Origin of the sequence: Bacillus sp. FSL R12-0074, from assembly GCF_038005725.1 — a bacterium.
GTDB classification, from domain to species: Bacteria; Bacillota; Bacilli; order Bacillales; family Bacillaceae_G; genus Bacillus_A; species Bacillus_A mycoides.
The window spans coordinates 90,001-145,991 of record NZ_JBBOTR010000001.1; the positions used below are offsets into that span (position 1 = coordinate 90,001).

The 55,991-nt window shown below is 39.8% G+C and carries 68 protein-coding genes, 2 rRNA genes and 2 other annotated features (2 of these 72 only partly in view); all 70 genes read left to right on the top strand.

The genetic code is table 11. From position 1 onward, the window contains the following. A 23S ribosomal RNA gene (locus NSS97_RS00500) occupies nt 1-2,529 on the top strand (it extends 393 nt beyond the left edge of the window). Nucleotides 2,530-2,578: 49 nt separating this feature from the next. Next, a 5S ribosomal RNA gene (gene rrf, locus NSS97_RS00505) occupies nt 2,579-2,694 on the top strand. Between the two features lie 213 nt (nt 2,695-2,907). Continuing rightward, the gene (ctsR, locus tag NSS97_RS00510; RefSeq protein ID WP_002029353.1) at nt 2,908-3,369 is read left to right on the top strand and encodes a transcriptional regulator CtsR; all 462 of its coding nucleotides are present in this window, start codon (nt 2,908-2,910) and stop codon (nt 3,367-3,369) included. Nucleotides 3,370-3,538: 169 nt separating this feature from the next. Beyond that, nucleotides 3,539-4,087 (top strand): UvrB/UvrC motif-containing protein, encoded by a 549-nt coding sequence (locus NSS97_RS00515; protein ID WP_044441769.1) that lies wholly within the window; start codon nt 3,539-3,541, stop codon nt 4,085-4,087. A 4-nt stretch (nt 4,088-4,091) separates the two neighbouring features. After that, nucleotides 4,092-5,156: a protein arginine kinase gene (locus NSS97_RS00520; protein WP_002169332.1), complete on the top strand. Its 1,065-nt coding sequence runs from the start codon at nt 4,092-4,094 to the stop codon at nt 5,154-5,156. Between the two features lie 22 nt (nt 5,157-5,178). Beyond that, nucleotides 5,179-7,614, top strand: a complete 2,436-nt coding sequence (gene clpC / locus NSS97_RS00525; RefSeq protein WP_341111207.1) for an ATP-dependent protease ATP-binding subunit ClpC — start codon at nt 5,179-5,181, stop codon at nt 7,612-7,614. 94 nt (nt 7,615-7,708) lie between these two features. Further along, entirely contained in the window at nt 7,709-9,085 is a 1,377-nt protein-coding gene (gene radA, locus NSS97_RS00530) for a DNA repair protein RadA (protein ID WP_002009817.1), read from the top strand. A 3-nt stretch (nt 9,086-9,088) separates the two neighbouring features. Then, nucleotides 9,089-10,162 (top strand): DNA integrity scanning diadenylate cyclase DisA, encoded by a 1,074-nt coding sequence (gene disA / locus NSS97_RS00535; protein ID WP_000392162.1) that lies wholly within the window; start codon nt 9,089-9,091, stop codon nt 10,160-10,162. A gap of 160 nt (nt 10,163-10,322) precedes the next feature. Further along, nucleotides 10,323-11,426: a PIN/TRAM domain-containing protein gene (locus tag NSS97_RS00540; protein WP_002063406.1), complete on the top strand. Its 1,104-nt coding sequence runs from the start codon at nt 10,323-10,325 to the stop codon at nt 11,424-11,426. A 16-nt stretch (nt 11,427-11,442) separates the two neighbouring features. Further along, nucleotides 11,443-12,123, top strand: a complete 681-nt coding sequence (gene ispD, locus NSS97_RS00545) for a 2-C-methyl-D-erythritol 4-phosphate cytidylyltransferase (RefSeq protein ID WP_002009811.1) — start codon at nt 11,443-11,445, stop codon at nt 12,121-12,123. Nucleotides 12,124-12,236: 113 nt separating this feature from the next. Then, nucleotides 12,237-12,713 (top strand): 2-C-methyl-D-erythritol 2,4-cyclodiphosphate synthase, encoded by a 477-nt coding sequence (gene ispF / locus NSS97_RS00550; RefSeq protein ID WP_000488386.1) that lies wholly within the window; start codon nt 12,237-12,239, stop codon nt 12,711-12,713. 89 nt (nt 12,714-12,802) lie between these two features. Further along, entirely contained in the window at nt 12,803-14,260 is a 1,458-nt protein-coding gene (gene gltX / locus NSS97_RS00555) for a glutamate--tRNA ligase (RefSeq protein WP_002091496.1), read from the top strand. Nucleotides 14,261-14,307: 47 nt separating this feature from the next. Then, nucleotides 14,308-14,553 (top strand) — a binding site (T-box leader). 137 nt (nt 14,554-14,690) lie between these two features. Beyond that, nucleotides 14,691-15,356, top strand: coding sequence for a serine O-acetyltransferase (gene cysE / locus NSS97_RS00560; RefSeq protein ID WP_002091498.1), 666 nt, complete (start codon nt 14,691-14,693; stop codon nt 15,354-15,356). Next, a complete protein-coding gene (cysS, locus tag NSS97_RS00565) occupies nt 15,337-16,734 on the top strand; it encodes a cysteine--tRNA ligase (protein ID WP_002091500.1) in 1,398 nt (465 codons plus the stop codon). Before cysE ends, cysS begins: the two co-directional genes overlap by 20 nt. A 2-nt stretch (nt 16,735-16,736) precedes the next feature. Then, nucleotides 16,737-17,144, top strand: coding sequence for a Mini-ribonuclease 3 (locus tag NSS97_RS00570; RefSeq protein WP_002009804.1), 408 nt, complete (start codon nt 16,737-16,739; stop codon nt 17,142-17,144). After that, nucleotides 17,141-17,884, top strand: a complete 744-nt coding sequence (rlmB, locus tag NSS97_RS00575; RefSeq protein ID WP_002091503.1) for a 23S rRNA (guanosine(2251)-2'-O)-methyltransferase RlmB — start codon at nt 17,141-17,143, stop codon at nt 17,882-17,884. The genes NSS97_RS00570 and rlmB overlap by 4 nt, the downstream gene beginning before the upstream one ends. A gap of 3 nt (nt 17,885-17,887) precedes the next feature. Then, the gene (locus NSS97_RS00580) at nt 17,888-18,400 is read left to right on the top strand and encodes an NYN domain-containing protein (protein ID WP_002009801.1); all 513 of its coding nucleotides are present in this window, start codon (nt 17,888-17,890) and stop codon (nt 18,398-18,400) included. Nucleotides 18,401-18,467: 67 nt separating this feature from the next. Next, nucleotides 18,468-19,127 (top strand): RNA polymerase sporulation sigma factor SigH, encoded by a 660-nt coding sequence (locus tag NSS97_RS00585; RefSeq protein WP_002009799.1) that lies wholly within the window; start codon nt 18,468-18,470, stop codon nt 19,125-19,127. A gap of 128 nt (nt 19,128-19,255) precedes the next feature. Continuing rightward, nucleotides 19,256-19,402 carry a 50S ribosomal protein L33 gene (gene rpmG / locus NSS97_RS00590; protein ID WP_012260172.1) on the top strand — a complete coding sequence of 49 codons (147 nt, stop codon included), beginning with the start codon at nt 19,256-19,258 and terminating at the stop codon, nt 19,400-19,402. Between the two features lie 32 nt (nt 19,403-19,434). After that, on the top strand, nt 19,435-19,614 hold the full coding sequence (gene secE / locus NSS97_RS00595; protein ID WP_002009797.1) for a preprotein translocase subunit SecE: 180 nt from the start codon (nt 19,435-19,437) through the stop codon (nt 19,612-19,614). A 131-nt stretch (nt 19,615-19,745) separates the two neighbouring features. Next, on the top strand, nt 19,746-20,279 hold the full coding sequence (nusG, locus tag NSS97_RS00600; protein ID WP_002009795.1) for a transcription termination/antitermination protein NusG: 534 nt from the start codon (nt 19,746-19,748) through the stop codon (nt 20,277-20,279). Nucleotides 20,280-20,447: 168 nt separating this feature from the next. Next, nucleotides 20,448-20,873: a 50S ribosomal protein L11 gene (gene rplK / locus NSS97_RS00605; RefSeq protein ID WP_001085872.1), complete on the top strand. Its 426-nt coding sequence runs from the start codon at nt 20,448-20,450 to the stop codon at nt 20,871-20,873. A 180-nt stretch (nt 20,874-21,053) separates the two neighbouring features. Continuing rightward, nucleotides 21,054-21,746: a 50S ribosomal protein L1 gene (gene rplA, locus NSS97_RS00610; protein ID WP_002009792.1), complete on the top strand. Its 693-nt coding sequence runs from the start codon at nt 21,054-21,056 to the stop codon at nt 21,744-21,746. A 49-nt stretch (nt 21,747-21,795) separates the two neighbouring features. After that, nucleotides 21,796-21,941 (top strand) — a sequence feature (ribosomal protein L10 leader region). Nucleotides 21,942-21,980: 39 nt separating this feature from the next. Continuing rightward, the gene (gene rplJ, locus NSS97_RS00615; protein ID WP_002009790.1) at nt 21,981-22,481 is read left to right on the top strand and encodes a 50S ribosomal protein L10; all 501 of its coding nucleotides are present in this window, start codon (nt 21,981-21,983) and stop codon (nt 22,479-22,481) included. Nucleotides 22,482-22,548: 67 nt separating this feature from the next. Continuing rightward, nucleotides 22,549-22,908 carry a 50S ribosomal protein L7/L12 gene (rplL, locus tag NSS97_RS00620; RefSeq protein ID WP_002009788.1) on the top strand — a complete coding sequence of 120 codons (360 nt, stop codon included), beginning with the start codon at nt 22,549-22,551 and terminating at the stop codon, nt 22,906-22,908. Between the two features lie 76 nt (nt 22,909-22,984). Further along, nucleotides 22,985-23,584, top strand: a complete 600-nt coding sequence (locus NSS97_RS00625) for a class I SAM-dependent methyltransferase (RefSeq protein WP_002124684.1) — start codon at nt 22,985-22,987, stop codon at nt 23,582-23,584. A 291-nt stretch (nt 23,585-23,875) separates the two neighbouring features. Continuing rightward, nucleotides 23,876-27,409, top strand: a complete 3,534-nt coding sequence (gene rpoB, locus NSS97_RS00630; RefSeq protein ID WP_002113316.1) for a DNA-directed RNA polymerase subunit beta — start codon at nt 23,876-23,878, stop codon at nt 27,407-27,409. 37 nt (nt 27,410-27,446) lie between these two features. Continuing rightward, nucleotides 27,447-31,058, top strand: coding sequence for a DNA-directed RNA polymerase subunit beta' (gene rpoC, locus NSS97_RS00635; protein WP_002009783.1), 3,612 nt, complete (start codon nt 27,447-27,449; stop codon nt 31,056-31,058). Nucleotides 31,059-31,171: 113 nt separating this feature from the next. Next, on the top strand, nt 31,172-31,420 hold the full coding sequence (locus tag NSS97_RS00640) for a 50S ribosomal protein L7ae-like protein (protein WP_000121833.1): 249 nt from the start codon (nt 31,172-31,174) through the stop codon (nt 31,418-31,420). A 114-nt stretch (nt 31,421-31,534) separates the two neighbouring features. After that, nucleotides 31,535-31,957 carry a 30S ribosomal protein S12 gene (gene rpsL / locus NSS97_RS00645; RefSeq protein WP_001142341.1) on the top strand — a complete coding sequence of 141 codons (423 nt, stop codon included), beginning with the start codon at nt 31,535-31,537 and terminating at the stop codon, nt 31,955-31,957. A gap of 29 nt (nt 31,958-31,986) precedes the next feature. After that, a complete protein-coding gene (gene rpsG / locus NSS97_RS00650; protein WP_001137492.1) occupies nt 31,987-32,457 on the top strand; it encodes a 30S ribosomal protein S7 in 471 nt (156 codons plus the stop codon). Between the two features lie 206 nt (nt 32,458-32,663). After that, the gene (fusA, locus tag NSS97_RS00655) at nt 32,664-34,742 is read left to right on the top strand and encodes an elongation factor G (RefSeq protein WP_002113318.1); all 2,079 of its coding nucleotides are present in this window, start codon (nt 32,664-32,666) and stop codon (nt 34,740-34,742) included. A 117-nt stretch (nt 34,743-34,859) separates the two neighbouring features. Continuing rightward, nucleotides 34,860-36,050, top strand: a complete 1,191-nt coding sequence (gene tuf, locus NSS97_RS00660; protein ID WP_002009778.1) for an elongation factor Tu — start codon at nt 34,860-34,862, stop codon at nt 36,048-36,050. Nucleotides 36,051-36,450: 400 nt separating this feature from the next. After that, the gene (gene rpsJ, locus NSS97_RS00665; RefSeq protein ID WP_001040595.1) at nt 36,451-36,759 is read left to right on the top strand and encodes a 30S ribosomal protein S10; all 309 of its coding nucleotides are present in this window, start codon (nt 36,451-36,453) and stop codon (nt 36,757-36,759) included. A gap of 34 nt (nt 36,760-36,793) precedes the next feature. Further along, nucleotides 36,794-37,426, top strand: a complete 633-nt coding sequence (gene rplC / locus NSS97_RS00670; protein WP_098886925.1) for a 50S ribosomal protein L3 — start codon at nt 36,794-36,796, stop codon at nt 37,424-37,426. Nucleotides 37,427-37,451: 25 nt separating this feature from the next. Next, nucleotides 37,452-38,075 carry a 50S ribosomal protein L4 gene (gene rplD, locus NSS97_RS00675; RefSeq protein WP_001127261.1) on the top strand — a complete coding sequence of 208 codons (624 nt, stop codon included), beginning with the start codon at nt 37,452-37,454 and terminating at the stop codon, nt 38,073-38,075. After that, nucleotides 38,075-38,365 (top strand): 50S ribosomal protein L23, encoded by a 291-nt coding sequence (gene rplW, locus NSS97_RS00680; protein WP_001205557.1) that lies wholly within the window; start codon nt 38,075-38,077, stop codon nt 38,363-38,365. The genes rplD and rplW overlap by 1 nt, the downstream gene beginning before the upstream one ends. Nucleotides 38,366-38,393: 28 nt before the next feature. After that, nucleotides 38,394-39,224, top strand: coding sequence for a 50S ribosomal protein L2 (rplB, locus tag NSS97_RS00685; RefSeq protein WP_000511584.1), 831 nt, complete (start codon nt 38,394-38,396; stop codon nt 39,222-39,224). Between the two features lie 60 nt (nt 39,225-39,284). Beyond that, nucleotides 39,285-39,563 carry a 30S ribosomal protein S19 gene (gene rpsS / locus NSS97_RS00690; protein ID WP_000124452.1) on the top strand — a complete coding sequence of 93 codons (279 nt, stop codon included), beginning with the start codon at nt 39,285-39,287 and terminating at the stop codon, nt 39,561-39,563. Nucleotides 39,564-39,580: 17 nt separating this feature from the next. Continuing rightward, entirely contained in the window at nt 39,581-39,922 is a 342-nt protein-coding gene (gene rplV, locus NSS97_RS00695; protein WP_002009773.1) for a 50S ribosomal protein L22, read from the top strand. A 3-nt stretch (nt 39,923-39,925) separates the two neighbouring features. Then, nucleotides 39,926-40,585, top strand: coding sequence for a 30S ribosomal protein S3 (rpsC, locus tag NSS97_RS00700; protein ID WP_002009771.1), 660 nt, complete (start codon nt 39,926-39,928; stop codon nt 40,583-40,585). 1 nt (nt 40,586) lies between these two features. Next, nucleotides 40,587-41,021 carry a 50S ribosomal protein L16 gene (gene rplP, locus NSS97_RS00705; RefSeq protein WP_000928969.1) on the top strand — a complete coding sequence of 145 codons (435 nt, stop codon included), beginning with the start codon at nt 40,587-40,589 and terminating at the stop codon, nt 41,019-41,021. After that, nucleotides 41,011-41,211, top strand: coding sequence for a 50S ribosomal protein L29 (gene rpmC / locus NSS97_RS00710; protein WP_002091523.1), 201 nt, complete (start codon nt 41,011-41,013; stop codon nt 41,209-41,211). The genes rplP and rpmC overlap by 11 nt, the downstream gene beginning before the upstream one ends. 20 nt (nt 41,212-41,231) lie before the next feature. Further along, entirely contained in the window at nt 41,232-41,495 is a 264-nt protein-coding gene (gene rpsQ, locus NSS97_RS00715; RefSeq protein WP_002091526.1) for a 30S ribosomal protein S17, read from the top strand. A 43-nt stretch (nt 41,496-41,538) separates the two neighbouring features. Next, nucleotides 41,539-41,907, top strand: a complete 369-nt coding sequence (gene rplN, locus NSS97_RS00720) for a 50S ribosomal protein L14 (protein WP_000615912.1) — start codon at nt 41,539-41,541, stop codon at nt 41,905-41,907. Between the two features lie 38 nt (nt 41,908-41,945). Then, nucleotides 41,946-42,257, top strand: a complete 312-nt coding sequence (gene rplX, locus NSS97_RS00725) for a 50S ribosomal protein L24 (protein WP_000558201.1) — start codon at nt 41,946-41,948, stop codon at nt 42,255-42,257. Between the two features lie 26 nt (nt 42,258-42,283). Further along, complete coding sequence (rplE, locus tag NSS97_RS00730) at nt 42,284-42,823, top strand: 50S ribosomal protein L5 (protein WP_002091528.1); 540 nt, start codon at nt 42,284-42,286, stop codon at nt 42,821-42,823. 33 nt (nt 42,824-42,856) lie between these two features. Then, nucleotides 42,857-43,042, top strand: coding sequence for a 30S ribosomal protein S14 (gene rpsN, locus NSS97_RS00735; protein ID WP_001085700.1), 186 nt, complete (start codon nt 42,857-42,859; stop codon nt 43,040-43,042). A 29-nt stretch (nt 43,043-43,071) separates the two neighbouring features. Next, nucleotides 43,072-43,470, top strand: coding sequence for a 30S ribosomal protein S8 (rpsH, locus tag NSS97_RS00740; RefSeq protein ID WP_002009764.1), 399 nt, complete (start codon nt 43,072-43,074; stop codon nt 43,468-43,470). 32 nt (nt 43,471-43,502) lie between these two features. Beyond that, nucleotides 43,503-44,042 carry a 50S ribosomal protein L6 gene (gene rplF, locus NSS97_RS00745; protein ID WP_002009762.1) on the top strand — a complete coding sequence of 180 codons (540 nt, stop codon included), beginning with the start codon at nt 43,503-43,505 and terminating at the stop codon, nt 44,040-44,042. Nucleotides 44,043-44,073: 31 nt separating this feature from the next. Next, nucleotides 44,074-44,436 carry a 50S ribosomal protein L18 gene (rplR, locus tag NSS97_RS00750; protein WP_002009761.1) on the top strand — a complete coding sequence of 121 codons (363 nt, stop codon included), beginning with the start codon at nt 44,074-44,076 and terminating at the stop codon, nt 44,434-44,436. A gap of 21 nt (nt 44,437-44,457) precedes the next feature. After that, a complete protein-coding gene (gene rpsE / locus NSS97_RS00755; protein WP_002009759.1) occupies nt 44,458-44,958 on the top strand; it encodes a 30S ribosomal protein S5 in 501 nt (166 codons plus the stop codon). A 13-nt stretch (nt 44,959-44,971) separates the two neighbouring features. Further along, the gene (gene rpmD / locus NSS97_RS00760; protein WP_002009757.1) at nt 44,972-45,154 is read left to right on the top strand and encodes a 50S ribosomal protein L30; all 183 of its coding nucleotides are present in this window, start codon (nt 44,972-44,974) and stop codon (nt 45,152-45,154) included. A 33-nt stretch (nt 45,155-45,187) separates the two neighbouring features. Beyond that, nucleotides 45,188-45,628, top strand: a complete 441-nt coding sequence (rplO, locus tag NSS97_RS00765) for a 50S ribosomal protein L15 (protein WP_002009754.1) — start codon at nt 45,188-45,190, stop codon at nt 45,626-45,628. Further along, nucleotides 45,628-46,929 (top strand): preprotein translocase subunit SecY, encoded by a 1,302-nt coding sequence (gene secY / locus NSS97_RS00770; protein WP_002091534.1) that lies wholly within the window; start codon nt 45,628-45,630, stop codon nt 46,927-46,929. Before rplO ends, secY begins: the two co-directional genes overlap by 1 nt. Nucleotides 46,930-46,983: 54 nt before the next feature. Beyond that, entirely contained in the window at nt 46,984-47,634 is a 651-nt protein-coding gene (locus NSS97_RS00775) for an adenylate kinase (RefSeq protein ID WP_002009751.1), read from the top strand. Further along, nucleotides 47,634-48,380 carry a type I methionyl aminopeptidase gene (gene map / locus NSS97_RS00780; RefSeq protein WP_000582542.1) on the top strand — a complete coding sequence of 249 codons (747 nt, stop codon included), beginning with the start codon at nt 47,634-47,636 and terminating at the stop codon, nt 48,378-48,380. The genes NSS97_RS00775 and map overlap by 1 nt, the downstream gene beginning before the upstream one ends. Nucleotides 48,381-48,448: 68 nt before the next feature. Then, nucleotides 48,449-48,667: a translation initiation factor IF-1 gene (gene infA, locus NSS97_RS00785; RefSeq protein WP_001029884.1), complete on the top strand. Its 219-nt coding sequence runs from the start codon at nt 48,449-48,451 to the stop codon at nt 48,665-48,667. A gap of 35 nt (nt 48,668-48,702) precedes the next feature. Further along, a complete protein-coding gene (gene rpmJ, locus NSS97_RS00790) occupies nt 48,703-48,816 on the top strand; it encodes a 50S ribosomal protein L36 (RefSeq protein ID WP_000868344.1) in 114 nt (37 codons plus the stop codon). Between the two features lie 21 nt (nt 48,817-48,837). Continuing rightward, on the top strand, nt 48,838-49,203 hold the full coding sequence (rpsM, locus tag NSS97_RS00795) for a 30S ribosomal protein S13 (protein ID WP_002009746.1): 366 nt from the start codon (nt 48,838-48,840) through the stop codon (nt 49,201-49,203). Nucleotides 49,204-49,227: 24 nt separating this feature from the next. Beyond that, the gene (rpsK, locus tag NSS97_RS00800; protein ID WP_002009745.1) at nt 49,228-49,617 is read left to right on the top strand and encodes a 30S ribosomal protein S11; all 390 of its coding nucleotides are present in this window, start codon (nt 49,228-49,230) and stop codon (nt 49,615-49,617) included. A 180-nt stretch (nt 49,618-49,797) separates the two neighbouring features. Continuing rightward, entirely contained in the window at nt 49,798-50,742 is a 945-nt protein-coding gene (locus tag NSS97_RS00805; protein WP_002009743.1) for a DNA-directed RNA polymerase subunit alpha, read from the top strand. Nucleotides 50,743-50,777: 35 nt separating this feature from the next. After that, nucleotides 50,778-51,140 carry a 50S ribosomal protein L17 gene (gene rplQ / locus NSS97_RS00810; protein WP_000331490.1) on the top strand — a complete coding sequence of 121 codons (363 nt, stop codon included), beginning with the start codon at nt 50,778-50,780 and terminating at the stop codon, nt 51,138-51,140. 104 nt (nt 51,141-51,244) lie between these two features. Beyond that, complete coding sequence (locus NSS97_RS00815; protein ID WP_002009740.1) at nt 51,245-52,087, top strand: energy-coupling factor ABC transporter ATP-binding protein; 843 nt, start codon at nt 51,245-51,247, stop codon at nt 52,085-52,087. Then, complete coding sequence (locus NSS97_RS00820; protein WP_044441810.1) at nt 52,063-52,944, top strand: energy-coupling factor ABC transporter ATP-binding protein; 882 nt, start codon at nt 52,063-52,065, stop codon at nt 52,942-52,944. Before NSS97_RS00815 ends, NSS97_RS00820 begins: the two co-directional genes overlap by 25 nt. Further along, entirely contained in the window at nt 52,932-53,726 is a 795-nt protein-coding gene (locus tag NSS97_RS00825; RefSeq protein ID WP_002124692.1) for an energy-coupling factor transporter transmembrane component T family protein, read from the top strand. The genes NSS97_RS00820 and NSS97_RS00825 overlap by 13 nt, the downstream gene beginning before the upstream one ends. Nucleotides 53,727-53,740: 14 nt before the next feature. Beyond that, a complete protein-coding gene (truA, locus tag NSS97_RS00830) occupies nt 53,741-54,484 on the top strand; it encodes a tRNA pseudouridine(38-40) synthase TruA (protein ID WP_002124694.1) in 744 nt (247 codons plus the stop codon). Nucleotides 54,485-54,636: 152 nt separating this feature from the next. Continuing rightward, nucleotides 54,637-55,074 carry a 50S ribosomal protein L13 gene (gene rplM / locus NSS97_RS00835; RefSeq protein ID WP_002029337.1) on the top strand — a complete coding sequence of 146 codons (438 nt, stop codon included), beginning with the start codon at nt 54,637-54,639 and terminating at the stop codon, nt 55,072-55,074. 21 nt (nt 55,075-55,095) lie between these two features. Beyond that, nucleotides 55,096-55,488 (top strand): 30S ribosomal protein S9, encoded by a 393-nt coding sequence (rpsI, locus tag NSS97_RS00840; protein WP_002009728.1) that lies wholly within the window; start codon nt 55,096-55,098, stop codon nt 55,486-55,488. 161 nt (nt 55,489-55,649) lie between these two features. Next, nucleotides 55,650-55,991 carry the 5' portion of a DUF2521 family protein gene (locus NSS97_RS00845; RefSeq protein WP_002029335.1) on the top strand. 87 nt of this gene lie beyond the right edge of the window, so only the first 342 of its 429 coding nucleotides appear in the window; the start codon lies at nt 55,650-55,652; the stop codon falls past the right edge of the window.

Below are 55,991 nucleotides of genomic sequence, written 5' to 3' on the forward strand. Positions count from 1 at the left end.
TCGTTCTCTCTTGAATGTATCCTGAGTACGGCGGAACACGTGAAATTCCGTCGGAATCTGGGAGGACCATCTCCCAAGGCTAAATACTCCCTAGTGATCGATAGTGAACCAGTACCGTGAGGGAAAGGTGAAAAGCACCCCGGAAGGGGAGTGAAAGAGATCCTGAAACCGTGTGCCTACAAATAGTCAGAGCCCGTTAATGGGTGATGGCGTGCCTTTTGTAGAATGAACCGGCGAGTTACGATCCCGTGCGAGGTTAAGCTGAAGAGGCGGAGCCGCAGCGAAAGCGAGTCTGAATAGGGCGTTTAGTACGTGGTCGTAGACCCGAAACCAGGTGATCTACCCATGTCCAGGGTGAAGTTCAGGTAACACTGAATGGAGGCCCGAACCCACGCACGTTGAAAAGTGCGGGGATGAGGTGTGGGTAGCGGAGAAATTCCAATCGAACCTGGAGATAGCTGGTTCTCCCCGAAATAGCTTTAGGGCTAGCCTTAAGTGTAAGAGTCTTGGAGGTAGAGCACTGATTGAACTAGGGGTCCTCATCGGATTACCGAATTCAGTCAAACTCCGAATGCCAATGACTTATCCTTAGGAGTCAGACTGCGAGTGATAAGATCCGTAGTCAAGAGGGAAACAGCCCAGATCGCCAGCTAAGGTCCCAAAGTGTGTATTAAGTGGAAAAGGATGTGGAGTTGCTTAGACAACTAGGATGTTGGCTCAGAAGCAGCCACCATTTAAAGAGTGCGTAATAGCTCACTAGTCGAGTGACTCTGCGCCGAAAATGTACCGGGGCTAAATACACCACCGAAGCTGCGAATTGATACCAATGGTATCAGTGGTAGGGGAGCGTTCTAAGTGCAGTGAAGTCAGACCGGAAGGACTGGTGGAGCGCTTAGAAGTGAGAATGCCGGTATGAGTAGCGAAAGACGGGTGAGAATCCCGTCCACCGAATGCCTAAGGTTTCCTGAGGAAGGCTCGTCCGCTCAGGGTTAGTCAGGACCTAAGCCGAGGCCGACAGGCGTAGGCGATGGACAACAGGTTGATATTCCTGTACCACCTCTTTATCGTTTGAGCAATGGAGGGACGCAGAAGGATAGAAGAAGCGTGCGATTGGTTGTGCACGTCCAAGCAGTTAGGCTGATAAGTAGGCAAATCCGCTTATCGTGAAGGCTGAGCTGTGATGGGGAAGCTCCTTATGGAGCGAAGTCTTTGATTCCCCGCTGCCAAGAAAAGCTTCTAGCGAGATAAAAGGTGCCTGTACCGCAAACCGACACAGGTAGGCGAGGAGAGAATCCTAAGGTGTGCGAGAGAACTCTGGTTAAGGAACTCGGCAAAATGACCCCGTAACTTCGGGAGAAGGGGTGCTTTCTTAACGGAAAGCCGCAGTGAATAGGCCCAAGCGACTGTTTAGCAAAAACACAGGTCTCTGCGAAGCCGTAAGGCGAAGTATAGGGGCTGACACCTGCCCGGTGCTGGAAGGTTAAGGAGAGGGGTTAGCGTAAGCGAAGCTCTGAACTGAAGCCCCAGTAAACGGCGGCCGTAACTATAACGGTCCTAAGGTAGCGAAATTCCTTGTCGGGTAAGTTCCGACCCGCACGAAAGGTGTAACGATTTGGGCACTGTCTCAACCAGAGACTCGGTGAAATTATAGTACCTGTGAAGATGCAGGTTACCCGCGACAGGACGGAAAGACCCCGTGGAGCTTTACTGTAGCCTGATATTGAATTTTGGTACAGTTTGTACAGGATAGGCGGGAGCCATTGAAACCGGAGCGCTAGCTTCGGTGGAGGCGCTGGTGGGATACCGCCCTGACTGTATTGAAATTCTAACCTACGGGTCTCATCGACCCGGGAGACAGTGTCAGGTGGGCAGTTTGACTGGGGCGGTCGCCTCCTAAAGTGTAACGGAGGCGCCCAAAGGTTCCCTCAGAATGGTTGGAAATCATTCGTAGAGTGCAAAGGCATAAGGGAGCTTGACTGCGAGACCTACAAGTCGAGCAGGGACGAAAGTCGGGCTTAGTGATCCGGTGGTTCCGCATGGAAGGGCCATCGCTCAACGGATAAAAGCTACCCCGGGGATAACAGGCTTATCTCCCCCAAGAGTCCACATCGACGGGGAGGTTTGGCACCTCGATGTCGGCTCATCGCATCCTGGGGCTGTAGTCGGTCCCAAGGGTTGGGCTGTTCGCCCATTAAAGCGGTACGCGAGCTGGGTTCAGAACGTCGTGAGACAGTTCGGTCCCTATCCGTCGTGGGCGCAGGAAATTTGAGAGGAGCTGTCCTTAGTACGAGAGGACCGGGATGGACGCACCGCTGGTGTACCAGTTGTTCTGCCAAGGGCATAGCTGGGTAGCTATGTGCGGAAGGGATAAGTGCTGAAAGCATCTAAGCATGAAGCCCCCCTCAAGATGAGATTTCCCATAGCGTAAGCTAGTAAGATCCCTGAAAGATGATCAGGTTGATAGGTTCGAGGTGGAAGCATGGTGACATGTGGAGCTGACGAATACTAATAGATCGAGGACTTAACCATATAATATGAAGCAAATGTTATCTAGTTTTGAAGGAATATACCTTCATAGTTTGGTGATGATGGCAGAGAGGTCACACCCGTTCCCATACCGAACACGGAAGTTAAGCTCTCTAGCGCCGATGGTAGTTGGGACCTTGTCCCTGTGAGAGTAGGACGTCGCCAAGCAAGATAAAAACACAAGTCTTTTGACTTGTGTTTTTTCGCGTTTCTTTTTACAATTCATAGTAATTTAAAAAATCTTTACTTAAAGAATCGTCCTTTTGATTAAAGACAGGGAAATGTGGCTAGGATAGTGAATAAGCAAAAGAGTTGCAAATTTTTTTAATACGTATATAATTAAAGTCAAAGATAGTCAAAGTCAATAAAGGTGGCGGATAAATGAGAAATATATCTGATATCATTGAGAAATATCTAAAGCAAGTTATTGACTTAAGCAATAATAATGCGATTGAAATCAAGAGGAATGAGGTCGCTGATCGATTCGATTGTGTGCCGTCTCAAATCAACTATGTAATCAATACCCGTTTTACGTTAGAAAGAGGATTTGTAGTTGAAAGTAAACGAGGTGGAGGAGGTTACATTCGCATTATAAAAGTCAAACTGCATGATGATATAGACATTATTGATCAAATGCTTCATATGATTGATCATAGCGTTGCACAAGGAAATGCTGAAAGTATGATTATACGTTTAATAGAAGAGGGGATTATAACAAATCGTGAAGCTAAACTTATGTTAAGCGTACTAGATCGTTCTGTATTATTAATGGATGTTCCTTCTCGAGATGAACTTAGGGCTCGAATATTATGCGCAATGTTAAGAACACTGAAATATAAATAAATATAACTTTTGTTAAGAATGATAGCTAAGATAATGCAGTTTAATATTGTAGGGATTTTGAAAGATGACATGTGCTTTTACTAAATGGATTAAGGAAAGAGAACAATCTAGTAATGTATGAAAAGTATCATGAGATAGATCGTTCCTGTTGTAAAGGTGGGGGATAGCGATGACTTGTCAAAACTGTAATATAAGACCAGCAACTTTACATTATACAAAAGTAATCAACGGAAAAAAGGCGGAAGTTCATCTTTGCGAGCAATGTGCAGAACAAAGTGGCTATACGTCTTTCTTTCAATCACAGCAGTCTAATTTTTCATTCCATGACCTATTAGCCGGATTATTGCATAGTGAACCAGCAATGTTTGAAGAAGGGCAAGATGCATTTTCAAATACAAATATATCAAGATGTCCGAATTGTAAGATGACATATGAACAATTTACAAAAGTGGGACGCTTTGGATGTGCTTCTTGTTACGATACATTTAAGGGGCATTTAAAACCATTGTTAAAACGTCTTCACGGTGGGCATACGGATCATTGTGGAAAAATTCCTAAACGTATAGAAGGAAATATCTACTTAAAGAAAGAATTAGATGAACTAAAACTCAATCTGAAACAATATGTACAGAAAGAGGAATTTGAGAAAGCGGCTGAAGTACGAGATAAAATTCGAGGTCTTGTAAATCAGCTTAGTGAGCATAGAGAGGGGGAATAGTTCTATGTCACTGGACAGAATCATGAATGAAGCGATTAGTCCATGGATGAAGGGAGATGGCCCTGATTCTGATATTGTTTTAAGTAGTCGAATTCGTTTGGCTCGTAATTTTAAAAAATATCAATTCTCTACTATGCAAAACGAGGAAGAAGCTAAGCAGATTCATGAGTTATTTAAGAAGAAGTTTATAAAAAAACCTGTAGAACCTTTTGGGGAGTTTGAACTATTAAAAATGAATGAATTAAATCCTCTTCAAAGGAGAGTTTTAGTTGAGAAGCATTTAATTAGTCCAAATCTTGCAGGAACAGAATACGGAGCATGCCTACTATCAGAAAGTGAACATATAAGTATCATGCTTAATGAAGAGGATCATGTTAGGATTCAGTGCCTATTTTCAGGTTTACAGTTATCAGAGGCGCTTCAAAGTGCCAATCAAATAGATAATTGGATCGAGGAGCAGGTTGAATATGCTTTTGATGAATCGCTTGGATATATTACGAGTTGCCCCACTAACGTCGGTACAGGATTAAGGGCTTCGGTAATGATTCATTTGCCGGGACTGGTTTTAACGAAAAGAATTAACCGTATTATACAAGTAATTCAAAAATTAGGGTTAGTAGTAAGAGGAATATACGGTGAAGGTAGCGAAGCGTTAGGTAATATATTTCAAGTGTCAAATCAAATGACACTAGGGAAATCAGAAGAAGATATTATTGCAGATTTAAAGAGTGTCATTCAACAAATCATCCATCAAGAAAAAACGGCTAGAGAATTAATTGTACAAAATTCAAGCATTGAGCTTGAAGATAAAGTATATCGTTCTTACGGAATACTAGCTAACAGTCGTTTAATTCAATCTGCAGAAGCAGCCACTTGCTTATCAGATGTACGGCTTGGTATTGACTTAGGATATATACAAGGTATATCGAGAAATATTTTAACTGAGTTAATGGTTCTTACTCAGCCAGGTATTTTGCAACAATATGCAGGAGGACCTTTAGGACCAGAAGAAAGAGATTATCGAAGAGCAACCTTAATCCGTGAGCGATTACGAATTGAACAAAATTAAGCGCAAGTAGGAGGCGATTTCTATGATGTTTGGAAGATTTACAGAACGAGCACAGAAAGTATTAGCTTTATCTCAAGAGGAAGCAATTCGCATTGGGCATAATAATATTGGAACAGAACATATTTTACTTGGGCTTGTACGCGAAGGTGAAGGAATTGCAGCAAAAGCGTTAATTGCTCTTGGATTAAGTCCAGAGAAAGTTCAAAAAGAGGTAGAAGCATTAATTGGACGTGGAACGGAAGCTTCTCAAACAGTACATTACACACCTCGTGCTAAAAAAGTTATTGAGTTGTCTATGGACGAAGCTCGTAAGCTAGGCCATTCCTACGTTGGAACAGAACATATTTTACTTGGTTTAATCCGTGAAGGTGAAGGTGTAGCAGCACGCGTTTTAAATAATTTAGGTGTAAGCCTAAATAAAGCAAGACAACAAGTGTTACAACTCCTTGGAAGTAATGAAGCTAGTTCAGGTCACCAGGGTGGTTCTTCAACAAATGCGAATACACCTACACTTGACAGTCTAGCACGTGATTTAACAGTTGTTGCACGTGAAAATCGTTTAGATCCTGTTATTGGACGTAGTAAAGAAATTCAACGTGTAATTGAAGTGTTAAGCCGTAGAACAAAAAACAATCCAGTATTAATTGGAGAACCTGGTGTAGGTAAGACAGCAATTGCGGAAGGATTAGCACAGCAAATTGTAAATAATGAAGTTCCTGAAACTTTAAGAGATAAGCGTGTTATGACATTAGATATGGGTACAGTTGTTGCTGGAACAAAATATCGTGGTGAATTTGAGGATCGTTTAAAGAAAGTGATGGATGAGATTCGCCAAGCTGGTAACATCATTCTATTTATTGATGAGCTTCATACGTTAATTGGTGCAGGCGGGGCGGAAGGTGCAATTGATGCATCGAATATTTTAAAACCATCTTTAGCACGTGGTGAATTACAATGTATTGGTGCAACAACTTTAGACGAATATCGTAAATATATTGAAAAGGATGCGGCATTAGAAAGACGTTTCCAACCAATTCATGTTGATGAACCAAACTTAGAAGAATCAGTTCAAATTTTAAAAGGTTTACGTGACCGTTATGAGGCGCATCACCGCGTATCTATTACAGATCATGCAATCGATGCGGCTGTAAAACTTTCAGATCGTTACATTACAGACCGTTTTTTACCTGATAAAGCAATCGATTTAATTGATGAGGCTGCATCAAAAGTGCGCTTACGTTCTTATACAACACCGCCAAACTTAAAAGAGCTTGAAGTGAAGCTTGAGGAAATTAGAAAAGAAAAAGATGCATCTGTACAAAGCCAAGAATTTGAAAAAGCTGCTTCCTTACGTGATATGGAACAACGTTTACGTGAAAAGTTAGAAGATACAAAGCGTCAGTGGAAAGAGAAACAAGGACAAGAAAACTCAGAAGTAACAGTAGAAGATATTGCAAATGTCGTTTCCACATGGACACGTATTCCAGTTTCTAAACTTGCACAAACAGAGACAGATAAATTATTAAACTTGGAATCAATTTTACATGATCGTTTAATTGGGCAGGATGAAGCAGTTGTAGCTGTGGCAAAAGCTGTTCGTCGTGCGAGAGCGGGATTAAAAGATCCGAAACGTCCAATTGGCTCATTTATTTTCCTAGGACCTACTGGTGTAGGTAAAACAGAACTAGCAAGGGCATTAGCGGAATCTATGTTCGGTGATGAGGATGCAATGATCCGCATCGATATGTCTGAGTACATGGAAAAGCATTCTACTTCTCGTTTAGTTGGATCTCCTCCAGGATATGTTGGATATGAAGAAGGTGGACAATTAACAGAGAAAGTTCGTCGTAAGCCATATTCAGTTGTCTTATTAGATGAAGTAGAGAAAGCTCATCCTGATGTGTTTAATATTTTACTACAAGTATTAGAAGATGGCCGTTTAACAGATTCTAAAGGACGTACAGTTGATTTCCGTAATACAATTGTTATTATGACGTCTAATGTTGGTGCAGACGCATTAAAACGTAATAAACATCTTGGATTTAACGTACAAGATGAGAGCCGCGATTATTCAGATATGAAAGGTAAAGTAATGGATGAATTGAAAAAAGCATTTCGTCCAGAATTCTTAAACCGTATTGATGAAATTATCGTGTTCCATATGCTTGAGAAAAAACATATTCAAGAAATTGTAACTCTTATGGTGAATCAGTTAGTGAATCGCTTAAAAGAACAAGAGATTGAATTGCACTTAACAGAAGGAGCAATTTCAGCAATTGCTGATAAAGGATTTGATCGAGAGTACGGTGCTCGTCCGCTTCGTAGAGCAATTCAAAAACATGTAGAAGATAGACTATCAGAAGAACTGTTAAAAGGTGCTATTGAGAAAGGACAAAAAGTTATCTTTGATATAGAAGGAGAATCATTTGTCATTCATAGTGCGGAAAAGGTAAAATAAGTATAGACAAACAAAGAGGGCTACGCGATAGCCCTCTTTCTTGTACGAGAAGGATAAACGTTTGTAGATGAAAGTGAAGTGAACTATAAAAGATATGGCTAAAAAGAAAACAAAATTTACATGTCAAGAATGTGGTTATCAGTCGCCAAAATATATGGGGAAATGTCCTGGATGTGGTCAATGGAATACGCTTGTTGAAGAGATGGAACCAGTTGTATCATCAAGACGCCTTAATTATGCCAATGCAATTCAATCAGAAGTAACAAAACCCAGACGCTTAACAGAGGTAGAAACAAAGTCTGAGGCGCGTATTGAAACGAAATTTCAAGAGTTTAACCGTGTACTTGGTGGCGGGATTGTAGATGGATCTTTAGTACTTATTGGTGGAGATCCTGGGATTGGGAAATCAACATTGTTATTACAAATTTCATCGCAATTAGCAGATTCTTCATATGATGTACTATACATATCAGGTGAGGAGTCAGCAAAGCAGATCAAACTTCGTGCAGATCGTTTGCATGTAAAGGGTAGTAATCTATTTGTTGTAGCAGAGACTGATTTACAGAGAATTGCAGCGCACATTGAAGAGATGAATCCAGCTTTTGTTGTTATTGACTCCATTCAGACGATACATTTACCTGAAGTGACGTCAGCCCCAGGGAGTGTAACGCAAGTACGTGAATGTACAGCGGAATTAATGAAACTTGCAAAGACGAAAGGGATTCCTATTTTTATCGTCGGACATGTGACAAAAGAAGGGGCAATTGCAGGACCACGTATGCTAGAACATATGGTTGATGCAGTTCTTTACTTTGAAGGAGATCGTCACCATACATATCGTATTTTGCGAGCTGTGAAGAACCGTTTTGGTTCCACAAATGAAATGGGTATCTTTGAAATGAAGGAACTAGGTCTTGCAGAAGTACTAAATCCTTCTGAAATTTTCCTTGAGGAACGTCCAGTTGGAGTTGCAGGATCCACAGTGGTTGCTTCAATGGAAGGAACAAGACCGGTTTTAGTAGAAATACAAGCATTAATCTCCCCTACTAGTTTTGGAAATCCTCGAAGAATGGCGACGGGAATTGATCATAACCGCGTTTCACTTATTATGGCAGTGCTAGAAAAAAGAACAGGTTTATTGTTGCAAAATCAAGACGCATATTTAAAAGTTGCGGGTGGCTTGAAATTAGATGAACCAGCAATCGATTTAGCTGTCGCCTTAAGTATTGCTTCAAGTTTCAGAGATAAAGCTACTGCACCAGCCGATGCAGTAATAGGAGAAGTAGGCCTAACTGGAGAAATAAGAAGAGTATCAAGAATTGAACAACGTGTACAAGAAGCAGCGAAATTAGGATTTCAACGTGCTATTATTCCTAGAAAAAATTTGGGAGGATGGACAATTCCAGATGGGATTGAGGTAGTAGGTGTTTCTAATTTAGGAGAAGCGCTTCGTTTGACATTAGGAGGATAGGTTATGGAGGAAAACAAGCAACGTGTCAAAAGTATGATTAATATTCTACAGCTTGTTGCCCCAGGAACACCACTACGCGAAGGGATAGATAACGTACTTCGTGCGCAAACTGGAGGGCTAATTGTTCTTGGGTATAATGAGCAGATTAAAAGTATTGTTGATGGAGGATTTCACATTAATTGTGCATTCTCACCGGCTAGTTTATATGAATTAGCAAAAATGGATGGGGCACTTATTTTAAATGAAACTGGGAGCAAAATTTTAATTGCAAATGCACAATTAGTTCCAGATCCATCCATTGATTCTATTGAAACAGGTATGCGTCACCGAACGGCAGAGCGTGTAGCAAAGCAGACGGCTAGCCTTGTTGTGGCTATTTCACAAAGACGTAACGTAATTACACTATATCAAGGGAACTTACGTTATACACTAAAAGATATAGGTGTAATTTTAACAAAGGCAAACCAAGCTATTCAAACGTTAGAAAAATATAAAGCTGTATGGAATGATGGGATTACGAATTTGGGCATTCTAGAATTTGAAGAGGTCGTTACAATGTCCGAGGTAGTTCACGTTTTACATAGTGTTGAAATGGTACTGCGTATTAAAAATGAAATAGTGAGCTACATTCATGAGTTAGGAACGGAAGGAAGGTTAATTCGTTTACAACTTACAGAATTACTAGCCGACCTAGAAGCAGAGGCAGCGTTATTAATTAAGGATTATTATCAAGAAAAAACGCAGGATCACCATCAAATTTTGAAAAAGTTACAAGATCTTGCAAATACACAGCTTTTAGAGGATAGCGATTTAGTTAAATTGCTCGGCTATCCAGGGCAAATGAGCTTAGAAGAAAGCGTGACACCGAGGGGATACCGAATCGCAAGCAAAATTTCTCGTGTTCCACCACTTATCATTGAAAATTTAATTAATCGATTTAAAACATTGCAAGGTGTTTGTCGTGCAACTATTAATGAATTGGATGATGTGGAAGGAATTGGGGAAGTTAGGGCGAAGAAAATACGGGAGGGTCTAAAAAGAATTCAAGAGCATCTCTATATGAGTAGACACAATTAAGAATATTACATTGATTCCATAATATAACGACACTAGAACATTTTTGTTATATGATATGGTATATTGGTAAATAAAACTATTTACAAAAAAACACGTCCGCTTTTGCATTCGGCGTTTTGATTAGCAAAACAATGGTTAATAATGAGTAGGAGGTGGTTGGATGTTAAAAAGGATCGTACAGCTCTTCTTTTTAGTGATCGGGGGAGCGTTAGGGATTTTTCTAATCCCAAAAGTTATTAATGTATTGGACGTAGGTGCTGTTCCTTTGCTTGAGGGATCGTACGTTCGTGCAATTATTGGTGCAATTATTTTATTTTTAACAACATTTTGGCTTGTGGATTATATTGTTCAACTTATTAAACATATCGAAGAAGCCCTTGTAAAGGCACCGGTAGCGGATGTTTTATTTGGTACATTAGGGTTGATCTCTGGTCTTATTGTTGCATATTTAATTTTGATACCAATTCGTGAATTCACGATTCCAGTCATTAGTACAGTATTACAAGTGTTCTTTACTCTTTTACTTGGTTATTTAGGATTCCAAGTAGGATTTAAAAAGAGAAATGAATTGCTAGGATTATTTACATTACCCCAGCGTGGAGGTAAGAAGAAAAACAATAGCGAGAACGAAGAGGTAGAGGTAGAAAAATCTACAACTCATTGGAAAATTCTCGATACAAGTGTAATTATTGATGGACGTATTGCGGATATTTGCCAAACGAAGTTTTTAGAAGGAACAATTGTGATTCCACAATTCGTATTAGAAGAGCTTCAGCATATTGCCGATTCTTCTGATGCTTTAAAGCGTAATCGTGGTCGCAGAGGATTAGACATTTTAAATCGTATTCAAAAAGAGCTACCAATTCCGGTGGAAATTTATGAAGGCGATTTTGAGGATATCCAAGAGGTGGATAGCAAGCTTGTAAAGTTAGCTAAAATCACTGGTGGAACTGTTGTAACAAATGATTTCAACTTAAACAAAGTTTCTGAATTACAAGGAGTAACAGTATTAAACATTAACGATTTAGCAAATGCAATTAAACCAGTCGTACTCCCTGGCGAAGAATTAAGTGTTTATGTTGTGAAAGATGGTAAAGAACAAAATCAAGGTGTGGCATATTTAGATGATGGCACGATGATTGTAGTAGAAGACGGTAGAGAATATGTCGGTTCGCAACTTAATGTACTAGTTACAAGTGTGTTGCAAACATCGGCTGGTCGTATGATTTTCGCAAAACGTAAATTATTAGAAAAAGCATTATAAGTAGAGGATTATTAATATGTATACGTTAATTATTCCAGCAGCGGGTCAAGGGAAACGGATGGGTGCTGGCAAAAACAAGTTGTTCTTACTTATAAATGGAGTACCTATCATTGTGCATACATTACGTGCTTTTGAAAAAGATAAAGCATGTAAACGTATTATCATGGCAATTAACGAAGAGGAACGTCCTTATTTTGAGGAGTTAATGCAGAAGTACCCGGTTGAAAAGCAGGTGCAATTTATTCAAGGCGGGGCCGAAAGACAAGATAGTGTGTATAATGCGCTTCAGTATGTGAGTGGTGTTGAATATGTTCTCGTACACGATGGTGCACGCCCGTTTGTAACGAATAAGATGATGCAAGATGTATTAACTGCAGCAGAGAAATATGGTGCTTCCATTTGTGCGGTGCCAGTGAAGGATACCATTAAGAAAGTAGAACAGGGTGTTGTTGTTGAAACGGTAGAACGTTCTCAGCTTAAAGCGGTTCAAACACCGCAAGGATTTTCTGTTCCTCTTTTATTAGAAGCTCATAGAAGTGCAAAGCAAAGTTGTTTTCTTGGTACAGATGACGCAAGTCTCGTAGAACGTGTAGGGAAGAAAGTAGGCGTAGTAGAGGGGAGTTACTATAATATTAAAGTGACGACTCCAGAGGATTTACTAATTGCTGAAAGTTTCCTTCATGTTCAGAAGAAATAGAAGTGATGGTATTATAGTAAAGAAAAGCTCGGCAGTTGCCGGGCTTTTCTTTATAGAGATAGCAATATAATATAGAATTCATAAAGTAGTTTAGATTGAGGAGGATGTAAAGAATGTTTCGAATTGGACAAGGTTTTGATGTACATGAATTTGCGGAAGGTAGACCGTTAATTATCGGTGGAATTACAATTCCTCATGAAAAAGGATTAATCGGTCACTCGGATGCAGATGTATTGTTACATACGATTGCTGACGCATGTCTAGGAGCAATTGCAGCAGGAGATATTGGAAAACATTTTCCCGATACAGATCCTGCCTTTAAAGATGCGGATTCAGCTGTATTGTTACAAAAGGTTTGGGAATTTGTGCGTGAACAAGGTTATGAGCTAGGGAACCTAGATTGTACAATTATTGCCCAAAAGCCAAAAATGGCACCGCATATTGAAAGCATGCGTAAACGCATTAGTGAACTATTAGAAACGTCTATTGATAATATTAATGTAAAGGCAACAACAACAGAAAAATTAGGATTTACAGGTAGAGAAGAAGGGATTGCTTCTCAAGCGGTTGTTTTATTACAGAAAAAATAGTGGTTTTTAATTCGTAAGATGGATAATCACGTTTTTTTGGTGTACAATTATAGAATGTGTTGACATTAAGATTGGAAGGTGTACCAACTATGGAAAAGCAAGTGAGAGTGCGCTATGCGCCAAGTCCAACAGGACACTTACATATCGGAAATGCGCGTACGGCATTATTTAATTATTTATTTGCTCGTCATCAAGATGGTAAGTTTATTATTCGTATTGAAGATACTGATGTGAAACGTAATGTTGCTGGTGGAGAAGAAAGCCAATTAAAATACTTGAAATGGCTCGGTATGGACTGGGATGAAGGTGTTGATGTTGGTGGTGAATTTGGACCATATCGTCAAACAGAGCGTTTAGATATTTATAAAAAATTATATAAAGATTTATTAGAGCGTGATTTAGCTTACAAATGTTATATGACAGAAGAAGAGCTAGAAGCAGAGCGTGAAGGTCAAATCGCTCGTGGTGAAACACCGCGTTATGCAGGAAACCACCGTGATTTAACTGAGGAGCAAATTAAAGGATTTGAGGCTGAAGGCCGTATTCCAAGTATTCGCTTCCGTGTGCCGGCTGATAGCGACTACACGTTTAAAGATCTCGTAAAAGATGAAGTTGCATTCCATTCAAATGATTTTGGTGATTTCGTTATCGTGAAAAAAGATGGAATTCCAACTTATAACTTTGCGGTAGCGGTAGATGATCACTTAATGGAGATTACACACGTACTTCGTGGTGATGATCATATTTCAAACACGCCAAAACAAATGATGATTTATGAAGCTTTCGGTTGGGATATCCCGAAGTTCGGTCATATGACTTTAATTGTAAACGAAAGCCGTAAAAAGCTAAGTAAGCGTGACGAATCTATTATTCAATTTATTGAGCAATATAAAGAGCTTGGATATCTTCCAGAAGCAATCTTTAACTTTATTGCATTACTAGGTTGGTCACCAGTAGGTGAAGAAGAAGTCTTCTCTCAAGATGAGTTTATCAAAATGTTTGATGCAGCTCGTTTATCAAAATCACCTGCATTATTTGATTCCCAAAAACTAAAATGGATGAACAACCAATATATGAAAAAACAAGATTTAGATACGGTTGTTGAACTAAGCTTACCGCATTTAGTGAAAGCGGGTCGCGTAGGTGAAAACTTAAGCGAACAAGAACAAGCGTGGGTTCGTGATGTAATTGCTTTATATCATGACCAAATGAGCTTTGGAGCTGAAATTGTAGAGCTTTCTGAAATGTTCTTTAAAGATCATGTTGATCATGAAGAAGAGGGACAAGAAGTATTGAAAGGTGAACAAGTACCTGAAGTACTTCGTGCATTTGCCGATCAATTAGAAGCCTTAGAAGCAATGGAGCCAGCGGCAGTTAAAGCGGCTATTAAAGCAGTTCAAAAAGAAACAGGACATAAAGGTAAAAACCTATTTATGCCAATCCGTGTTGCTACTACTGGACAAACACATGGTCCAGAGCTTCCTAACGCTATTGCTCTTCTTGGAAAAGAAAAAGTTTTAAATCGTATTCAAAAAGTAATTGGTTAACATTTTCTAGGTTTAGCAATATAATAAGTATATCTAAAATCTAATAAGGAAAAGCGACGAGAAGGAGAAGTAGAAAATCAGGCTTTTTACAGAGAGAACCACCCTTAGGCTGGAAGTGGTTTATAAGCGGATTTTTGAAATGCCCCTTCGAGTCTTCTGTTGAACAGCGAAGTATTTCGCGGAACGTCTTAGGGCGCAAAGTAAACAGAAGCGGTGTAAACCGTTATCATGGATGAGTTTGAGGCTTCTTTAGCCTAAACAGAGTGGAACCGCGCTTAAAAGGCGTCTCTGTCTATATGACAGAGGCGTCTTTTTTTTATACCATGTAAATGGTGTGAGTATAAGTTTTATCCCCTTGTATAGAGATTTAGGGGGAAGTGGGGAGTTAGTTCACTCGAAAAAAGCAGCCCATAAAGGGGAGGGAACATCGATGTTTAAGAGGCTTCGGGAAGATATTGAAGTCGTTTTTGAACAGGATCCAGCGGCAAGAAGTTATTTCGAAGTCATTTTAACTTACTCTGGATTACATGCAGTTTGGGCCCATCGAATTGCACATGCTTTTTATAAAAGGAATTTTTTCTTTATGGCACGTTGGATTTCGCAAGTTAGTCGTTTTTTTACTGGCATTGAGATTCATCCAGGAGCAACTATTGGTCGTCGTTTTTTCATTGATCATGGAATGGGGGTTGTAATTGGAGAAACGTGTGAAATTGGCGAAAACGTAACAATTTATCAAGGTGTCACATTAGGTGGTACAGGTAAAGAAAAAGGAAAGAGGCACCCTACAATTCAGGATAATGTATTAATTGCAACAGGTGCTAAAGTACTAGGTTCTATTACTATTGGAGAGAATTCTAAAATTGGAGCAGGATCTGTCGTGTTAAAGGAAGTTCCTGCGCATTCTACAGTTGTAGGTATACCTGGCCGAGTCGTTATTCAAAATGGAGTAAAGATTGGTCAAGAATTAAATCATTCTGATCTTCCGGATCCGATTTTTGATAAATTAAAGGTTATGGAAGTAGAACTTGATAAATTGAGAAAGCAACTCGAAGTAAAGGTAGGAAGGAAGGATAAAAATGACTATTCACATTTATAATACGTTAACGCGTCAAAAAGAAGAGTTTATGCCATTAGAAGAAAATAAGGTAAAGATGTATGTGTGCGGACCTACAGTGTATAACTACATTCACATTGGGAATGCAAGACCACCAATGGTGTTTGATACAGTACGCCGTTACTTAGAATATAAAGGATATGATGTGCAGTATGTATCTAACTTTACTGACGTGGATGATAAATTAATTAAGGCGGCAAACGAATTAGGTGAAGATGTGCCAACAATTGCAGATCGTTTTGTTGAAGCTTACTTTGAAGATGTAACGGCACTAGGTTGCAAACATGCAACGGTTCATCCACGTGTAACGGAAAATATGGATATCATTATTGAATTTATTCAAGAACTTGTGAATAAAGGGTATGCATATGAATCAGAAGGTGATGTGTACTTTAAAACGAAAGAATTCGAAGGTTACGGTAAATTATCACATCAACCGATTGCAGACTTACGTCACGGTGCACGTATTGAAGTAGGAGAAAAGAAACAAGACCCTCTTGATTTTGCTTTATGGAAAGCTGCGAAAGAAGGAGAAATCTTCTGGGAAAGCCCTTGGGGGAAAGGACGCCCAGGGTGGCATATTGAATGCTCAGCAATGGCGCGTAAATATTTAGGGGATACAATTGATATTCATGCTGGTGGTCAAGATTTAGCATTTCCTCATCATGAAAATGAAATTGCGCAGTCTGAGGCGTTGACAGGAAAAACATTTGCACGTTATTGGATGCATAACGGATATATTAATATTAATAACGAGAAGATGTCTAAGTCGCTTGGAAACTTCATTTTAGTTCACGATATCATTAAACAATATGATCCACAGTTAATCAGGTTCTTTATGCTATCGGTACATTACCGTCACCCAATTAACTTTAGCGAGGATTTATTGCAAAGTACTAATAATGGACTAGAAAGAATTAAAACAGCTTACGGTAACTTAAAGCATCGTATGGAAAGTAGTACGGATTTAACGGACCATAATGAAAAATGGTTAGCTGAAATGGAAAAGTTCCAGGTTGCATTCGAAGAAGCGATGGATGATGATTTCAATACGGCTAATGCGATTACTGAATTATATAACGTAGCAAATCACGCAAATCAATATTTGTTAGAAGAACATACTTCTAAAGTTGTAATTGAAGCGTATGTAAAACAACTTGAAACATTATTTAGTATTTTAGGATTAGAATTAGCGCAAGAAGAGTTGCTTGATGAAGAAATTGAAGCACTAATCCAAAAGCGTATTGAAGCTCGTCAAAATCGTGACTTCGCACTATCTGATCAAATTCGCGATGATTTAAAAGGACGTAATATTATTTTAGAAGATACCGCTCAAGGTACAAGATGGAAAAGAGGATAAGAATGATTGATGCAAAGCAATTGAACAGCTTAGCTTTAGCATATATGGGTGATGCGGTATATGAGCAATATATCCGCTATCACCTCCTTCAAAAGGGGACAGTTCGCCCTAATCAATTACATCGCTTAGGGACGGGCTTTGTTTCGGCAAAAGCACAGGCGAAAGTTGTTTATCATTTATTAGAAACGGCATTTTTGACAGAAGAGGAAGAGGCGGTATTAAGAAGAGGGCGTAATGCGAATTCGGGTACTGTTCCAAAAAATACAGATGTACAAACATATCGACACAGTACAGCCTTTGAAGCGCTAATCGGTTATCATCACTTGTTGAATAATCGTGAAAGATTGGACGAGATTGTATATAAGGCGATTGACGTTTTGGAAGAAAAGGAAGGGAGCACATCATCATGAGTAGTGAATATATTATCGGACGTAACCCTGTAATTGAAGCTTTAAGAGCGGGGCGAGATATTAATAAAATTTTGGTAGCGGAAGGTGCTGCCAAAGGACAAGTGCAAATTGTACTAGCATTAGCAAAAGAGAATAAGGTTATTTTGCAACACGCACCAAAGAAGAAATTAGATCAATTGGTTGAGGGTAATCATCAAGGTGTAATTGCTCAAGTAGCTGCATATCAATATGCTGAGTTAGAGGATTTGTTTAAATTAGCAGAAAAACGCAATGAAGATCCGTTCTTCTTAATTTTAGATGAAATTGAAGACCCACATAACTTAGGCTCTATTATGCGTACTGCGGATGCAACAGGGGCTCATGGGGTTATTATTCCAAAAAGAAGAGCGGTGGGGCTTACAGCGTCAGTTGCGAAAGCGTCGACTGGGGCAATTGAATATATTCCTGTTGCACGTGTAACAAATTTATCGCGTACAATTGATGAATTAAAAGAACGTGGACTTTGGATTGCTGGTACAGATGCCAAAGGGAAAACAGATTACCGTAATTTAGATGGTAATATGCCAATCGGACTAGTAATTGGTAGTGAAGGAAAAGGTATGAGTCGTATTATTGGTGAAAAGTGTGATTTCCTAATTACTTTACCGATGGTCGGTAAAGTTACATCCTTAAATGCTTCAGTAGCCGCAAGTTTGTTAATGTATGAGGTATATCGTAAACGTCACGAAATTGGTAAATAAAAAATGAACGATATTTTAATCGTTGACGGTTACAACATTATCGGGGCTTGGGGAGACTTGAAGAAACTGCGGGATGTAGATTTACAGTCATCAAGAGACGCACTTATTGATAAGATGGCGGATTATCAAGGCTATACAGGCACAAAGGTAATGATTGTCTTTGATGCCTATACAGTCTATGGTATTGAAAAAAAGATGAAACAATCACGGGTGGAAGTAATATTCACGAGAAAAAATCAAACTGCAGATGAAAAGATAGAACAACTTGCGATTGAGCTTAGAAATATAAATACACAAATATACGTTGCAACTTCGGATTATACGGAGCAATGGATTATATTTGCGCAAGGTGCACTTCGAAAATCTGCGCGTGAATTAGAGTTAGAAGTGCAAGCGATGGAACAACAAGTAAGAAGGTGTACAAAAGACACGAAAGAAAAGCAACCCGCCATGCGAAAGATATTTAGTGAAGATATTACAGAAAAATTAGAAAAATTAAGAAGAGGAGAGCGTTGAAGCATTGACGCTCTTTATCTTTTTACTGTATAATATTGCTAAATATATAGCGGTCGGAGGGATCAGGGTGGAAGCAGGCTTCGTAAGTGTAGGCGACGTTACATTTCGTGATTTAGAGGATGAGGCAATCGTTGAGTTAGTTCGAAAAGGTAATACTGACGCTCTAGAATATTTAATTCACAAATATAAGAACTTTGTTCGCGCGAAATCAAGATCTTATTTCTTAGTGGGTGCCGATCGAGAAGATATTGTTCAAGAAGGCATGATTGGATTGTTTAAAGCTATTCGTGATTATAAAGGGGACAAGCTGTCTTCGTTCAAAGCATTTGCTGAACTGTGTATCACTCGACAAATTATTACCGCTATTAAAACAGCAACAAGGCAAAAACATATTCCGTTAAATTCGTATGTGTCTTTAGATAAGCCAATTTACGATGAGGAATCTGATCGAACATTATTAGATGTTATTTCGGAATCGAAAGTAACTGATCCAGAAGAGATGATTATAAGTCAGGAAGAATATACAGACATAGAATCTAAAATATCTGAATTATTAAGCGATTTAGAAAGAAAAGTGCTCTCTTTATACTTAGATGGTCGTTCATATCAAGAAATTTCAGAACAGTTAAACAGGCACGTGAAATCTATTGATAACGCATTGCAGCGTGTAAAAAGGAAATTAGAAAGATATATGGAGATGAGAGAGAGCACAACTTTAAATTCATAGCAAGTGCCGCAGGTGTAAAATAATTCACCTGTTTTCTTTTTGTTAAGAGAGTGAAAGTCATGACATTGACATTGTCTTTTGTTGTATGATACATTTTTAGGGACAATGTTACAAGGTTGGTGTAACTAATGAGGAAAAAAGTTGTACTCTCATGTGAAGAGTGTAAAAATCGAAACTACTCTACGATGAAAGATACGAGCTCAGTAGAGCGACTTGAGATAAAGAAGTTTTGTAAAACATGCAATAAGCATACAGTTCACAAAGAAACAAAATAAATAATTGAAATAATAAACTGGAGGTCCCGTAGATGCGTTTAACGAACTTTTTCGGCGATGTAGGTCGCGAAATGAAAAAAGTAAGTTGGCCTAAAAAAGATGAATTACTCCGATCAACAACGACTGTTATCGCGACAGTTGTGTTCTTTGCGATTTTCTTCGCAGTGGTTGATATGGGCATTTCTTCTTTAATTCGGTTAATTCTTGGTTAATTCTTGAATAAGAAGCACTTATCCATGATATAATGTTATTTATAAGAACTGTGTAAAAGCCCGGTGAACGGGTTTTTTCATTTGCGCAAAAAAATGTACGTCAGGGAGGGAAGGACGCTCGTCCTAAATGAATGGAAAAAAGTTGGTATGTTGTCCATACTTATTCTGGATATGAAAATAAAGTAAAAGCAAACCTAGAGAAACGTGTAGAATCAATGGGTATGCAAGATAAAATTTTCCGTGTTGTTGTCCCGGAAGAAGTAGAAGTAGAAATGAAAAATGGTAAAGAAAAAATAACGAAAAGAAAAGTGTTCCCAGGTTACGTATTAGTAGAACTAATCATGACTGACGATTCTTGGTATGTTGTTCGTAATACGCCAGGTGTAACAGGCTTTGTCGGTTCTTCTGGTTCAGGATCTAAACCATCGCCTCTATTAGAAGAGGAAGTTGTTACCATCATGAAGCATATGGGAATGGACAATGAAGTGGTTGATTTCGAATTTGAACTTCATGAAACAGTGCGTGTAAATGAGGGGCCATTCGCGGATTATACAGGTGCGATTGAAGAAATTGATGTGGAAAAGAAAAAAGTTAGCGTGCTTGTAGACATGTTTGGTCGCGAGACTCCGGTTGAACTTGATTTCCATCAAATTGAAAAATTATAAAATGAAACTTGAAATGAATTGTAAAAAGTGATAATATCTTTTAAGTCAGTACGTCTTCGGTAACGGAGACGTTTTTTGAAAAAGATTTTATCATTATGATAAAATATGAAGTGGGAGGGCAAATCACTGCCCAATTGACCACATCACGGACTTAAGGAGGTGTGTCTCGTGGCTAAAAAGGTAATTAAAATGGTAAAACTTCAGATTCCTGCAGGTAAAGCTAATCCAGCTCCGCCGGTTGGTCCAGCATTAGGACAAGCAGGTGTTAACATCATGGGCTTCTGTAAAGAGTTTAACGCTCGTACAGCTGATCAAGCTGGTCTTATCATCCCTGTTGAAATTACGGTATTTGAAGACCGTTCATTCACTTTCATTACTAAAACTCCTCCTGCTGCTGTTCTTCTTAAGAAAGTAGCTGGTATTGAGTCTGGTTCTGGTGAACCAAACCGTAATAAAGTGGCAACTGTTAAGCGTGATAAAGTACGCGAAATCGCTGAAACTAAAATGCCTGACCTAAACGCTGCTAGCGTAGAAGCTGCAATGCGTATGGTTGAAGGTACTGCGCGCAGTATGGGCATCGTTATCGAAGACTAATTCGATTTGTTTTTTGTAAAAAAGGTTGCGGGTCTGGAATTCCAATTCGCAACCTTTATTATCGTAAATGATCATCATTTTTAAATAAATGGATGGGCGCACATCCTCGGGGGTTCCCGGAATGAAGGCGTAAACGTGGGAGGTTATTCCGCTAAAACCACATTCAAGGAGGAAACAAACATGGCTAAAAGAGGTAAAAAGTACGTTGAAGCTGCGAAGCTTGTTGATCGTGCATCTGCTTACTCTGCAACAGAAGCAGTAGAATTAGTAAAGAAAACAAACACAGCTAAATTTGATGCAACTGTAGAAGCTGCATTCCGTTTAGGTGTTGACCCTAAGAAAGCTGACCAACAAATTCGTGGTGCAGTTGTTCTTCCACACGGTACTGGTAAAGTACAACGTGTATTAGTATTCGCTAAAGGCGAAAAAGCAAAAGAAGCTGAAGCTGCTGGCGCTGAATTCGTAGGCGATGCTGATTACATCGGTAAAATCCAAAAAGGTTGGTTTGATTTCGATGTAGTAGTAGCAACTCCTGACATGATGGGTGAAGTTGGTAAACTTGGTCGTGTATTAGGACCTAAAGGTTTAATGCCAAACCCTAAAACTGGAACAGTTACTTTCGATGTAACTAAAGCTGTTAACGAAATCAAAGCTGGTAAAGTTGAATACCGCGTTGATAAAGCTGGTAACATCCACGTTCCAATCGGTAAAGTATCTTTCGAAGATGCTAAATTAGTAGAAAACTTCAAAACAATTGCTGACACGCTACAAAAAGCTAAGCCAGCTGCTGCAAAAGGTACTTACATGAAGAACGCAACTGTTGCTTCTACAATGGGACCTGGCGTACGCGTAGACGTTTCTACACTTGCGTAAAAATTGGAAGTTGACTTCATAAAGAAGTTTTAATATAATCATTTATGTTGTGAATTTTAATAGTGTACCGTAGACAGTAGGAGTCGATTCGACTTAATTTCCTACCTAGGTGTTAATATACGAAGCGGAATCTTTTTTCTGTGACTATATGCCTCCATGTCTACAAGTTGGGCATGGAGGTTTTTAGTGCACTTTCGGTACATCTTCTATATAATCTACAGGAGGTGTAATAACATGAGCAAAGTAATCGAAACTAAACAACAAGTTGTAACTGAAATCGCTGAAAAACTTCGCGCGAGTAAATCTACAATTGTTGTTGACTACCGTGGTTTAACAGTTTCTGAAGCAACAGAATTACGTAAAAACTTACGTGAAGCTGGCGTTGAGTTCAAAGTTTACAAAAACTCTTTAACTCGTCGTGCTGCAGAGTCTGCTGAAATGGCTGAGTTAAACGAATTCTTAACAGGACCAAACGCAATCGCGTTCAGTAACGAGGATGTAGTTGCTCCTGCGAAAGTATTAAACGACTTCGCTAAAAATCATGAAGCTTTAGAAATTAAAGCGGGCGTAATCGAAGGTAAACTTGTAACACTTGATGAGGTTAAAGCTATCGCTACTCTTCCATCACGTGAAGGCTTACTTTCTATGCTTCTTAGCGTTCTTCAAGCTCCAATCCGTAACCTTGCACTTGCTACTAAAGCAGTTGCAGATCAAAAGGAAGAGCAAGGCGCTTAATTTTTTAAAAGATAATTACTTGTTATCTATAAAACAATACAAACCTATTTAAGGGAGGATATTTACAATGACTAAAGAACAAATCATTGAAGCAGTTAAATCTATGACTGTATTAGAACTTAACGACTTAGTAAAAGCTATCGAGGAAGAATTCGGCGTAACTGCTGCTGCTCCTGTAGCTGTAGCTGGTGGCGCTGGTGAAGCTGCTGCTGAGCAAACTGAATTTGACGTAGTACTTGCAAGTGCTGGCGCTCAAAAAATCAAAGTTATCAAAGCTGTACGTGAAATCACTGGTCTTGGCTTAAAAGAAGCTAAAGAATTAGTTGACAACACTCCAAAAGCAATCAAAGAAGGCGTTACTAAAGAGGAAGCTGAAGAAATGAAAGCTAAACTTGAAGAAGTTGGCGCTGCTGTAGAAGTTAAGTAATTAACTTTTGGTGCTTTAAAAAAAGCTCGCTCTTATGCGAGCTTTTTTTTTAACTGTAAAGAAAAGAGGTGGCCATATGGCAGACCATTATTTTTCTAACGACCCTTCTAGTAAAAGTGATCGTAAACGATGGGAAGTTACACTTCGTGAATCTCGATTCACTTTTTTATCTGACCATGGGGTGTTCTCGAAAAACGAAGTGGACTTTGGTTCTCGTCTTTTAATTGAAGCGTTTCAAATGCCAGATGTTAAAGGTAATGTGTTAGACGTAGGGTGTGGGTACGGTCCAATCGGTTTGTCGTTAGCGAAAGAGTTTCAAAATCGTGAAATTCACATGGTGGATGTGAATGAAAGGGCCTTGGGACTTGCAAAAGAAAATGCCGCTAATAACAGAATTGAAAATATACGTATTTTGCAAAGTAGTGTCTATGAAAATGTAGATGGCAAGTATGCTGTTATTCTATCTAATCCTCCAATTCGTGCTGGTAAAGATATCGTGCATGAGATTTTAGAAAAGGCTGTGGAGTATTTAGTTTCAGGTGGAGAATTGTGGATTGTTATTCAAAAGAAACAAGGTGCGCCATCTGCGATGAAAAAACTAGAAGAAGTATTTTCTGAAGTTGAAGTTGTAGAAAAGAAAAAAGGATATTATATCATAAAATCAAAAAAGCGTTGACGGTTATTTTTGGCTATGTTAACATTATACAATGCCAATATATGATTTTCTGCGTTGAGAAAGATGTATATTTTTGCTTCTCTTGGAAAAGATAGTAAAATCAGCAGATTATGAAACAGAATGATGGTTTTCTTATAGAAGCCATTTTTCTTTTTTGAGCAGGTAGAAAGACTCAACGTATCTATCTTTAAGAGAAAAAAACTACGCTAATAGCAGTAGTTGTATTTATTTGTGATTTTGCACAAATTTTTTTGTGCATTTATAATACTCATGATTTGAGGGGTGAAGCAGTTGACAGGTCAACTAGTTCAATACGGACGCCACCGCCAACGAAGAAGTTATGCCCGTATTAGTGAAGTATTAGAGTTACCAAATCTTATCGAAATTCAAACCTCTTCTTATCAGTGGTTTCTTGATGAGGGTTTGCGAGAAATGTTCCAAGACATTTCTCCGATCGAAGACTTTACGGGAAATCTATCGCTTGAATTTATCGACTACAGCTTGGGTGAACCTAAATACTCTGTAGAAGAATGCAAAGAGCGTGATGTGACGTATGCAGCACCACTTCGTGTAAAAGTGCGTCTAATCAACAAGGAAACTGGTGAAGTAAAAGAACAAGATGTGTTCATGGGAGATTTCCCACTCATGACAGAGACTGGAACATTCGTAATTAACGGTGCAGAACGTGTTATCGTTTCCCAGTTAGTTCGCTCTCCAAGCGTATACTATAGTGGCAAAGTGGATAAAAACGGAAAACGTGGTTTTACTGCTACTGTAATTCCAAACCGCGGAGCTTGGTTAGAGTATGAAACAGATGCTAAGGATGTTGTATATGTGCGTATTGACCGTACGCGTAAACTTCCTGTAACTGTTTTGTTACGCGCATTAGGGTTTGGCTCTGATCAAGAAATCACCGAGCTTTTAGGTGATAACGAATACTTAAGCAATACGTTAGAAAAAGACAACACAGATAGCACTGAGAAGGCATTGCTTGAAATTTATGAGCGTCTACGCCCTGGTGAACCACCAACAGTAGAAAATGCAAAGAGCTTACTTGTGTCTCGTTTCTTTGATCCGAAGCGCTACGATTTAGCAAATGTAGGTCGCTATAAGATCAACAAAAAGCTACACATTAAAAACAGATTGTTTAACCAACGTTTAGCTGAAACACTGGTGGATCCAGAAACTGGTGAAATTTTAGCGGCAGAAGGAACAGTCTTAGATCGTCGTACACTGGATCGCATTCTACCTTACTTAGAGAAAAACATTGGATTCAAAACAGCGAAACCAATGGGTGGAGTGGTAGCAGGCGATGTTGAGCTGCAATCTATTAAGATTTATGCTCCAGAATCAGAAGGCGAACGATCTATAAACGTAATTGGGAATGCAAATATTACTCGTGATATAAAACACATCACACCAGGTGATATTCTTGCTTCTATTAGCTACTTCTTTAACTTGCTATATAAAGTAGGGGATACAGATGATATTGACCACTTAGGAAATCGTCGTCTGCGTTCTGTAGGAGAGTTACTACAAAACCAATTCCGTATCGGTCTTTCTCGTATGGAACGTGTTGTTCGTGAGAGAATGTCGATTCAAGATACAAATGCAATTACACCACAAGCGTTAATTAACATTCGCCCGGTTATTGCATCTATTAAAGAGTTCTTCGGAAGTTCTCAGTTATCTCAGTTCATGGATCAAACAAACCCATTAGCAGAGTTAACTCACAAACGAAGACTATCTGCATTAGGACCCGGTGGTTTAACGCGTGAGCGCGCAGGCTTTGAAGTACGTGACGTTCACTACTCTCACTATGGTCGTATGTGTCCAATTGAAACACCAGAGGGACCAAACATCGGTTTGATTAACTCATTATCTTCGTTTGCGAAAGTAAATGAGTTTGGTTTCATTGAAACGCCATACCGTCGTGTTGACCCAGAAACTGGTCTTGTAACAGGGCAGGTTGATTATTTAACAGCAGATGAAGAAGATAACTATGTTGTAGCCCAAGCGAATATGAAATTATCTGAAGTAGGGGAATTCCTTGATGAAGATATCGTAGCTCGTTTCCGTGGTGAAAACATTGTCACAAATAAAGAACGCATCGACTACATGGATGTATCTCCAAAACAAGTAGTGTCGGCAGCGACAGCTTGTATTCCGTTCTTAGAAAACGATGACTCTAACCGCGCACTTATGGGAGCGAACATGCAACGTCAGGCGGTTCCGTTAATAAATCCGGAATCTCCGATTGTAGGTACAGGTATGGAGTACGTATCAGCAAAAGATTCAGGTGCTGCAGTAATCTGTAAACAGCCTGGTGTTGTTGAGCGCGTAGAAGCACGTGAAGTTTGGGTACGTCGCTATGTAGACGTTGACGGTCAAACAGTAAAAGGCGACTTAGATCGCTACAAAATGCAAAAATTCATTCGTTCTAACCAAGGAACTTGCTACAACCAACGTCCAATCGTAAGTGTTGGAGACCAAGTTGTAAAAGGTGAAATCCTTGCGGATGGTCCTTCTATGGAACTAGGTGAACTGGCGCTTGGACGTAACGTGCTTGTTGGCTTTATGACATGGGACGGTTATAACTATGAGGATGCGATCATCATGAGTGAGCGCCTTGTAAAAGATGATGTGTACACTTCTATCCATATTGAAGAATATGAATCAGAAGCTCGTGATACGAAGCTTGGACCAGAAGAAATTACACGTGATATCCCGAATGTTGGAGAAGATGCACTTCGTAATCTTGACGAGCGCGGTATTATTCGCGTCGGTGCTGAAGTAAAAGATGGAGATCTACTTGTTGGTAAAGTAACGCCAAAAGGTGTAACAGAATTAACGGCAGAAGAACGTCTATTACATGCGATCTTCGGTGAAAAAGCACGTGAAGTACGTGATACATCACTACGTGTACCACACGGTGGTGGCGGTATTATCTTAGACGTAAAAGTGTTTAACCGTGAAGATGGCGATGAATTGCCACCAGGCGTGAATCAACTTGTACGTGCATATATCGTTCAAAAGCGTAAAATTTCTGAAGGTGACAAAATGGCCGGTCGTCATGGTAACAAAGGTGTTATCTCCCGTATTTTACCGGAAGAAGATATGCCTTACTTACCAGATGGTACGCCAATCGATATCATGTTAAACCCATTAGGGGTACCATCTCGTATGAATATCGGTCAGGTATTAGAGCTTCATCTTGGTATGGCAGCAAGATACCTTGGTATTCACATTGCAACACCGGTATTCGATGGTGCTCGTGAGGAAGATGTATGGGGCACAATTGAAGAAGCTGGTATGGCAAATGACGCGAAAACAATCCTGTATGACGGACGTACTGGTGAGCCATTCGATAACCGTGTATCTGTTGGTGTCATGTATATGATCAAACTTGCGCACATGGTTGACGATAAACTTCATGCTCGTTCTACTGGACCATACTCACTTGTAACGCAGCAACCTCTTGGAGGTAAAGCTCAGTTCGGTGGACAGCGTTTCGGTGAGATGGAGGTTTGGGCACTTGAAGCTTATGGTGCTGCTTATACTCTTCAAGAAATCTTAACAGTGAAGTCTGATGATGTTATTGGACGTGTTAAGACGTATGAAGCAATTGTTAAAGGTGAAAATGTTCCAGAACCAGGCGTTCCTGAATCATTCAAAGTATTGATTAAAGAACTGCAAAGTTTAGGTATGGATGTTAAAATGATGTCTATCAACGATACAGAAATTGAAATGCGTGATACGGAAGATGACGATGATCATCAATCAGCAGATAAATTGAATGTTGAAGTTGAGACAACTAAGGAATAATTGGGATAACCTGTAGACTAAAAGGGAGGTAGGCCCCTTGATAGATGTAAATAACTTTGAATATATGAAGATTGGACTTGCTTCACCTGACAAGATTCGTTCTTGGTCATACGGTGAAGTTAAGAAACCAGAAACAATTAACTATCGTACGTTAAAGCCTGAAAAAGATGGCTTGTTCTGTGAGCGTATTTTCGGACCACAAAAGGACTGGGAATGTCATTGCGGGAAATATAAACGTGTACGTTATAAAGGTGTAGTTTGTGATCGATGTGGCGTTGAAGTAACGCGTGCAAAAGTTCGTCGTGAACGTATGGGTCATATCGAATTAGCTGCTCCTGTATCTCATATTTGGTATTTCAAAGGTATCCCGAGCCGCATGGGACTTGTCTTAGACATGTCCCCTCGCGCGCTTGAAGAAGTAATTTATTTCGCTTCTTATGTTGTAACAGAAAGTGGAGATACACCACTTGATAAGAAGCAATTACTTTCTGAAAAAGAATACCGTGCATATCGTGATCGATATGGCAGTACATTCCATGCTGCTATGGGTGCAGAAGCGATTAAAAAATTACTGCAAGACATCGATTTAGATAAAGAAGTAGACTTCTTAAAAGAAGAATTAAAAACAGCACAAGGACAACGCCGTACTCGTGCTATTAAACGTCTAGAAGTATTAGAAGCATTCCGTAACTCTGGAAATCACCCATCTTGGATGATCTTAGAGGTTCTTCCAGTTATCCCACCAGAACTACGCCCGATGGTACAGTTAGATGGTGGACGTTTTGCTACTTCTGACTTAAACGACTTATATCGTCGTGTAATTAACCGTAACAACCGTTTAAAACGTCTATTGGACTTAGGTGCACCAAGCATTATCGTTCAAAACGAAAAACGTATGTTACAAGAAGCTGTAGACGCATTAATCGATAATGGTCGCCGTGGCCGTCCAGTTACTGGACCAGGTAACCGTCCATTAAAATCACTATCTCACATGCTTAAAGGTAAACAAGGACGTTTCCGTCAAAACTTATTAGGTAAACGTGTTGACTACTCTGGCCGTTCCGTAATCGTTGTAGGACCGAACTTAAAGATGTACCAATGTGGATTGCCGAAAGAAATGGCACTTGAATTGTTTAAACCTTTCGTTATGAAAGAGTTAGTTGGAAAAGGATTAGCACACAACATTAAGAGTGCTAAACGTAAAATCGAGCGTGTACACCCTGAAGTTTGGGACGTTTTAGAATCTGTGATCAAAGAGCATCCAGTACTTCTAAACCGCGCACCAACACTTCACCGTCTTGGTATCCAGGCGTTTGAACCTACACTAGTAGAAGGTCGTGCAATCCGTCTTCACCCACTTGTATGTACTGCATACAACGCGGACTTTGACGGTGACCAAATGGCGGTTCACGTTCCGTTATCATCAGAGGCACAAGCAGAAGCTCGTATCCTTATGTTAGCGGCACAAAACATCTTGAATCCAAAAGACGGAAAACCAGTTGTTACTCCATCTCAGGATATGGTATTAGGTAACTATTACTTAACACTTGAGCGCGAGGGTGCAATCGGTGAAGGTATGGTCTTCAAAGATGCAAACGAAGCAATACTTGCATACCAAAATGGATATGTACATCTGCACACACGTGTTGCAGTTGCTGCGAGTTCGGTAAATAATGTAACGTTTACTGAAGAGCAAAAGAGTAAGCTTCTATTAACAACAGTTGGTAAATTAATATTTAACGAAATCTTACCAGAGTCGTTCCCTTATATTAATGAACCAACAAACTCAAACCTTGAAAAAGAAACACCAGCGGAATATTTCGTTGAAAAAGGTGCGAACATTAAAGAAATTATTGCTAGTCGCGAAGAAGTGGCACCATTTAGCAAGAAAATCCTTGGTAATATTATTGCGGAAGTATTCAAACGTTTCCAAATTACAGAAACGTCTCGCATGCTTGACCGTATGAAAAACTTAGGATTTAAATACTCTACAAAAGCTGGTATTACAGTTGGGGTATCAGATATTCTTGTATTAGGTGAAAAAGATGAAATTCTCCATGAAGCACAAGCAAAAGTAGATAATGTAATTAAACAATTCCGTCGCGGTTTAATCACGGAAGAAGAACGTTACGATCGCGTTATCTCTATTTGGAGTAATGCAAAAGATGTTATCCAAGGAAAGCTGATGAAATCCTTGAATAAACGCAACCCAATCTTCATGATGAGTGATTCCGGTGCCCGTGGTAATGCATCGAACTTTACTCAGCTTGCTGGTATGCGTGGTCTGATGGCCAATCCATCTGGTCGTATCATTGAGCTTCCGATCAAATCGAGTTTCCGTGAAGGTTTAACAGTACTTGAGTACTTCATCTCTACGCATGGTGCGCGTAAAGGTCTTGCCGATACAGCACTTAAAACTGCCGATTCTGGTTACTTAACACGTCGTCTTGTAGACGTTGCACAAGATGTAATTGTTCGTCAAGATGATTGTGGAACAGATCGCGGTTTACTAATTGGTGCGATTAAAGAGGGTAATGAAGTTATTGAGTCACTATATGATCGTCTTGTTGGACGTTTTGCAAGAAAAACTGTAAAACATCCTGAAACAGGTGAAGTATTAGTTGTTGAAAATCAATTAATTACTGAAGATATTGCTCATATCGTTGAAAAGTCGGGTGTTGAAACTGTAAACATTCGTTCAGCGTTTACGTGTAATACTCGCCATGGTGTATGTAAGAAGTGTTACGGTCGTAACTTAGCAACTGGTACAGACGTAGAAGTAGGAGAAGCGGTAGGTATTATCGCAGCTCAATCTATCGGTGAGCCAGGTACACAGTTAACGATGCGTACGTTCCATACAGGTGGGGTTGCCGGGGATGATATCACACAAGGTTTACCTCGTATCCAAGAGATCTTCGAAGCTCGTAATCCGAAGGGTCAGGCAGTTATCAGTGAAATTGACGGTGTTATCGCAGCGATCAACGATGTTAAAGATCGCCAAGAAGTAGTTGTACAGGGTGAAGTTGAAGCTCGTACGTATGCTATTCCTTACGGTGCTCGTCTGAAAGTAACTCTAGGACAGCCAATTAGCCACGGTAAAGAGTTAACAGAAGGTTCTATTGATCCGAAGGAATTACTAAAAGTAACGGACATTACAGCAGTTCAAGAATACTTATTACGTGAAGTTCAAAAAGTATACCGTATGCAAGGGGTAGAAATTGGTGACAAACACGTAGAAGTAATGGTACGTCAAATGCTACGTAAAGTTCGTGTAAGTGATGCGGGTGAAACAGATGTATTACCAGGAACATTACTAGATATCCATCAGTTTACTGATGCGAATGCGAAGGTGTTACTGAAAGGTAAACAACCAGCAACGGCTAGACCGGTTCTACTTGGTATTACAAAAGCTTCACTTGAGACAGATTCGTTCTTATCTGCAGCGTCATTCCAAGAAACAACTCGTGTTCTAACAGATGCAGCAATTAAGGGTAAACGCGATGAGCTTCTAGGATTGAAAGAGAATGTTATTATCGGTAAGCTTGTTCCTGCTGGAACAGGTATGAATCGTTATCGCAAAGTGGATCTTGTAAAAACAACACAAGATAACATGAATGTAGAAAACGATGAAGTTTATGTGGAACAGTAAAATTTTCCGTCGTAAATTTTGTATAAAAACAGCTGATCCTAGTTGACATTGTATGAGACAAAATGTTACTATAATCAAGGTTGCTCCTGAACGATGCTTTGGAGGATATTTAAATGTCTTATCAAAAAGTGTCAAATGCTGAAAATGTAGTCGTTGGTCATAAACGAACATTGGAAGCAATCAAAAATGGTATAGTTAAAGAAGTTGTTATTGCGGAAGATGCTGATGTGCGGTTAACCCATGTTATCATTCGTACTGCCTTGCAACATAACATACCCATAACCAAAGTTGAATCAGTTCGTAAACTTGGAAAAGTTTCGGGGATTCAAGTGGGAGCTTCAGCAATAGGAATAATAAGTTAAAACTGTTTTTGTGAGGAGAGAGCATTTGCTCTTCCTTGCAAAAACTTTGTTTTCAACTAATAATGAACCACCTGGATATGTGGTCATACAAACATGCGAAGGGAGGATAATCAAATGCCTACTATTAACCAATTAGTGAGAAATGGTCGTACTGATAAAGTATGGAAGTCTAAATCACCTGCGTTAAACAAAGGTTTTAATTCTTTAAAGAAAAAATCAACTGATATCTCTGCACCTCAAAAACGTGGTGTGTGTACTCGTGTTGGTACAATGACTCCGAAGAAACCGAACTCAGCGTTACGTAAATACGCTCGTGTACGTTTAACAAACGGTATTGAAGTTACAGCTTACATCCCAGGTATCGGTCATAACCTACAAGAGCATAGCGTAGTATTAATTCGCGGTGGTCGAGTAAAGGATTTACCAGGGGTACGTTACCACATCGTTCGTGGTGCGCTTGATACAGCTGGTGTTGACAAACGTATGCAAGGACGTTCTAAATATGGTACTAAGCGACCAAAACCTGCTAAAAAATAATAAACTTATAATGAAAGGAGGAACTCAATATGCCTCGTAAAGGACCTGTTGCGAAACGTGACGTGTTACCAGATCCAATGTACAATTCTAAACTTGTAACACGCCTAATCAACAAAATGATGGTTGACGGTAAAAAAGGTAAATCTCAAACAATTCTTTATAACGCTTTCGATATCGTTCGTGAACGTTCAGATAAAGAACCAATGGAAGTATTCGAGCAAGCTCTTAAGAACATCATGCCTGTTCTTGAAGTACGCGCTCGTCGTGTTGGTGGTGCTAACTACCAAGTTCCAGTTGAGGTTCGTCCAGAACGCCGTACAACTTTAGGTCTTCGCTGGTTAGTAAACTATGCTCGTCTTCGTGGTGAAAAAACTATGGAAGAGCGTCTAGCTTACGAAATCTTAGATGCAGCTAACAACGCTGGTGCATCTGTTAAGAAACGTGAAGACACTCATAAAATGGCAGAAGCTAACAAAGCATTTGCTCATTACCGTTGGTAGGATTCAACGTAAAATAAATGTAAGCATAAACCGCTTTATTTGTCGCTTATGGAAGTGTGGAGAGGGAGAATGCCTCTCCCTTTCGTTGGGCGCTCGTTTTACATAATGAGGGTACTGGACACTGGCATATGTAACAATATAAAGTGGCTTTTTTGCTACTTAAAATAAAATAATCCAATCCATATATGGAAGGAGCAAGACACCAAATGACTAGAGAGTTCTCTTTAGAAAACACTCGTAATATTGGTATCATGGCTCACATCGATGCTGGTAAAACAACAGCAACTGAGCGTATTCTGTATTACACAGGACGTATTCATAAAATCGGTGAAACTCATGAAGGTGCATCTCAGATGGACTGGATGGAGCAAGAGCAAGAACGTGGTATCACAATTACTTCTGCTGCAACTACAGCACAATGGAAAGGTCACCGTGTAAATATCATTGACACTCCAGGACACGTAGATTTCACAGTAGAAGTAGAACGTTCTTTACGCGTACTTGATGGCGCAGTAGCAGTACTTGATGCACAATCTGGTGTAGAACCACAAACAGAAACTGTTTGGCGTCAGGCTACTACTTATGGTGTACCTCGTATCGTATTCGTTAACAAAATGGATAAGATTGGTGCAGATTTCTTATACTCTGTAGGAACAATCCACGATCGTTTACAAGCAAACGCACATCCAATTCAGTTACCAATCGGTGCTGAAGATGAGTTCAATGGTATCATTGACCTTGTTGAAGAGTGTGCTTACATGTACGCTAACGATTTAGGAACAGACATCGAGCGTGTCGAAATTCCTGAAGAGCATAAAGAATTAGCTGAAGAATACCGTGGAAAACTTATTGAAGCGGTAGCTGAGCTTGATGAAGAAATGATGATGAAGTACCTAGAAGGTGAAGAAATCACTGTAGAAGAGCTTAAAGCTGGTATCCGTAAGGCTACAACTTCTGTAGAATTCTTCCCAGTAATCTGTGGTTCTGCATTCAAAAATAAAGGTGTTCAAATTCTGTTAGACGCAGTTATCGACTACCTACCATCTCCATTAGATGTACCTGCTATTAAAGGTACTCTTCCGGATACAGATGAAGCTATCGAGCGTAAGTCTAGCGATGAAGAACCATTCGCAGCTTTAGCATTCAAAATCATGACTGATCCTTATGTTGGTAAGTTAACGTTCTTCCGTGTGTACTCTGGTGTGTTAAACTCTGGATCATACGTGAAAAACTCAACTAAAGGTAAGCGTGAGCGTGTAGGTCGTATCCTACAAATGCACGCTAACAGCCGTGAAGAGATTTCAACAGTTTACGCTGGTGATATCGCTGCCGCTGTAGGTTTAAAAGATACTACTACTGGTGATACTCTTTGTGACGAGAAGAGCCTTGTTATCCTTGAGTCTATGGAATTCCCAGAACCAGTTATCTCTGTAGCTATCGAACCAAAATCTAAAGCTGACCAAGATAAAATGGGTACAGCATTATCTAAGCTTTCTGAAGAAGATCCAACATTCCGTGCTCACACTGACCAAGAAACTGGCCAAACAATCATCGCTGGTATGGGTGAACTTCACCTTGATATCATCGTTGACCGTATGCGCCGTGAATTCAAAGTGGAAGCAAACGTTGGTGCTCCTCAGGTAGCATACCGTGAGACTTTCCGCGCTGCTGCGAAAGTTGAAGGTAAGTTCGCTCGTCAATCTGGTGGTCGTGGACAATTCGGTCACGTTTGGATTGAGTTTGAACCTAATGAAGAAGGTAAAGGTTTTGAATTCCAAAACAAAATCGTCGGCGGTGTAGTTCCACGTGAATACATCCCAGCTGTTGGAGCGGGTCTTGAAGACTCACTTAAAAATGGTGTACTAGCTGGTTATCCACTAGTTGACATCAAAGCTGCGTTAGTTGACGGATCTTACCATGATGTCGATTCATCTGAGATGGCGTTCAAAATCGCTGCATCTATGGCGCTTAAAGCTGCGGTTTCTAAATGTAGCCCAGTAATTCTTGAGCCAATGATGAAAGTTGAAGTTGTAATTCCTGAAGAGTACATGGGTGACATTATGGGCGACGTAACATCTCGTCGTGGACGTGTAGAAGGTATGGAAGCTCGCGGTAACGCTCAAGTTGTTCGCGCTATGGTTCCACTTTCTGAAATGTTCGGTTATGCAACGGCATTACGTTCTAACACTCAAGGACGCGGAACATTCTCAATGACATTTGATCATTATGAAGAAGTACCGAAGTCTGTTTCTGAAGAAATTATTAAAAAAAATAAAGGTGAATAATTGATTTTTATCGATTGTTCAAGTATAACTACTTATGTAAGCTTAGAAAGTGAGACGCAAGTTTCACTTTCTAGTCTAAATATAAAATAACCCATATAAACTAAGGAGGAATTTAGAATGGCTAAAGCTAAATTCGAACGTTCTAAACCCCATGTTAACATCGGTACAATCGGCCACGTTGACCATGGTAAAACTACATTAACTGCTGCGATCACTACAGTTCTTGCAAAAGCTGGTGGTGCTGAAGCACGCGGATACGATCAAATCGACGCTGCTCCAGAAGAAAGAGAGCGCGGAATCACAATCTCAACTGCACACGTTGAGTACGAAACTGAAACTCGTCACTATGCACACGTTGACTGCCCAGGTCATGCTGACTATGTTAAAAACATGATCACTGGTGCTGCTCAAATGGACGGCGGTATCTTAGTAGTATCTGCTGCTGATGGTCCAATGCCTCAAACACGTGAGCACATCCTTCTTTCTCGTCAAGTAGGTGTTCCTTACATCGTTGTATTCTTAAACAAATGCGACATGGTAGATGACGAAGAATTATTAGAATTAGTAGAAATGGAAGTTCGCGACCTATTATCTGAATACGGATTCCCAGGCGACGATATTCCTGTAATTAAAGGTTCTGCTCTTAAAGCTCTTCAAGGAGAAGCTGAGTGGGAAGAAAAAATCATCGAATTAATGACTGAAGTTGATGCTTACATCCCAACTCCAGAACGTGAAACTGACAAACCATTCTTAATGCCTATCGAGGATGTATTCTCTATCACAGGTCGTGGTACAGTTGCAACTGGTCGTGTTGAGCGTGGAATCGTTAAAGTTGGTGACGTAGTAGAAATCATCGGTCTTGCTGAAGAGAATGCTACTACAACTGTAACTGGTGTAGAAATGTTCCGTAAGCTTCTTGATCAAGCTCAAGCTGGAGACAACATCGGTGCTCTACTTCGTGGGGTTGCTCGTGAAGACATCCAACGTGGACAAGTTCTTGCTAAAACTGGCTCTGTAAAAGCACACGCTAAATTCAAAGCTGAGGTTTTCGTATTATCTAAAGAAGAAGGTGGACGTCATACTCCATTCTTCGCTAACTACCGTCCACAGTTCTACTTCCGTACAACTGACGTAACTGGTATCATCCAATTACCAGAAGGTACTGAAATGGTAATGCCTGGTGACAACATCGAAATGACTATCGAACTTATCGCTCCAATCGCTATCGAAGAGGGAACTAAATTCTCTATTCGTGAAGGTGGACGTACAGTAGGTTACGGTGTAGTTGCTACAATCGTTGCTGAGTAGTCTTTAATTAGATTATTAAAAACTCAAGGGATTCTCCCTTGAGTTTTTTTATTGCTTATTACTATAGAAGAAAGAGATGTATTTTCTATTTTTGGATGAGTTTCTTCTATAGTATATAAAACGAAAACAACACCCAAAAACTGTAAGGTGAATAAGAGTAGATGAAAACTTGATATTCTTTAAAGTGCCATGTATAATAGCAAAAGTAGAGAAAAGCAGATGCGAACAAAAAGATGCTTGCATCTAGACGAATAACATTGTATAATAGACAATGTTGGTCTTTGACTGCGATGAAGTGGAAGGTTGCTGACACACCCGGCCGCTTTGCCATGGCATGGTGTGAGGAAATTTCCATGGAGAAGGTCTATTTTAGAAATAGGCGAACGAAGGAGGGAAAATAATGGCAAAAGAAAAAATTCGTATCCGTTTAAAAGCTTATGATCACCGTATTCTTGATCAATCAGCTGAGAAAATTGTAGAAACAGCTAAGCGTTCTGGGGCAACAGTTTCTGGTCCGATCCCATTACCAACTGAGAAGACTATTTACACAATTCTTCGTGCTGTTCATAAGTACAAAGATTCTCGTGAACAATTCGAAATGCGCACACACAAACGTCTAATCGACATCGTGAGTCCTACTCCGCAAACAGTAGATTCATTAATGCGTTTAGATTTACCATCTGGTGTAGATATCGAAATCAAACTATAATTCATATAACTTAAAAATGTAGGAGGTGTAACTCATGACCAAAGGAATCTTAGGAAGAAAGATCGGTATGACTCAAGTATTTGCTGAGAACGGTGAGTTAATCCCAGTAACGGTAATCGCTGCTAATCCAAACGTTGTTCTTCAAAAGAAAACAACTGAAACTGATGGCTACAACGCAATTCAGTTAGGATTTGAAGATAAACGTGAAAAGTTAACTAACAAACCTGAACAAGGCCACACTGCTAAAGCATCTACAACTCCTAAGCGCTTCATTCGCGAAATCCGCGATGCAGACGTGGACGGATTAGAGGTTGGTCAAGAGGTAAAAGTTGAAGTTTTCGCTGTAGGTGAAATCGTTGACGTAACAGGAATTTCTAAAGGTAAAGGTTTCCAAGGTGTTATTAAACGCCACGGACAATCTCGCGGACCTATGTCTCATGGTTCTCGCTATCACCGTCGTCCAGGTTCAATGGGGCCAGTTGCTCCGAACCGTGTATTCAAAGGCAAAAAACTTGCTGGACGTATGGGTGGAGACCAAGTTACTATCCAAAACTTAGAAATCGTTCAAGTTGACACTGAGCGCAACTTATTACTAGTAAAAGGTAACGTTCCAGGTGCTAAGAAATCTCTTGTAGTTGTTCAAGGCGCTGTGAAGGTTAGCAAATAATTCACAATAGGAAGGAGGAATTCCAATGCCAAAAGTTACTGTATATAACCAAACTGGTTCACAGGTTGGTGAAATCGAATTAGCTGAAGCTATTTTCGGTATCGAACCAAATGAAGCTGTACTATTTGAAGCTGTAATGATGCAACGTGCATCTTTACGTCAAGGTACACACAAAGTAAAAACTCGCTCTGAAGTTCGTGGTGGTGGTCGTAAACCATGGCGTCAAAAAGGAACTGGACGTGCTCGTCAAGGTTCTATCCGCTCTCCTCAATGGCGTGGTGGTGGTACGGTATTCGGACCTACACCAAGAAGCTATGCGTACAAACTTCCTAAGAAAGTTCGTCGTTTAGCAATCAAATCTGCATTAGCTACTAAAGTAGTTGAGAACAACATTGTAGTTCTTGAGGACCTAGTGTTAAATGCACCAAAAACAAAAGACATGGTAGCAGTACTTAAAGGATTAACTGTTGAGAAGAAAGCTCTTATCGTAACTGCTGATGCAAACGAATCTGTAGAGTTATCTGCTCGCAATATCCCTGGAGTAACAGTAATCACTGCTGATGGCGTAAACGTGCTAGATGTGCTTCATCATGATAAGCTAATCATGACAAAAGCGGCAGTGGAAAAAGTAGAGGAGGTGCTTGCATAATGAGAGATCCTCGTGATATCATTAAGCGCCCAGTTATCACTGAACGTTCTATGGAAATGATGGCTGAAAAAAAATACACGTTCGACGTGGACGTTAAATCTAATAAAACAGAGGTTAAAGACGCTATAGAAGCGATCTTTGGTGTTAATGTAGACAAAGTAAATATCATGAACTACAAGCCGAAAGCAAAACGTGTTGGTCGTCACGCTGGTTTTACTAGCCGTCGTCGTAAAGCAATCGTTAAGCTAACTGCTGACAGCAAAGAAATCGAAATCTTCCAAGGCGTTTAATTCTTACTAAAGAAGGAGGGAAATTGAGATGGGAATTAAAAAGTATAATCCAACTACTAACGGTCGTCGTAACATGACTACGAATGATTTCGCTGAAATCACGACCGACAGACCAGAAAAGTCTTTACTTGCTCCTTTAAGCAAAAAGGCTGGTCGTAATAACCAAGGTAAAATTACTGTACGTCATCAAGGTGGCGGACATAAGCGTCAATACCGTATCATCGACTTTAAGCGTAACAAAGATGGAATTCCAGGACGCGTTGCTACGATCGAATACGATCCAAACCGCTCTGCGAATATCGCATTAATTAACTACGTTGACGGTGAAAAACGTTACATTCTTGCTCCTAAAACTTTAGAAGTAGGTATGGAAGTTATGTCTGGCCCTGAAGCTGACATTAAAATCGGTAACGCATTACCATTAATCAACATTCCAGTAGGTACTGTTGTTCATAATATCGAGCTTAAGCCTGGTCGTGGAGGACAATTAGTCCGTTCTGCTGGTACATCTGCTCAAGTACTTGGTAAAGAAGGAAAATACGTACTTGTACGTTTAACTTCTGGTGAAGTACGTTTAGTATTATCTGCTTGTCGCGCTTCAATCGGTCAAGTTGGTAACGAACAACACGAACTTATCAAAATCGGTAAAGCAGGTCGCTCTCGCTGGTTAGGTAAGCGCCCAACAGTTCGTGGTTCTGTAATGAACCCGGTTGATCACCCACACGGTGGTGGTGAAGGACGCTCTCCAATCGGACGTAAGTCTCCAATGTCTCCATGGGGTAAACCAACTCTTGGATTCAAGACTCGTAAGAAAAACAAAGCGTCTGATAAATTTATCGTTCGTCGTCGTAAAAAATAATGGGATTGTAGTACGGTTCATTTCAAGAACCGTACGCCAATCACGAAGGGAGGCACCAAAATGGCTCGTAGCTTAAAAAAAGGACCATTTGTCGATGATCACTTAATGAACAAAATGGAAAAATTAGTTGCATCTGAGCAAAAACAAGTTGTTAAAACTTGGTCTCGCCGTTCAACAATCTTCCCTCAGTTCATCGGACATACAATTGCTGTATATGATGGTCGTAAACACGTACCTGTGTACATCACTGAGGATATGGTTGGCCATAAGTTAGGTGAATTCGCACCAACTCGTACGTATAAAGGTCACCTTGCTGACGATAAGAAAACTAGAAGATAATGAGAGGAGGCACTTCAATGCAAGCTAAAGCAGTAGTGAGAACAGTTCGTATTGCTCCTCGTAAGGTTCGTTTAGTAGTAGACTTAATCCGAGGTAAGCAAGTGGGTGAAGCGATTGCTATCCTTAACCACACACCAAAAACTGCTTCTCCAGTTGTAGAAAAAGTTTTAAAATCTGCAATCGCAAATGCAGAGCACAATTATGAGATGGATATTAACAACCTAGTTGTTGAAAAAGTCTTCGTTGACGAAGGTCCAACGTTGAAACGTTTCCGTCCACGTGCAATGGGTCGTGCAAGCCAAATTAACAAACGCACAAGCCACATCACAGTTGTGGTATCAGAAAAGAAGGAGGGATAATCGATGGGTCAGAAGGTTAATCCAATTGGTCTTCGTGTCGGTATTATCCGCGACTGGGAATCTCGTTGGTTCGCTGAGAAAGATTATGCTACGTTATTACATGAAGACATCAAAATCCGTGAGTACATTACTGTACGCTTAAAAGATTCTGCTGTTGCTAAAGTAGAAATCGAACGTGCAGCAAATCGTGTAAATGTTACAATTCACACTGCAAAACCTGGTATGGTAATTGGTAAAGGTGGTACTGAAGTTGAAGCACTTCGTAAAGCTCTTAACCAATTAACAGGCAAGCGTGTACACATTAACATTTTAGAAGTTAAGAGAGCTGATCTTAACGCTAAATTAGTGGGCGAAAACATCGCTCGTCAATTAGAAAACCGTGTATCATTCCGTCGTGCACAAAAGCAAGTTATTCAACGTGCTATGCGTGCAGGAGCAAAAGGTATTAAAACACAGGTTTCTGGTCGTCTTGGCGGGGCTGATATCGCTCGTGCAGAATCTTACAGTGAAGGAACTGTTCCACTTCATACACTTCGCGCTGATATTGACTATGCAGCAGTTGAAGCTGATACAACATACGGTAAATTAGGCGTAAAAGTATGGATCTACCGTGGAGAAGTCCTTCCTACAAAAAAGAAAGCTTCTGAGGAAGGAGGAAAATAATATGTTAATGCCAAAACGCGTAAAATATCGTAGAGAGCATCGTGGTAAAATGCGTGGTCGTGCAAAAGGTGGAACTGAAATTGCTTTCGGTGAATTCGGTTTACAAGCACAAGCTGCTTCATGGATTACAAACCGTCAAATCGAAGCTGCTCGTCGTGCAATGACTCGTTACATGAAACGTGGCGGTAAAGTATGGATTAAAATTTTCCCTTCTAAACCTTACACTGCAAAACCTCTAGAAGTACGTATGGGTTCCGGTAAAGGGGCACCAGAAGGCTGGGTAGCAGTAGTAAAACCTGGGAAAATTATGTTTGAAATCGCGGGTGTATCTGAAGAGGTAGCACGCGAAGCATTACGTCTTGCAGCTCACAAACTACCTGTGAAATGTAAGTTCGTAAAACGTGAAGAAAATGGTGGTGAATCTAATGAAAACTAATGATATTCGTGAATTAACCACTGCCGAAATCGAAACAAAAGTTAAAGCTTTAAAGGAAGAATTGTTCAATCTTCGCTTCCAACTTGCTACAGGACAATTAGAGAATCCAACTCGCATCCGTGAAGTGCGTAAAGCGATTGCTCGTATGAAAACTGTAGTTTGTGAAAGAGAGATCGGAATTAATCGATAAATTGAGGGGAGGTTTGCATAGTGAGCGAACGTAACCAACGCAAAGTTTATACTGGTCGTGTTGTGTCTGATAAAATGGACAAAACGATTACAGTTTTAGTTGAAACTTACAAAACTCATTCCTTGTACGGAAAACGTGTTAAGTATTCTAAAAAGTACAAAGCCCATGATGAGCAAAACCAAGCAAAACTTGGCGATATCGTTAAAATCATGGAAACTCGCCCGCTTTCTGCTACTAAGCGTTTCCGTTTAGTTGAAATCGTTGAAGAAGCGGTTGTTATCTAAATAGACGAATCGGAATTTTTAGTCCGAAGGGAGGTTTCATAACATGATCCAACAAGAATCTCGTTTGAAAGTTGCTGACAACTCTGGTGCACGTGAACTTTTAACAATTAAAGTATTAGGCGGCTCTGGTCGTAAATATGCTAATATTGGTGATATTATCGTTGCTACGGTAAAACAAGCAACACCAGGTGGCGTTGTTAAAAAAGGTGACGTTGTTAAGGCAGTAGTGGTACGTACGAAGAGCGGAGCTCGTCGTCCGGACGGTTCTTATATTAAATTTGATGAAAACGCAGCGGTTATCATCAAAGACGATAAGAGCCCACGTGGTACTCGTATCTTCGGACCAGTAGCTCGTGAATTACGTGATAGCAACTTCATGAAGATCGTTTCTTTAGCTCCAGAAGTTCTATAATTTAAGGTATTGCCTTGCTAAGGAGGTGCAGAATTAAGATGCATGTAAAAAAAGGTGATAAAGTTCAGGTAATCACTGGTAAAGACAAAGGAAAACAAGGCGTTATCCTTGTGGCTTTCCCAAAGCAAAACCGTGTTATCGTTGAGGGTGTTAACATCGTTAAAAAACACTCTAAGCCATCTCAATTAAATCCACAAGGTGGAATTATTACGAAAGAAGCACCTATTCACGTTTCTAATGTTATGGTATTAGATCCGAAAACAGGCGAACCTACTCGCGTAGGCTTCAAAGTAGAAGATGGTAAAAAAGTTCGTATTGCAAAAAAATCTGGTGAATTATTAGATAAATAATTTTCTTAAGAAAGGAGGTCACTTCATTGAATCGCCTTAAAGAGAAGTTCCAAAAGGAAATTACTCCTGCTCTAATGAGCAAGTTTAACTATAAATCTGTGATGGAAGTACCGAAAATCGAAAAGATCGTAATCAACACTGGTGTTGGTGACGCGGTATCTAACTCAAAAGCTTTAGACAATGCAGTAGAAGAATTAACGCAAATCGCAGGTCAAAAACCTGTTGTAACTCGCGCTAAAAAATCAATCGCTGGTTTCCGTCTTCGTGAAGGTATGCCAATCGGTGCGAAAGTAACTTTACGCGGACAACAAATGTATGAGTTCTTCGACAAATTAGTATCAGTTTCTTTACCACGTGTACGTGATTTCCGTGGTGTTTCTAAGAAATCATTCGATGGTCGTGGGAACTACACATTAGGTGTTAAAGAGCAACTAATTTTCCCTGAGATTGATTATGATAAAGTAAGTAAAGTCCGCGGTATGGACATCGTAATCGTTACTACAGCGAAAACTGATGAAGAAGCTCGTGAACTTTTAACACAATTCGGTATGCCATTCCAAAAATAATGGAAGCCAACGCTAAGTAGAGGAGGCGAAAACGTGGCTAAAAAATCTATGATCGCGAAACAAAAGCGTACTCCTAAGTTTAAAGTACAAGAGTATACACGTTGCGAACGCTGCGGTCGTCCGCATTCTGTATACCGCAAATTTAAGCTTTGCCGTATTTGTTTCCGTGAACTTGCATATAAAGGTCAAATTCCTGGTGTTAAAAAAGCTAGTTGGTAAAACCCACAAATGGGAAGGAGGTAAAACACATGGTGATGACAGATCCAATTGCAGACATGCTTACTCGCATCCGTAATGCGAACATGGTACGTCATGAGAAATTAGAGGTTCCTGCTTCTAAAATCAAAAAAGAGATCGCTGAACTTTTAAAACGTGAAGGTTTCATTCGTGATGTAGAATACATTGGGGATAACAAACAAGGTATCCTTCGTATTTTCCTGAAATATGGTGCAAACAATGAACGTGTAATCACTGGATTAAAACGTATCAGTAAACCTGGCTTACGCGTTTACGCAAAAGCTGATGAAGTACCACGTGTACTTAACGGATTAGGTATCGCTCTTGTTTCTACATCTAAGGGAGTAATGACAGACAAAGACGCTCGTCAATTACAAACTGGTGGAGAAGTAGTAGCATACGTTTGGTAATATATATTTAAAACGAACGGAGGTGTGACCACATGTCTCGTATTGGTAAAAAGATTCTTGAAATCCCTGCAGGTGTTACTATTACAGTTGCAGAAGACAATACTGTAACAGTAAAAGGCCCTAAAGGTGAATTAACTCGTACTTTCAAAACTGATATGTCTATCAAAATTGAAGAAAATACACTAACAGTTGAGCGTCCATCTGAACAGAAGGAACACCGTGCATTACACGGTACAACTCGTGCTTTAATCGGAAACATGGTTGAAGGTGTAACTACAGGTTTCGTACGCGGACTTGAATTAGTCGGTGTTGGTTACCGTGCTCAAAAACAAGGAGATAAACTTGTTTTAAGCGTAGGTTATTCTCATCCAGTAGAAATGACTCCAGAAGCAGGACTTGAAGTTGAAGTACCTGTACCAACTAAAATCGTAATTAAAGGTATCGACAAGCAACGTGTTGGCGAATTTGCTGCTAACATCCGCGCTGTACGTGCTCCTGAACCATATAAAGGTAAAGGTATTCGTTACGAAGGCGAAGTTGTTCGTCGTAAAGAAGGTAAAACTGCTAAGTAAACCCGTTAGGTGAAAGAAAGGAGTGACAAGAATGATCACTAAAGCTGCTAAAAATGCGACTCGTAAGAAAAGACATGCACGTGTACGTGCTAAACTTACTGGTACTGCAGAACGTCCACGTTTAAACGTGTACCGTTCTAACCAACATATTTACGCTCAAGTTATTGATGATGTAAATGGTGTAACATTAGTAAGTGCATCTACTCTTGATAAAGACCTTGCTCTTAACGGTACTAGCAATACTGAAGCTGCTACGAAAGTTGGAGAATCAGTTGCTAAGCGTGCTGTAGAGAAAGGCGTTAAAGAAGTAGTATTTGATCGCGGTGGTTACTTATACCATGGCCGTGTTAAAGCTCTAGCTGAAGCTGCTCGTGAGGCTGGATTACAATTTTAATGGTCAAAGGAGGGAAAATTGATGCAACGCATTGACCCAAGTAAATTAGAACTTGAAGAACGTGTAGTTACGATAAATCGTGTCGCGAAAGTTGTTAAGGGTGGTCGTCGTTTCCGCTTTGCTGCACTAGTTGTAGTTGGCGATAAAAACGGTCATGTTGGATTCGGTACTGGTAAAGCACAAGAGGTACCAGACGCAATCCGTAAAGCTATCGAAGACGCTAAGAAAAACCTAATCGCTGTACCATTAGTTGGTACAACAATTCCTCACACAATCAACGGTCATTTTGGAGCTGGTGAAGTATTCTTAAAACCTGCTGCTGAGGGTACTGGTGTTATTGCTGGTGGACCTGTTCGTGCGGTACTAGAATTAGCTGGTGTACAAGATATTCTTTCGAAATCTCTTGGTTCTAACACACCAATCAACATGATTCGCGCTACTGTGAACGGATTAAGCGAACTTAAGCGCGCTGAAGATGTTGCAAAATTACGCGGTAAATCTGTAGAAGAGCTACTAGGTTAAGGAGGGAAAACAAATGGCGAAAAAGTTAGAAATTACCCTCACTCGTAGTGTAATTGGTCGTCCACAAGATCAACGTGCGACGGTAGAAGCTTTAGGTCTTAAAAAGTTGAATTCAACTGTAGTTAAGGAAGAAACTCCTGCTATTCTTGGTATGATCAACAAAGTTTCTCACCTTATCTCTGTAAAAGAAGCTTAAGGATAACTCATTAATATAAGGAGGTGCCTGGGAATGAAACTTCATGAATTAAAACCTGCAGAAGGTTCTCGTAAAGTACGTAACCGTGTCGGTCGTGGTATCGGTTCTGGTAACGGTAAAACTGCTGGTAGAGGTCATAAAGGACAAAACGCACGTTCTGGCGGCGGTGTTCGTCTTGGCTTCGAAGGTGGTCAAACTCCACTATTCCGTCGTTTACCAAAACGCGGCTTCACAAACATTAACCGTAAAGAGTTTACTATTGTAAACTTATCAACGTTAAATCGTTTTGAAGATGGTACAGAAGTAACACCTGAATTATTGCTGGAAACTGGCGTTATCAGCAAGTTAAACGACGGTGTTAAAATTCTTGCAAGCGGAGCAGTAGAGAAAAAATTAACTGTTAAAGCGCACAAGTTCTCTTCAAGTGCTAAAGAAGCAATTGAAGCAGCTGGCGGATCAGTTGAGGTGATCTAATGTTTCGTACAATCTCCAACTTTATGCGCGTTGCTGAGATAAGACGTAAAATATTATTCACTTTAGCGATGTTAGTCGTATTCAGGATTGGCACGTTTATCCCAGTGCCATTTACAAATGGAGACGTACTGAAAGCACAAGATCAATTAAATGCCTTAGGTATCCTAAATACATTTGGCGGTGGCGCCTTGAAGAACTTCTCCATCTTCGCGATGGGAATCATGCCGTATATTACAGCATCCATCATCGTGCAATTATTGCAGATGGATGTTGTTCCTAAATTTTCGGAATGGTCGAAGCAAGGCGAAATGGGCCGTCGTAAACTAACGCAATTCACGCGTTACTTTACAATTGTTCTTGCGTTTATTCAGGGGTTTGGTATGTCAATCGGTTTTAACGGTATGGTAGGTGGGCAATTAATTTTGAATCCAGGTTGGAGCACTTATTTATACATTGCTACGGTACTGACTGCTGGTACTGCATTTTTAATGTGGTTAGGTGAACAGATTACATCTAAAGGTGTAGGTAATGGTATTTCCATTCTTATCTTTGGTGGTATTGCCGCAGCGATCCCAAGTGTTATATCTCAAGTGTATCAACAACAGTTTCAAAATATCGGAGATCAATTGTTCATGAGTATCGTTAAAGTTGCATTGATTTTACTAGCTGTGCTAGCGGTTATTGTTGGTGTTATTTTCATTCAACAGGCTGTTAGAAAGATCCCAATTCAATACGCGAAGCGTGTAACAGGAGGGAATGGGAATCATGCTGGAGCACAAAACACTCATTTACCACTTAAGGTAAATAGTGCGGGTGTTATTCCAGTCATTTTTGCTGTTTCATTCTTAATTACGCCTCCAACTATTGCACAGTTCTTCCCGAAACATGATGTGTCGCAGTGGATTATTGCAAACTTTAACTATTCTCACCCAGTGGGAATGATCATATATGTTGCGCTCATTGTAGCCTTCACATATTTCTATGCATTTGTTCAGGTTAATCCAGAGCAAATGTCAGAGAATCTAAACAAGCAAGGTGGATATGTTCCAGGTATTCGTCCGGGTAAGAATACAGAACAATATCTAACAAAAATCTTGTATCGTTTGACCTTTGTGGGATCAATTTTCCTAGCAGCGATTGCAATCTTACCAGTTATCTTTACGAAATTGGGAAATCTTCCTCCATCTGCACAGATTGGTGGAACGAGTATGTTAATCGTTGTCGGCGTTGCTTTAGAAACAATGAAGCAGCTAGAAAGCCAATTGGTAAAACGCCATTACAAAGGGTTTATCAAGCAGTGAGTAAGTGGGAAGAACTGTCTTCCCTACATGCTCATGTACTGAGGGGGAACAAGGATGAACTTGATTTTAATGGGGCTTCCTGGTGCTGGTAAAGGTACACAAGCCGAACAGATTATTGCCAAGTATAACATCCCTCACATCTCAACAGGAGATATGTTCCGTGCAGCTATGAAGGCTGAAACTGAACTTGGTTTACAAGCAAAATCTTTTATTGATAAAGGTGCGCTTGTTCCAGATGAAGTTACAATTGGAATTGTTCGTGAACGTTTAAGCCAAGAAGACTGTATTAAAGGCTTCTTATTAGATGGTTTCCCACGAACTGTTGCACAAGCATCAGCTCTTGAAGAGATTATGAAAGATCTTGGCAAAAAAATCGACTATGTTTTAAACATTAATGTGGATTCAGGGTTGTTATTAAAACGCCTTACAGGCCGTCGCATTTGTAAAGAATGCGGTGCGACTTACCACTTAGAATTCAATCCGCCAGCAAAAGCTGATGTGTGCGATAAATGTGGTGGCGAATTATATCAACGCTCTGATGACAATGAAGAAACTGTAGCAAATCGTTTAGATGTAAATATTAAGCAAACAAAACCTTTGCTTGATTTCTACGAGGAGCTTGGCTACTTACAAAGCATTAATGGTGAGCAAGATATCAATAAAGTATTTGCTGATATCGATGTTCTCATCGGAGACTTAGCGTAATGATCATCTGCAAAACTCCTCGCGAGATAGAAATCATGCGAGAAGCTGGCAGGATCGTTGCTTTAACTCATCAAGAGTTGAAACAACATATTACTCCAGGAATTACAACGAAAGAGCTCGATCAAATAGCGGAAAAGACGATTCGAAAATATGGTGCTACGCCATCTTTTAAAGGATACAACGGATTTCCGGGGAGCATTTGTGCTTCTGTAAATGAAGAGCTTGTACACGGGATTCCAGGGAAGCGTAAGCTCGAAGAGGGCGATATCATCAGTATCGATATTGGTGCGAAATACAATGGGTACCATGGTGATTCTGCATGGACGTATCCAGTTGGAAACATTTCTGAATCTGTTCAAAAGCTACTTGATGTCACAGAAAAATCGTTGTATCTTGGTCTAGAACAAGTAAAACCAGGCGAAAGATTATCAAATATCTCGCATGCGGTTCAAACACATGCTGAAGAGAATGGGTTCTCGATCGTTAGGGAGTATGTTGGTCACGGAATCGGGCAAGACTTACATGAGGACCCTCAAATCCCGCACTATGGTCCACCAAATAGAGGCCCTAGATTAAAGCCGGGAATGGTCATCTGTGTTGAGCCGATGGTGAATCAAGGAAGACGATATGTAAAAACACTATCTGATGACTGGACAGTGGTAACGGTAGATGGTAAATGGTGTGCCCATTTTGAGCACACGATTGCTCTTACAGAAGCAGGATACGAAATCCTTACCACTTTATAAGTAGCTGGCTCTCCGGGATTTCAGAGCAGTGTAAAATGTTACTGATTTGAAGAAGGGAGAACTATTGAATGGCTAAAGATGATGTAATTGAAGTCGAAGGTACCGTTCTTGAAACGTTGCCAAATGCTATGTTCAAAGTAGAATTAGAGAATGGGCATGTCGTATTGGCTCACGTTTCTGGTAAAATCCGTATGAACTTCATTCGTATTTTACCAGGAGACAAAGTTACGGTAGAATTATCTCCGTACGATTTAAATCGTGGTCGTATTACGTACCGTTTTAAATAATATAGCACTCCGTAATCTTTAAGGAGGTTCGAGACATGAAAGTAAGACCGTCAGTTAAACCAATCTGCGAAAAATGTAAAGTTATTCGTAGACGTGGAAAAGTAATGGTTATTTGTGAAAACCCTAAACATAAACAAAAACAAGGTTAATCAGAAGGAGGTGCATTCAAAATGGCACGTATCGCAGGTGTAGATATTCCTCGTGACAAGCGCGTTGTTATTTCTTTAACTTACGTATTCGGCATTGGTCGCACAACTGCTGAAAAAATTCTTACAGAAGCTGGTATTTCTTCGGAAACACGAGTTCGTGATTTATCGGAAGATGAATTAGGACGTATCCGTGATATCATCGATCGTATTAAAGTTGAGGGAGACCTTCGTCGTGAAGTATCTCTTAACATTAAACGTCTAATGGAGATCGGTTCTTACCGTGGTCTTCGTCACCGTCGTGGTTTACCAGTTCGTGGTCAAAACTCTAAAAACAATGCTCGTACACGTAAAGGTCCACGTCGTACAGTAGCAAATAAAAAGAAATAATAAGTAAAGGAGGTTGAACTAACAATGGCACGTAAAACAAACACTCGTAAAAAACGTGTGAAAAAGAATATTGAAGCTGGTATAGCTCATATTCGTTCTACTTTCAACAACACAATCGTAACACTTACAGATACTCATGGTAACGCACTTTCTTGGTCTAGTGCTGGTGCACTTGGTTTCCGTGGATCTCGTAAATCTACTCCATTCGCTGCGCAAATGGCTGCTGAAGCTGCTTCTAAAGTTGCAATGGAGCATGGTTTAAAAACTTTAGAGGTTACTGTTAAAGGTCCTGGTGCTGGTCGTGAAGCTGCAATTCGTGCTCTTCAAGCGGCAGGTCTAGAAGTAACAGCAATTAGAGATGTTACTCCAGTTCCTCATAATGGATGTCGTCCACCAAAACGTCGTCGTGTGTAATTTTTCTGTATAGAATTTTCCCTTTTGTCTATAATGGATATGATGCATTATCGAGAAATTTCGTACAGAAACATCGCTTGTTGTGCACAATCGGGAACTGCCTAAGGGGGACTTTCGGTTAAACAGAGGTTCTTCCTTTGTTTAACCGGGGTTTCGACGTTTTGAAGGAGGGTTTAGTTAATGATTGAAATCGAAAAACCGAAAATCGAAACGGTTGAACTTAACGAAGATGCTAAGTATGGCAAATTCGTGATTGAACCGCTTGAGCGTGGATATGGTACTACTTTGGGTAACTCCTTACGTCGTATTCTTTTATCCTCACTCCCTGGTGCCGCTGTAACTGCTATCCAAATCGATGGCGTTTTACACGAATTTTCAACAGTTGAGGGCGTAGTAGAAGACGTTACGACGATGATCTTAAACTTGAAAAAGTTAGCTCTTAAAATCTACTCTGAAGAAGAGAAGACGTTGGAAATCGATGTACAGGGCGAAGGTATTGTCACAGCTGCTGATATTACTCACGATAGTGATGTTGAAATCTTAAATCCAGATTTACACATTGCGACGTTAGCAAAAAATGCGCATTTCCGCATGCGTTTAACTGCAAAGCGTGGCCGTGGGTATACGCCAGCTGATGCAAATAAAAGCGAAGATCAACCAATAGGAGTAATTCCTATTGATTCTATTTATACTCCAGTATCACGTGTGACTTACCAAGTGGAAAAGACACGTGTCGGACAAGTGGCTAATTATGATAAGCTTACGCTTGATGTATGGACGGATGGAAGCATCGGGCCAAAAGAAGCTATCTCTTTAGGTGCCAAAATCTTAACTGAGCATTTAAATATCTTTGTTGGTTTAACTGACGAAGCACAAAATGCTGAGATTATGGTCGAGAAGGAAGAAGATCAAAAAGAAAAAGTTCTTGAGATGACTATCGAAGAACTAGATCTTTCTGTTCGTTCTTATAATTGCCTAAAACGTGCAGGAATTAATACTGTACAAGAGCTTGCGAACAAAACAGAAGAAGATATGATGAAAGTTCGTAACTTAGGACGTAAATCCTTAGAAGAAGTTAAACATAAACTTGAGGAATTAGGTTTAGGTTTACGTAAAGACGACTGAGGATTTAAACCCATCAACAAAGGAGGGAACTACGAATGGCATACAGAAAATTAGGCCGTACAAGTGCGCAACGTAAAGCTATGTTACGTGATTTAGCTACTGATTTAATTATCAACGAGCGCATCCAAACGACAGAAACTCGTGCAAAAGAACTTCGTTCTGTAGTGGAAAAAATGATCACTTTAGGTAAACGCGGAGATCTTCATGCTCGTCGTCAAGCAGCAGCTTTCATCCGTAATGAGGTTGCTAACGCTGAGACTGGTCAAGATGCACTTCAAAAATTATTCGCTGATGTAGCTCCACGCTATGCTGAGCGCCAAGGCGGATACACTCGTATTGCAAAAATTGGTCCACGTCGCGGAGACGCAGCACCAATGGTAATTATCGAGTTAGTATAATGATGATTAAAAGGGCAGGACAGTTCTTTTCAAGTAACTGGTCATGGCCCTTTTTTTTTAAGTATAAAAATAGGCTAACTTGACGAAAGAAAGGGTGCCTTGTATTGAAAAAAGAGAAACTTCGGACAGAAAATATATCATTTCAATATCCTGGGGCAGCCTCTTATGCATTAAAAGATGTTTCGTTTTCCTTATATGAAGGAGAATGGGTATCTGTTATTGGACAAAATGGTTCAGGGAAGTCTACACTTGCAAAATTATTGAATGGCTTATTTTTACCGGAATCAGGGAAAATTACTTTAAATGATACAATGATTTTATCAGAGGAAACAGTATGGGATGTTCGAAAGCAAATTGGCATGGTATTTCAAAATCCAGATAATCAATTTGTTGGAACGACAGTACAAGATGACGTTGTATTCGGCCTAGAGAACATCGGAATGCCAAGGGAGCAGATGATAGAAAGACTAGAACAAGCTCTGCAACTTGTCCGTATGGAAGATTTTTTAAATGAAGAACCCCATTCGTTATCTGGTGGACAAAAGCAGCGAGTCGCAATAGCAGGTGTTCTAGCACTTCAACCATCTATTTTAATACTAGATGAAGCAACTTCAATGTTAGACCCTCAGGGGAGACGTGAAGTAGTAGAAACGGTCAGACAACTTGTTGATCAAAAGGGTATTACGGTATTATCGATTACGCACGATTTAGAAGAAGCGGCACAGTCAGACCGTATTATTATTTTGAACAAGGGAGAAATACTAGAGGAAGGTACTCCAGAGCAAATTTTCAAATCCTCTCATATGCTCCAAGAGATTGGATTAGATGTACCTTTTTCGGTGAAAATAGCAGAATTATTAAAAAGAAATGAAATTCACTTGCAAAATACGCATCTTACAATGGAAAGCTTGGTGAACGAACTTTGGAGATTACATTCCAAAAAGTAGAACATCGTTATCAATATAAAACTCCATTTGAAAGACGCGCACTTTATGATGTAGACGCGTCGTTTCCAAGTGGGGGCTATTATGCCATTATCGGTCATACTGGTTCAGGTAAGTCGACGATGATTCAACATTTAAATGGTTTATTGCAGCCGACAAATGGTACGGTTCAAATTGGTGAACATTTAATTTCAGCAGGGAAGAAAGAGAAAAAGCTTAAGCCGCTACGAAAAAAAGTAGGGGTTGTCTTTCAGTTTCCAGAACATCAACTATTTGAAGAAACAGTTGAAAAGGACATTTGTTTTGGACCGACTAATTTTGGTGTATCTGAAGAAGAGGCAAAACAAAAGGCGAAAGATGCAATCCAGCTTGTTGGATTGGACATAGAGTTATTAGCACGTTCTCCGTTTGAATTAAGCGGTGGGCAAATGAGGCGTGTTGCAATAGCAGGCGTACTTGCGATGGAACCCGAAGTGCTTGTATTAGATGAACCTACAGCAGGGCTTGATCCAAAAGGACAGCACGAGCTCATGGAGATGTTTTACAATTTGCATAAGGAACAGGGGCTTACAGTCATTCTTGTTACCCATAATATGGAGGATGCCGCTAAGTATGCAGATCAAATAGTGGTCATGCATAAAGGAACGGTCTTTTTGCAAGGAAGAGCAGAGGAAGTATTTTCATATGCTGATGAATTAGAACAAATCGGTGTGGATCTTCCAATGTCTTTAAAGTATAAACGTGCAATTGAAGAGAAGTTTGGTATTTCAATTTCGAAGGCTACCTTATCTTTAGAGGATCTTACTCATGAAGTTGTACAGGTGTTACGAAAAGGTGGTCATGAATCATGCAGCAGTTGATTATTGGGAGATATATTCCAGGTCAGTCACTCATTCATCAACTTGATCCTCGTACGAAGCTGTTGATTGTCTTTTTATATGTATTTGTTGTTTTCTTAGCAAATAATGCGATTTCATATGGATTTTTATTTTTATATGCACTCATTGCTTTATTTTTTGCAAAAGTGCCGATTCGTTATGTACTTTCGGGCTTAAAACCAATTCTGTGGATTTTTCTTTTTACATTTTTCCTGCATATTTTTACAAATAAAGAAGGGGAAGTACTATTCCAGCTTGGTTGGTTTTCGATACATGAAAAAGGATTAGAGCAAGGGATATACATTTCTATACGATTCTTCGTTATTATTTTAATGACGACATTATTAACGTTAACGACGACACCTATTGAAATTACAGATGGGTTGGAGACGTTATTAAAGCCGTTCAAGCGTATAAAAGTTCCTGTTCATGAAATCGCATTAATGATGTCAATTTCACTACGTTTTATCCCGACATTAATGGATGAAACGAGTAAAATTATGAAAGCACAAGCGTCACGGGGCATTGATTTCGCCGGGGGACCTATAAAAGATAGGATGAAAGCTATTATCTCACTACTCGTTCCATTATTTATCAGTGCTTTTAAGCGTGCAGAGGACTTAGCGATTGCGATGGAATCTCGTGGATATAAAAGTGGCGAAGGACGTACTAAATTTAGGCAACTACGCTGGAAAATAAGTGATACAGTAACAATTGTAAGCTTACTTTGTTTAGCTTGTATTTTGGCATGGGTGCGGTCGTAATGGAGAATAGAGAAATGGAAAGAATAAAATGTACAGTTGCATATGATGGCATTCATTTTTGTGGTTACCAAATTCAACCACAGCATCGGACTGTTCAACAAGAAATAGAGAAAGCATTGCAGAAGTTGCATAAAGGAGAACTTGTTCGTGTGCAGGCATCAGGCAGAACGGATTCTACTGTTCACGCCAAAGGACAAGTGATACACTTTGATACACCTTTGTCTCTTGAAGAGTGGCAATGGAGTAATGCTTTAAATACAATGTTGCCGGATGATATTATTATCAGGCAGGTAGAGAAGAAAACAGAAGAATTTCATGCACGTTACGGTGTCGAGAAAAAAGAATATCGCTATCGTGTATTATTATCAAAGACTGCGGATGTATTCCGTAGAAATTACGTATATCAATATCCATATCCACTCGAAATAAACTCTATAAGAAAAGCGATTCCTTATTTTATTGGAACGCATGACTTTACTTCTTTTTGTTCGGCAAAAACTGACAAAAAAGATAAAGTACGAACAATTTATGAAATCGAATTAATTGAGCAAGACGATGAATTAATTTTTCGCTTTGTAGGTAATGGATTTTTATATAATATGGTCAGAATTATTGTTGGTACGTTACTTAGCGTAGGTCAAGGAAAGCTTGATCCGGATAGTATTCCAGAGATTTTAGCGAAGCAAAATCGCCAGTTTGCTGGAAAGATGGCTCCAGGTCATGGACTTTACTTATGGCAGGTAAACTATAACAACTAATCCTGGTGTAACATTTGCTTGACATTAGAAACTCAAAAGTATATCATAACATATGGTATTGTTTCTAAAACCACGATTAGCCCCGGAAGGAAATCGTGTTTAAGATAAACAATAGATTTTTTCTATGGAAAAGATAACGAGGAGGGAAACACATGCGTACGACTTTTATGGCAAAAGCTAACGAAGTTGAGCGTAAATGGTATGTGGTTGATGCTGAAGGTCAAACTTTAGGTCGCCTATCTACTGAAGTAGCATCCATTTTACGTGGTAAACACAAACCAACATTTACACCACACGTTGACACGGGTGATCATGTAATTATTATTAACGCTGAGAAAATTCATTTAACAGGTAATAAATTAAACGATAAAATTTACTACCGTCACACTAACCACCCAGGTGGACTTAAGCAAAGAACAGCTCTAGAAATGCGTACAAACTACCCTGTACAAATGTTAGAGCTTGCAATTAAAGGCATGCTTCCAAAAGGACGTTTAGGACGTCAAGTGTCTAAGAAATTAAACGTGTATGCTGGAGCAGAGCATCCACACCAAGCACAACAACCAGAAGTTTACGAACTTCGCGGATAATTAATTAAAGGAGGGCTTACTTTGGCACAGGTTCAATACTATGGCACTGGACGTCGTAAGAGTTCAGTAGCGCGCGTACGCCTAGTTCCAGGCGAAGGACGCGTTATTATTAACGGTCGTGATTTTGAAAACTATATCCCATTTGCTGCATTACGTGAAGTAGTGAAACAACCTCTAGTTGCAACAGAAACTTTAGGTAACTACAATGTACTTGTAAACGTAAATGGTGGTGGATACACTGGTCAAGCTGGTGCTATTCGTCACGGTATTTCTCGCGCTTTATTAAAAGCTGATCCAGAATACCGTCTAACATTAAAACGTGCGGGTCTATTAACTCGTGACGCACGTATGAAAGAGCGTAAAAAATACGGTCTTAAAGGCGCACGTCGTGCACCTCAGTTCTCAAAACGTTAATTTTTGCGAACTACAAACCCCAACCATTTTGGTTGGGGTTTTTTATGTTTAATTCTTCTTTTGTAATTTTTTTAGCTTGGAATATTTTAGTGCTACCGTCCTACGTATGCTTCTTCTTTAGAAGTTTAGACTAATACGTATTAGGGAGGTTTATAAGTACTATGAATGTCATTGTCAGCTTACAAGAAAAACAAAAAGAAAAGCAGTTAAAATACGAGCGGAAGATGCTGCGAGAATTATCATTAAAAACATTGCGTTTAAATATTCGTGATGCCTTTCAAATGCAAGAACTTCATCGTCAGTATGAAGATTATTGCATTGAACTAGGGATAGAATCTTATTTATTAGGAGCGAGATACAGTAAATTTGGTTATCATGGCGAATCATTCTTTGATGTGAAATATAGGGCTTTAGAAGAAGAACAACAATTAACTGAAACGTTATTTCAATTTTTAACGAGTATGACTATACGTGAAATTAAGTTGCAAGACGAGGAATTGCTT

Excerpts from the sequence above, each read along its gene's own strand:
- ctsR (WP_002029353.1), top strand. The coding sequence starts at position 2,908 with ATGAGAAATATATCTGATATCATTGAGAAATATCTAAAGCAAGTTATT.
- NSS97_RS00515 (WP_044441769.1), top strand. The coding sequence starts at position 3,539 with ATGACTTGTCAAAACTGTAATATAAGACCAGCAACTTTACATTATACA.
- NSS97_RS00520 (WP_002169332.1), top strand. The coding sequence starts at position 4,092 with ATGTCACTGGACAGAATCATGAATGAAGCGATTAGTCCATGGATGAAG.
- clpC (WP_341111207.1), top strand. The coding sequence starts at position 5,179 with ATGATGTTTGGAAGATTTACAGAACGAGCACAGAAAGTATTAGCTTTA.
- radA (WP_002009817.1), top strand. The coding sequence starts at position 7,709 with ATGGCTAAAAAGAAAACAAAATTTACATGTCAAGAATGTGGTTATCAG.
- disA (WP_000392162.1), top strand. The coding sequence starts at position 9,089 with ATGGAGGAAAACAAGCAACGTGTCAAAAGTATGATTAATATTCTACAG.
- NSS97_RS00540 (WP_002063406.1), top strand. The coding sequence starts at position 10,323 with ATGTTAAAAAGGATCGTACAGCTCTTCTTTTTAGTGATCGGGGGAGCG.
- ispD (WP_002009811.1), top strand. The coding sequence starts at position 11,443 with ATGTATACGTTAATTATTCCAGCAGCGGGTCAAGGGAAACGGATGGGT.
- ispF (WP_000488386.1), top strand. The coding sequence starts at position 12,237 with ATGTTTCGAATTGGACAAGGTTTTGATGTACATGAATTTGCGGAAGGT.
- gltX (WP_002091496.1), top strand. The coding sequence starts at position 12,803 with ATGGAAAAGCAAGTGAGAGTGCGCTATGCGCCAAGTCCAACAGGACAC.
- cysE (WP_002091498.1), top strand. The coding sequence starts at position 14,691 with ATGTTTAAGAGGCTTCGGGAAGATATTGAAGTCGTTTTTGAACAGGAT.
- cysS (WP_002091500.1), top strand. The coding sequence starts at position 15,337 with ATGACTATTCACATTTATAATACGTTAACGCGTCAAAAAGAAGAGTTT.
- NSS97_RS00570 (WP_002009804.1), top strand. The coding sequence starts at position 16,737 with ATGATTGATGCAAAGCAATTGAACAGCTTAGCTTTAGCATATATGGGT.
- rlmB (WP_002091503.1), top strand. The coding sequence starts at position 17,141 with ATGAGTAGTGAATATATTATCGGACGTAACCCTGTAATTGAAGCTTTA.
- NSS97_RS00580 (WP_002009801.1), top strand. The coding sequence starts at position 17,888 with ATGAACGATATTTTAATCGTTGACGGTTACAACATTATCGGGGCTTGG.
- rpmG (WP_012260172.1), top strand. The coding sequence starts at position 19,256 with ATGAGGAAAAAAGTTGTACTCTCATGTGAAGAGTGTAAAAATCGAAAC.
- secE (WP_002009797.1), top strand. The coding sequence starts at position 19,435 with ATGCGTTTAACGAACTTTTTCGGCGATGTAGGTCGCGAAATGAAAAAA.
- nusG (WP_002009795.1), top strand. The coding sequence starts at position 19,746 with ATGGAAAAAAGTTGGTATGTTGTCCATACTTATTCTGGATATGAAAAT.
- rplA (WP_002009792.1), top strand. The coding sequence starts at position 21,054 with ATGGCTAAAAGAGGTAAAAAGTACGTTGAAGCTGCGAAGCTTGTTGAT.
- rplJ (WP_002009790.1), top strand. The coding sequence starts at position 21,981 with ATGAGCAAAGTAATCGAAACTAAACAACAAGTTGTAACTGAAATCGCT.
- rplL (WP_002009788.1), top strand. The coding sequence starts at position 22,549 with ATGACTAAAGAACAAATCATTGAAGCAGTTAAATCTATGACTGTATTA.
- NSS97_RS00625 (WP_002124684.1), top strand. The coding sequence starts at position 22,985 with ATGGCAGACCATTATTTTTCTAACGACCCTTCTAGTAAAAGTGATCGT.
- NSS97_RS00640 (WP_000121833.1), top strand. The coding sequence starts at position 31,172 with ATGTCTTATCAAAAAGTGTCAAATGCTGAAAATGTAGTCGTTGGTCAT.
- rpsL (WP_001142341.1), top strand. The coding sequence starts at position 31,535 with ATGCCTACTATTAACCAATTAGTGAGAAATGGTCGTACTGATAAAGTA.
- rpsG (WP_001137492.1), top strand. The coding sequence starts at position 31,987 with ATGCCTCGTAAAGGACCTGTTGCGAAACGTGACGTGTTACCAGATCCA.
- fusA (WP_002113318.1), top strand. The coding sequence starts at position 32,664 with ATGACTAGAGAGTTCTCTTTAGAAAACACTCGTAATATTGGTATCATG.
- tuf (WP_002009778.1), top strand. The coding sequence starts at position 34,860 with ATGGCTAAAGCTAAATTCGAACGTTCTAAACCCCATGTTAACATCGGT.
- rpsJ (WP_001040595.1), top strand. The coding sequence starts at position 36,451 with ATGGCAAAAGAAAAAATTCGTATCCGTTTAAAAGCTTATGATCACCGT.
- rplC (WP_098886925.1), top strand. The coding sequence starts at position 36,794 with ATGACCAAAGGAATCTTAGGAAGAAAGATCGGTATGACTCAAGTATTT.
- rplD (WP_001127261.1), top strand. The coding sequence starts at position 37,452 with ATGCCAAAAGTTACTGTATATAACCAAACTGGTTCACAGGTTGGTGAA.
- rplW (WP_001205557.1), top strand. The coding sequence starts at position 38,075 with ATGAGAGATCCTCGTGATATCATTAAGCGCCCAGTTATCACTGAACGT.
- rplB (WP_000511584.1), top strand. The coding sequence starts at position 38,394 with ATGGGAATTAAAAAGTATAATCCAACTACTAACGGTCGTCGTAACATG.
- rpsS (WP_000124452.1), top strand. The coding sequence starts at position 39,285 with ATGGCTCGTAGCTTAAAAAAAGGACCATTTGTCGATGATCACTTAATG.
- rplV (WP_002009773.1), top strand. The coding sequence starts at position 39,581 with ATGCAAGCTAAAGCAGTAGTGAGAACAGTTCGTATTGCTCCTCGTAAG.
- rpsC (WP_002009771.1), top strand. The coding sequence starts at position 39,926 with ATGGGTCAGAAGGTTAATCCAATTGGTCTTCGTGTCGGTATTATCCGC.
- rplP (WP_000928969.1), top strand. The coding sequence starts at position 40,587 with ATGTTAATGCCAAAACGCGTAAAATATCGTAGAGAGCATCGTGGTAAA.
- rpmC (WP_002091523.1), top strand. The coding sequence starts at position 41,011 with ATGAAAACTAATGATATTCGTGAATTAACCACTGCCGAAATCGAAACA.
- rplN (WP_000615912.1), top strand. The coding sequence starts at position 41,539 with ATGATCCAACAAGAATCTCGTTTGAAAGTTGCTGACAACTCTGGTGCA.
- rplX (WP_000558201.1), top strand. The coding sequence starts at position 41,946 with ATGCATGTAAAAAAAGGTGATAAAGTTCAGGTAATCACTGGTAAAGAC.
- rpsH (WP_002009764.1), top strand. The coding sequence starts at position 43,072 with ATGGTGATGACAGATCCAATTGCAGACATGCTTACTCGCATCCGTAAT.
- rplF (WP_002009762.1), top strand. The coding sequence starts at position 43,503 with ATGTCTCGTATTGGTAAAAAGATTCTTGAAATCCCTGCAGGTGTTACT.
- rplR (WP_002009761.1), top strand. The coding sequence starts at position 44,074 with ATGATCACTAAAGCTGCTAAAAATGCGACTCGTAAGAAAAGACATGCA.
- rpsE (WP_002009759.1), top strand. The coding sequence starts at position 44,458 with ATGCAACGCATTGACCCAAGTAAATTAGAACTTGAAGAACGTGTAGTT.
- rpmD (WP_002009757.1), top strand. The coding sequence starts at position 44,972 with ATGGCGAAAAAGTTAGAAATTACCCTCACTCGTAGTGTAATTGGTCGT.
- rplO (WP_002009754.1), top strand. The coding sequence starts at position 45,188 with ATGAAACTTCATGAATTAAAACCTGCAGAAGGTTCTCGTAAAGTACGT.
- secY (WP_002091534.1), top strand. The coding sequence starts at position 45,628 with ATGTTTCGTACAATCTCCAACTTTATGCGCGTTGCTGAGATAAGACGT.
- NSS97_RS00775 (WP_002009751.1), top strand. The coding sequence starts at position 46,984 with ATGAACTTGATTTTAATGGGGCTTCCTGGTGCTGGTAAAGGTACACAA.
- map (WP_000582542.1), top strand. The coding sequence starts at position 47,634 with ATGATCATCTGCAAAACTCCTCGCGAGATAGAAATCATGCGAGAAGCT.
- infA (WP_001029884.1), top strand. The coding sequence starts at position 48,449 with ATGGCTAAAGATGATGTAATTGAAGTCGAAGGTACCGTTCTTGAAACG.
- rpmJ (WP_000868344.1), top strand. The coding sequence starts at position 48,703 with ATGAAAGTAAGACCGTCAGTTAAACCAATCTGCGAAAAATGTAAAGTT.
- rpsM (WP_002009746.1), top strand. The coding sequence starts at position 48,838 with ATGGCACGTATCGCAGGTGTAGATATTCCTCGTGACAAGCGCGTTGTT.
- rpsK (WP_002009745.1), top strand. The coding sequence starts at position 49,228 with ATGGCACGTAAAACAAACACTCGTAAAAAACGTGTGAAAAAGAATATT.
- NSS97_RS00805 (WP_002009743.1), top strand. The coding sequence starts at position 49,798 with ATGATTGAAATCGAAAAACCGAAAATCGAAACGGTTGAACTTAACGAA.
- rplQ (WP_000331490.1), top strand. The coding sequence starts at position 50,778 with ATGGCATACAGAAAATTAGGCCGTACAAGTGCGCAACGTAAAGCTATG.
- NSS97_RS00825 (WP_002124692.1), top strand. The coding sequence starts at position 52,932 with ATGCAGCAGTTGATTATTGGGAGATATATTCCAGGTCAGTCACTCATT.
- truA (WP_002124694.1), top strand. The coding sequence starts at position 53,741 with ATGGAAAGAATAAAATGTACAGTTGCATATGATGGCATTCATTTTTGT.
- rplM (WP_002029337.1), top strand. The coding sequence starts at position 54,637 with ATGCGTACGACTTTTATGGCAAAAGCTAACGAAGTTGAGCGTAAATGG.